Origin of the sequence: Variovorax sp. J22G73 (assembly GCF_030317035.1) — a bacterium.
In the GTDB taxonomy this organism is placed as follows: Bacteria; Pseudomonadota; Gammaproteobacteria; order Burkholderiales; family Burkholderiaceae_C; genus Variovorax.
In genome coordinates this window covers 222,728-276,806 of the sequence record NZ_JASZYK010000004.1, presented here as the reverse complement: position 1 = coordinate 276,806, position 54,079 = coordinate 222,728, and the positions used below count along the sequence as shown (strand labels likewise).

Annotated in this window: 56 protein-coding genes and 5 tRNA genes (2 of these 61 cut by a window edge); 28 read left to right on the top strand and 33 right to left on the bottom strand. The window is 67.3% G+C overall.

Translation table 11 applies throughout. From position 1 onward, the window contains the following. Positions 1–1,347, bottom strand: the 5' portion of a protein-coding gene (gene ftsY, locus QTI51_RS17765; protein ID WP_207786681.1) for a signal recognition particle-docking protein FtsY. Its footprint begins 66 nt before the window's first position; the window shows 1,347 of its 1,413 coding nt (coding positions 1–1,347); the start codon lies at positions 1,345–1,347; its stop codon lies beyond the left edge, outside the window. A gap of 77 nt (positions 1,348–1,424) precedes the next feature. On the opposite strand from ftsY, the gene QTI51_RS17760 reads away from it, so the two are divergent. After that, the gene (locus QTI51_RS17760; RefSeq protein WP_286547632.1) at positions 1,425–2,825 is read left to right on the top strand and encodes a M16 family metallopeptidase; all 1,401 of its coding nucleotides are present in this window, start codon (positions 1,425–1,427) and stop codon (positions 2,823–2,825) included. A gap of 14 nt (positions 2,826–2,839) precedes the next feature. Beyond that, positions 2,840–4,261: a M16 family metallopeptidase gene (locus QTI51_RS17755; protein WP_116909326.1), complete on the top strand. Its 1,422-nt coding sequence runs from the start codon at positions 2,840–2,842 to the stop codon at positions 4,259–4,261. A gap of 18 nt (positions 4,262–4,279) precedes the next feature. On the opposite strand, the gene QTI51_RS17750 is transcribed toward QTI51_RS17755, so the two are convergent. Beyond that, positions 4,280–5,191: a LysR family transcriptional regulator ArgP gene (locus QTI51_RS17750; protein WP_116909325.1), complete on the bottom strand. Its 912-nt coding sequence runs from the start codon at positions 5,189–5,191 to the stop codon at positions 4,280–4,282. A 77-nt stretch (positions 5,192–5,268) separates the two neighbouring features. On the opposite strand from QTI51_RS17750, the gene QTI51_RS17745 reads away from it, so the two are divergent. From QTI51_RS17745 to pxpA, 6 genes are all read left to right on the top strand, one after another. Then, positions 5,269–5,904, top strand: coding sequence for a LysE/ArgO family amino acid transporter (locus tag QTI51_RS17745; RefSeq protein WP_286516060.1), 636 nt, complete (start codon positions 5,269–5,271; stop codon positions 5,902–5,904). Between the two features lie 34 nt (positions 5,905–5,938). Next, positions 5,939–6,664, top strand: coding sequence for an RsmD family RNA methyltransferase (locus QTI51_RS17740; RefSeq protein WP_116909323.1), 726 nt, complete (start codon positions 5,939–5,941; stop codon positions 6,662–6,664). Between the two features lie 43 nt (positions 6,665–6,707). After that, entirely contained in the window at positions 6,708–7,211 is a 504-nt protein-coding gene (gene coaD / locus QTI51_RS17735; RefSeq protein ID WP_116909322.1) for a pantetheine-phosphate adenylyltransferase, read from the top strand. A gap of 120 nt (positions 7,212–7,331) precedes the next feature. Continuing rightward, positions 7,332–7,994, top strand: a complete 663-nt coding sequence (gene pxpB / locus QTI51_RS17730) for a 5-oxoprolinase subunit PxpB (protein ID WP_116909321.1) — start codon at positions 7,332–7,334, stop codon at positions 7,992–7,994. Continuing rightward, positions 7,991–8,989 (top strand): 5-oxoprolinase subunit C family protein, encoded by a 999-nt coding sequence (locus tag QTI51_RS17725; RefSeq protein WP_116909320.1) that lies wholly within the window; start codon positions 7,991–7,993, stop codon positions 8,987–8,989. The genes pxpB and QTI51_RS17725 overlap by 4 nt, the downstream gene beginning before the upstream one ends. A gap of 25 nt (positions 8,990–9,014) precedes the next feature. Next, positions 9,015–9,755: a 5-oxoprolinase subunit PxpA gene (gene pxpA, locus QTI51_RS17720; RefSeq protein WP_116909319.1), complete on the top strand. Its 741-nt coding sequence runs from the start codon at positions 9,015–9,017 to the stop codon at positions 9,753–9,755. A gap of 75 nt (positions 9,756–9,830) precedes the next feature. Here the strand turns inward: pxpA and QTI51_RS17715 are convergent, their stop codons facing one another. Beyond that, positions 9,831–10,541 (bottom strand): alpha/beta fold hydrolase, encoded by a 711-nt coding sequence (locus QTI51_RS17715; RefSeq protein ID WP_116909318.1) that lies wholly within the window; start codon positions 10,539–10,541, stop codon positions 9,831–9,833. Between the two features lie 139 nt (positions 10,542–10,680). Between QTI51_RS17715 and QTI51_RS17710 the strand changes: the two genes are divergently transcribed. Beyond that, a complete protein-coding gene (locus QTI51_RS17710; protein ID WP_116909317.1) occupies positions 10,681–11,340 on the top strand; it encodes a Yip1 family protein in 660 nt (219 codons plus the stop codon). 31 nt (positions 11,341–11,371) lie between these two features. Further along, entirely contained in the window at positions 11,372–12,079 is a 708-nt protein-coding gene (locus QTI51_RS17705; RefSeq protein WP_116909316.1) for a histidine phosphatase family protein, read from the top strand. Between the two features lie 40 nt (positions 12,080–12,119). Here QTI51_RS17705 and QTI51_RS17700 read toward each other — a convergent pair whose 3' ends face one another. After that, positions 12,120–13,478 carry a tetratricopeptide repeat protein gene (locus tag QTI51_RS17700; RefSeq protein ID WP_116909635.1) on the bottom strand — a complete coding sequence of 453 codons (1,359 nt, stop codon included), beginning with the start codon at positions 13,476–13,478 and terminating at the stop codon, positions 12,120–12,122. 39 nt (positions 13,479–13,517) lie between these two features. Further along, positions 13,518–13,916, bottom strand: a complete 399-nt coding sequence (locus QTI51_RS17695; protein WP_116909315.1) for a tautomerase family protein — start codon at positions 13,914–13,916, stop codon at positions 13,518–13,520. Between the two features lie 153 nt (positions 13,917–14,069). Between QTI51_RS17695 and QTI51_RS17690 the strand changes: the two genes are divergently transcribed. Together QTI51_RS17690 and QTI51_RS17685 are read left to right on the top strand one after the other, a co-directional pair. Beyond that, a complete protein-coding gene (locus QTI51_RS17690; RefSeq protein WP_116909314.1) occupies positions 14,070–14,930 on the top strand; it encodes a LysR family transcriptional regulator in 861 nt (286 codons plus the stop codon). Between the two features lie 96 nt (positions 14,931–15,026). Further along, complete coding sequence (locus QTI51_RS17685; protein ID WP_116909313.1) at positions 15,027–15,653, top strand: YitT family protein; 627 nt, start codon at positions 15,027–15,029, stop codon at positions 15,651–15,653. 98 nt (positions 15,654–15,751) lie between these two features. Here the strand turns inward: QTI51_RS17685 and QTI51_RS17680 are convergent, their stop codons facing one another. The 7 genes from QTI51_RS17680 to QTI51_RS17650 form a co-directional block, all read right to left on the bottom strand. Further along, positions 15,752–17,146, bottom strand: coding sequence for an amidase (locus QTI51_RS17680; RefSeq protein WP_116909312.1), 1,395 nt, complete (start codon positions 17,144–17,146; stop codon positions 15,752–15,754). Then, complete coding sequence (locus QTI51_RS17675) at positions 17,137–18,624, bottom strand: ABC transporter substrate-binding protein (RefSeq protein ID WP_116909311.1); 1,488 nt, start codon at positions 18,622–18,624, stop codon at positions 17,137–17,139. The genes QTI51_RS17680 and QTI51_RS17675 overlap by 10 nt, the downstream gene beginning before the upstream one ends. 220 nt (positions 18,625–18,844) lie before the next feature. Continuing rightward, on the bottom strand, positions 18,845–20,335 hold the full coding sequence (locus QTI51_RS17670; protein WP_116909310.1) for an ABC transporter substrate-binding protein: 1,491 nt from the start codon (positions 20,333–20,335) through the stop codon (positions 18,845–18,847). A gap of 111 nt (positions 20,336–20,446) precedes the next feature. Further along, positions 20,447–21,295: an ATP-binding cassette domain-containing protein gene (locus QTI51_RS17665; RefSeq protein ID WP_116909309.1), complete on the bottom strand. Its 849-nt coding sequence runs from the start codon at positions 21,293–21,295 to the stop codon at positions 20,447–20,449. Further along, positions 21,292–22,290, bottom strand: coding sequence for an ABC transporter ATP-binding protein (locus QTI51_RS17660; protein ID WP_116909308.1), 999 nt, complete (start codon positions 22,288–22,290; stop codon positions 21,292–21,294). The genes QTI51_RS17665 and QTI51_RS17660 overlap by 4 nt, the downstream gene beginning before the upstream one ends. A gap of 15 nt (positions 22,291–22,305) precedes the next feature. After that, positions 22,306–23,181, bottom strand: coding sequence for an ABC transporter permease (locus QTI51_RS17655; protein WP_116909307.1), 876 nt, complete (start codon positions 23,179–23,181; stop codon positions 22,306–22,308). Beyond that, positions 23,178–24,128: an ABC transporter permease gene (locus QTI51_RS17650; RefSeq protein ID WP_116909306.1), complete on the bottom strand. Its 951-nt coding sequence runs from the start codon at positions 24,126–24,128 to the stop codon at positions 23,178–23,180. The genes QTI51_RS17655 and QTI51_RS17650 overlap by 4 nt, the downstream gene beginning before the upstream one ends. A gap of 103 nt (positions 24,129–24,231) precedes the next feature. Here QTI51_RS17650 and QTI51_RS17645 point away from each other — a divergent pair, with 103 nt between their 5' ends. After that, positions 24,232–24,507, top strand: coding sequence for a YfhL family 4Fe-4S dicluster ferredoxin (locus QTI51_RS17645; protein WP_116909305.1), 276 nt, complete (start codon positions 24,232–24,234; stop codon positions 24,505–24,507). Between the two features lie 67 nt (positions 24,508–24,574). Here QTI51_RS17645 and QTI51_RS17640 read toward each other — a convergent pair whose 3' ends face one another. The 8 genes from QTI51_RS17640 to QTI51_RS17605 form a co-directional block, all read right to left on the bottom strand. Next, positions 24,575–25,072, bottom strand: a complete 498-nt coding sequence (locus tag QTI51_RS17640) for a hypothetical protein (RefSeq protein ID WP_286547630.1) — start codon at positions 25,070–25,072, stop codon at positions 24,575–24,577. 36 nt (positions 25,073–25,108) lie between these two features. Continuing rightward, positions 25,109–25,741, bottom strand: coding sequence for an aminoacyl-tRNA hydrolase (pth, locus tag QTI51_RS17635; protein WP_116909303.1), 633 nt, complete (start codon positions 25,739–25,741; stop codon positions 25,109–25,111). A gap of 78 nt (positions 25,742–25,819) precedes the next feature. Next, positions 25,820–26,500, bottom strand: coding sequence for a 50S ribosomal protein L25/general stress protein Ctc (locus QTI51_RS17630; RefSeq protein WP_116909302.1), 681 nt, complete (start codon positions 26,498–26,500; stop codon positions 25,820–25,822). A 95-nt stretch (positions 26,501–26,595) separates the two neighbouring features. Continuing rightward, on the bottom strand, positions 26,596–27,570 hold the full coding sequence (locus QTI51_RS17625; RefSeq protein ID WP_093132507.1) for a ribose-phosphate pyrophosphokinase: 975 nt from the start codon (positions 27,568–27,570) through the stop codon (positions 26,596–26,598). A gap of 140 nt (positions 27,571–27,710) precedes the next feature. Beyond that, a tRNA-Gln gene (locus QTI51_RS17620) sits at positions 27,711–27,787 on the bottom strand. 70 nt (positions 27,788–27,857) lie between these two features. Next, positions 27,858–28,757 carry a 4-(cytidine 5'-diphospho)-2-C-methyl-D-erythritol kinase gene (gene ispE / locus QTI51_RS17615; RefSeq protein WP_286516064.1) on the bottom strand — a complete coding sequence of 300 codons (900 nt, stop codon included), beginning with the start codon at positions 28,755–28,757 and terminating at the stop codon, positions 27,858–27,860. Beyond that, positions 28,754–29,290 (bottom strand): lipoprotein insertase outer membrane protein LolB, encoded by a 537-nt coding sequence (locus QTI51_RS17610; RefSeq protein WP_116909300.1) that lies wholly within the window; start codon positions 29,288–29,290, stop codon positions 28,754–28,756. Before QTI51_RS17610 ends, ispE begins: the two co-directional genes overlap by 4 nt. 2 nt (positions 29,291–29,292) lie before the next feature. Continuing rightward, the gene (locus QTI51_RS17605) at positions 29,293–31,140 is read right to left on the bottom strand and encodes a tetratricopeptide repeat protein (RefSeq protein ID WP_116909299.1); all 1,848 of its coding nucleotides are present in this window, start codon (positions 31,138–31,140) and stop codon (positions 29,293–29,295) included. 82 nt (positions 31,141–31,222) lie between these two features. Here QTI51_RS17605 and mutM point away from each other — a divergent pair, with 82 nt between their 5' ends. From mutM to mutY, 3 genes are all read left to right on the top strand, one after another. Next, positions 31,223–32,035 carry a bifunctional DNA-formamidopyrimidine glycosylase/DNA-(apurinic or apyrimidinic site) lyase gene (gene mutM / locus QTI51_RS17600; protein WP_116909298.1) on the top strand — a complete coding sequence of 271 codons (813 nt, stop codon included), beginning with the start codon at positions 31,223–31,225 and terminating at the stop codon, positions 32,033–32,035. A 112-nt stretch (positions 32,036–32,147) separates the two neighbouring features. Then, on the top strand, positions 32,148–34,109 hold the full coding sequence (locus QTI51_RS17595) for a dynamin family protein (RefSeq protein WP_116909297.1): 1,962 nt from the start codon (positions 32,148–32,150) through the stop codon (positions 34,107–34,109). A gap of 34 nt (positions 34,110–34,143) precedes the next feature. Continuing rightward, a complete protein-coding gene (gene mutY, locus QTI51_RS17590) occupies positions 34,144–35,178 on the top strand; it encodes an A/G-specific adenine glycosylase (RefSeq protein WP_116909634.1) in 1,035 nt (344 codons plus the stop codon). 24 nt (positions 35,179–35,202) lie between these two features. Here the strand turns inward: mutY and rapZ are convergent, their stop codons facing one another. The 3 genes from rapZ to QTI51_RS17575 are packed head-to-tail and all read right to left on the bottom strand — an operon-like array spanning position 35,203 to position 38,685. Next, on the bottom strand, positions 35,203–36,084 hold the full coding sequence (gene rapZ / locus QTI51_RS17585) for an RNase adapter RapZ (protein ID WP_116909296.1): 882 nt from the start codon (positions 36,082–36,084) through the stop codon (positions 35,203–35,205). Continuing rightward, positions 36,081–37,772, bottom strand: coding sequence for a DNA repair protein RecN (gene recN, locus QTI51_RS17580; RefSeq protein WP_116909295.1), 1,692 nt, complete (start codon positions 37,770–37,772; stop codon positions 36,081–36,083). Before recN ends, rapZ begins: the two co-directional genes overlap by 4 nt. Before the next feature lies 1 nt (position 37,773). Further along, the gene (locus tag QTI51_RS17575; protein WP_116909294.1) at positions 37,774–38,685 is read right to left on the bottom strand and encodes an NAD kinase; all 912 of its coding nucleotides are present in this window, start codon (positions 38,683–38,685) and stop codon (positions 37,774–37,776) included. A 31-nt stretch (positions 38,686–38,716) separates the two neighbouring features. Here QTI51_RS17575 and hrcA point away from each other — a divergent pair, with 31 nt between their 5' ends. From hrcA to greB, 5 genes are all read left to right on the top strand, one after another. After that, positions 38,717–39,724, top strand: a complete 1,008-nt coding sequence (gene hrcA / locus QTI51_RS17570) for a heat-inducible transcriptional repressor HrcA (protein WP_116909293.1) — start codon at positions 38,717–38,719, stop codon at positions 39,722–39,724. A 42-nt stretch (positions 39,725–39,766) separates the two neighbouring features. Next, positions 39,767–39,843 (top strand) — tRNA-Ile (locus QTI51_RS17565). Between the two features lie 85 nt (positions 39,844–39,928). Continuing rightward, positions 39,929–40,005, top strand: a tRNA-Arg gene (locus QTI51_RS17560). A 116-nt stretch (positions 40,006–40,121) separates the two neighbouring features. After that, positions 40,122–40,198 (top strand) — tRNA-Arg (locus QTI51_RS17555). Between the two features lie 58 nt (positions 40,199–40,256). Then, positions 40,257–40,832 carry a transcription elongation factor GreB gene (greB, locus tag QTI51_RS17550; RefSeq protein WP_165840316.1) on the top strand — a complete coding sequence of 192 codons (576 nt, stop codon included), beginning with the start codon at positions 40,257–40,259 and terminating at the stop codon, positions 40,830–40,832. A 4-nt stretch (positions 40,833–40,836) separates the two neighbouring features. Here the strand turns inward: greB and QTI51_RS17545 are convergent, their stop codons facing one another. From QTI51_RS17545 to QTI51_RS17530, 4 genes are all read right to left on the bottom strand, one after another. Beyond that, positions 40,837–43,092, bottom strand: coding sequence for a RelA/SpoT family protein (locus tag QTI51_RS17545; RefSeq protein WP_116909633.1), 2,256 nt, complete (start codon positions 43,090–43,092; stop codon positions 40,837–40,839). Positions 43,093–43,185: 93 nt separating this feature from the next. Beyond that, positions 43,186–43,389: a DNA-directed RNA polymerase subunit omega gene (rpoZ, locus tag QTI51_RS17540; protein WP_007835875.1), complete on the bottom strand. Its 204-nt coding sequence runs from the start codon at positions 43,387–43,389 to the stop codon at positions 43,186–43,188. Positions 43,390–43,427: 38 nt separating this feature from the next. After that, positions 43,428–44,048 carry a guanylate kinase gene (gmk, locus tag QTI51_RS17535; RefSeq protein WP_116909291.1) on the bottom strand — a complete coding sequence of 207 codons (621 nt, stop codon included), beginning with the start codon at positions 44,046–44,048 and terminating at the stop codon, positions 43,428–43,430. Positions 44,049–44,059: 11 nt separating this feature from the next. Beyond that, positions 44,060–44,983, bottom strand: a complete 924-nt coding sequence (locus QTI51_RS17530; RefSeq protein WP_116909290.1) for a YicC/YloC family endoribonuclease — start codon at positions 44,981–44,983, stop codon at positions 44,060–44,062. A gap of 91 nt (positions 44,984–45,074) precedes the next feature. On the opposite strand from QTI51_RS17530, the gene QTI51_RS17525 reads away from it, so the two are divergent. From QTI51_RS17525 to QTI51_RS17495, 7 genes are all read left to right on the top strand, one after another. Further along, a complete protein-coding gene (locus QTI51_RS17525; protein ID WP_116909289.1) occupies positions 45,075–46,082 on the top strand; it encodes a serine/threonine protein kinase in 1,008 nt (335 codons plus the stop codon). A 4-nt stretch (positions 46,083–46,086) separates the two neighbouring features. Next, complete coding sequence (locus QTI51_RS17520; protein WP_116909288.1) at positions 46,087–46,998, top strand: PP2C family protein-serine/threonine phosphatase; 912 nt, start codon at positions 46,087–46,089, stop codon at positions 46,996–46,998. A gap of 54 nt (positions 46,999–47,052) precedes the next feature. After that, positions 47,053–47,784 carry a ribonuclease PH gene (gene rph / locus QTI51_RS17515; RefSeq protein WP_116909287.1) on the top strand — a complete coding sequence of 244 codons (732 nt, stop codon included), beginning with the start codon at positions 47,053–47,055 and terminating at the stop codon, positions 47,782–47,784. Positions 47,785–47,832: 48 nt separating this feature from the next. Then, on the top strand, positions 47,833–48,432 hold the full coding sequence (locus tag QTI51_RS17510) for a non-canonical purine NTP pyrophosphatase (protein WP_116909286.1): 600 nt from the start codon (positions 47,833–47,835) through the stop codon (positions 48,430–48,432). Between the two features lie 7 nt (positions 48,433–48,439). Continuing rightward, on the top strand, positions 48,440–49,711 hold the full coding sequence (hemW, locus tag QTI51_RS17505) for a radical SAM family heme chaperone HemW (RefSeq protein WP_207786680.1): 1,272 nt from the start codon (positions 48,440–48,442) through the stop codon (positions 49,709–49,711). A 44-nt stretch (positions 49,712–49,755) separates the two neighbouring features. Continuing rightward, positions 49,756–49,843: transfer RNA gene (locus QTI51_RS17500), tRNA-Ser, on the top strand. A gap of 125 nt (positions 49,844–49,968) precedes the next feature. Beyond that, positions 49,969–51,141 (top strand): tyrosine-type recombinase/integrase, encoded by a 1,173-nt coding sequence (locus tag QTI51_RS17495; protein ID WP_286516066.1) that lies wholly within the window; start codon positions 49,969–49,971, stop codon positions 51,139–51,141. A 60-nt stretch (positions 51,142–51,201) separates the two neighbouring features. Here QTI51_RS17495 and QTI51_RS17490 read toward each other — a convergent pair whose 3' ends face one another. The 6 genes from QTI51_RS17490 to QTI51_RS17465 form a co-directional block, all read right to left on the bottom strand. Next, complete coding sequence (locus QTI51_RS17490; RefSeq protein ID WP_286516067.1) at positions 51,202–52,350, bottom strand: hypothetical protein; 1,149 nt, start codon at positions 52,348–52,350, stop codon at positions 51,202–51,204. Next, positions 52,347–52,769 carry a hypothetical protein gene (locus QTI51_RS17485; protein WP_286547628.1) on the bottom strand — a complete coding sequence of 141 codons (423 nt, stop codon included), beginning with the start codon at positions 52,767–52,769 and terminating at the stop codon, positions 52,347–52,349. The genes QTI51_RS17490 and QTI51_RS17485 overlap by 4 nt, the downstream gene beginning before the upstream one ends. Positions 52,770–52,933: 164 nt before the next feature. Further along, entirely contained in the window at positions 52,934–53,122 is a 189-nt protein-coding gene (locus tag QTI51_RS17480; protein WP_286516069.1) for a helix-turn-helix transcriptional regulator, read from the bottom strand. A gap of 73 nt (positions 53,123–53,195) precedes the next feature. Further along, positions 53,196–53,837, bottom strand: coding sequence for an HD domain-containing protein (locus QTI51_RS17475; RefSeq protein WP_286516070.1), 642 nt, complete (start codon positions 53,835–53,837; stop codon positions 53,196–53,198). Continuing rightward, complete coding sequence (locus QTI51_RS17470) at positions 53,834–54,031, bottom strand: hypothetical protein (RefSeq protein ID WP_286516071.1); 198 nt, start codon at positions 54,029–54,031, stop codon at positions 53,834–53,836. The genes QTI51_RS17475 and QTI51_RS17470 overlap by 4 nt, the downstream gene beginning before the upstream one ends. A gap of 22 nt (positions 54,032–54,053) precedes the next feature. Next, positions 54,054–54,079 carry the end of a hypothetical protein gene (locus QTI51_RS17465; RefSeq protein WP_286516072.1) on the bottom strand. It continues 319 nt past the right edge of the window, so 26 of the gene's 345 nt are visible here — the last part of the coding sequence; the start codon falls outside the window, past its right edge — the gene reads right to left on this strand; its stop codon occupies positions 54,054–54,056.

Below are 54,079 nucleotides of genomic sequence, written 5' to 3'. Positions count from 1 at the left end.
CACGCCGATGAAGTAAACCGGAATCGGCCGCTCGCGCGCAATGGCGCACAGCACACCGCCCTTGGCCGTGCCGTCGAGCTTGGTCACGATCAGGCCGGTGAGGCCCAGCGTCTCGTCGAAGGCCTTCACCTGCGCGAGCGCGTTCTGCCCGGTGTTGCCGTCGATGACGAGCAGCACCTCGTGCGGGGCGGTGGCGTCGGCCTTGGTGACCACGCGCTTGATCTTCTTGAGCTCGTCCATCAGGTGCAGCTGCGTGGGCAGGCGCCCGGCGGTGTCGACCAGCACCACGTCCTTGCCGCGGGCCTTGCCGGCGTTCACGGCGTCGAAGCTCACGGCCGAGGGGTCGCCGCCTTCGTTGCTCACGATCTCGACCGTGTTGCGGTCGGCCCAGACCAGCAGCTGCTCGCGCGCCGCCGCCCGGAAGGTGTCGGCCGCGGCCAGCAGCACCGAGGCGCCTTCGGTGGCCAGGTGCTTGGTGAGCTTGCCGATGGAGGTGGTCTTGCCCGCGCCGTTGACGCCGGCCACCATGATCACCGTGGGGGTGAATTCGCCGATGACCAGCGGCTTTTCCAGCGGCTTCAGCAGGTCGGCGATGGCATCGGCCAGCAGCAGCTTGACCTGCGGGGCGGTGGTGGCCATCTGGCGCTTGACGCGCCCGCGCAGGTCGTCGAGCAGGAACTCCGTGGCCTTCACGCCGGTGTCGGCCATCAGCAGGGCGGATTCGAGCTCTTCATAGAGCGCGTCGTCGATCTGCGCGTTGACGAACACGGCCTGGATGCCGGTGCCGGTCTTGCGCAGGCCGGTCTTGAGCTTGTCGAGCCAGCTCTTGCGCTCGGTGGCGACGGCGGGTTCGGGGACGGGTGCAGGAACCGGTGCGGGTGGTGGGGTTGCGGGGACGGGCGCTGTGACAGGCGGGGCGACGAACGCGGGTGCGGGGGCCGGTGTCGGCGCAGTGGGCGCCACGACAGGGGCTGCAACCACCGGCGGCGGCGACACCACCGGCGCAGGTGCGGCGACCGGCGTGGCGACAGGGGCTGGTGCGAAAGCCGGTGCGGGCGCTGGCACCGGTGCCGCGACTGGCGCGGGAGGCGCCACGGCAGGCGGCGGAGGCGGCGGGACGTAAGCCGGGGAAGGTGGCGGTGGGGGCGGGGGCGGCGGCGCAGCCGGTGGCGGAGCGGGCGTTTCTTCCACCGCCGGCTTCGAGCCGAACCAGCTCGAAGGCGAGAACACCGAGCGCGTGGGTGCGGGTTCCGGGGCAGGCGCTGGCGCGGCCGGCGTGCCCGTCGAGGGGGGCGCCGGCGTGTCGGGGGTCTCGGCAGGCGGTTTTTTCTTGAAGAAACTGAACATCAGGAGCTTTTTACAATCCGACCCATTCTATGAAACACCTCCCGCCACGCCGTGCTGCGTCTGGTGCGGTGCTGGCAATGGCGCTCTTCGCGCCGTGGGCCATGCCTGCGCAGGCCCAATCCACTCAGGTTTCCACCCAGCCTTCCGCCGCCGCAGCCGCGGCGCCCGGCCCCCAGCAATTCACCCTGGCCAACGGCATGACGCTGATCGTGCAGCCCGACCGGCGCTCGCCGACCGCGGTGCAGATGGTGTGGGTGCGCGTCGGCTCCATGGACGAGGTCGACGGCACCTCCGGTGTGGCACATGCGCTCGAACACATGATGTTCAAGGGCACCAAGGACATCAAGCCCGGCGAGTTCTCGCGCCGCGTGGCGGCCCTGGGCGGCCAGGAAAACGCCTTCACCAACCGCGACCTTACCGGCTACTACCAGCAGATTCCGGTGGGCAGCCTCGAGCAGGTGATGAAGCTCGAGTCCGACCGCTTCGCCAACAACCAGTGGCCCGACGACGAGTTCAAGCGCGAGATCGAGGTGGTCAAGGAAGAGCGCCGCCTGCGCACCGAAGACCAGCCGCGCGCGCTGCTCGGCGAGCAGCAGAACGCCGCCACCTTCATCGCCTCGCCGTACCACCGCCCCGTGGTCGGCTGGATGAGCGACCTGGACGCCATGACGCCCGACGACGTGCGCGAGTTCCACAAGCGCTGGTACGTGCCCGCCAACGCCGTACTGGTGGTGGCCGGCGACGTCGACGTGGCGCAGGTGCGCGCCATGGCCGAGAAATACTACGGACGCATCCCCGCCCGCGCCGTGCCGGCGCGCAAGCCGCGCGTCGAGCCGGTGCAGCGCGGCATCCGCCGCATCGAGTTCAAGGCCCCGGCCGAACAGGCCTACGTGTCGCTGGCCTTCCGCGCCCCGCAGCTCGCCGGCATCGACGACGCCAACAGCGACGCCTGGGCGCTCGTGGTGCTGTCGGCCGTGCTCGACGGCTACTCGGGCGCGCGGCTGGACCGCGCTCTCACGCAGGGCCCCGACCGCGTGGCCGATTCGGCCGGCGCCTATTCGGGCTTCATCGGCCGCGGCCCGCAGCTCTTCGTGCTCGACGGCGTGCCCGCCGCCGGCAAGAGCGCCGAGGTGGTCGAGGCCGCCTTGCGCGCCCAGGTGGCGCGCGTTGCCAAGGAAGGGGTGGGCGAGGCCGAACTGGCGCGCGTGAAGACCCAGTGGGTGGCCAGCGAAACCTACAAGCGCGACTCCGTGATGGCGCAGGCGCGCGAACTCGGCAGCAACTGGATCCAGGGCCTGCCGCTGGACGCCAGCGAGCGCATCGTCGCCCGGCTTCAGGCCGTGACCGCGGCCCAGGTGCAGGCCGTGGCCGCCAGGTATTTCGGCGACGACCAGCTCACGGTCGCCACGCTGCGGCCCCTGCCGCCCGAAGCCAAGCGCGGCCGCGGCTTCGCGGCACCCGCAGGCGAACTGCGCTGAAAGGTACCGATTTCATGTTCACCCTCAAGAAAAAAGCCCGGCACGCACTGTTCGCCGGCGTCACCGCGCTGGTCGGCATCACGGCCATGACCAGCATGACCAGCGCGCAGGCCGCGCTGCCCATCCAGCACTGGACGCTGGCCAACGGCGCCCAGATCTACCTGGTGGCCACCAATGCGCTGCCCATCGTCGACGTGCAGGTCGACTTCGACGCGGGCAGCCGCCGCGACCCCGCGGCGCAGGCCGGCCTGGCGAGCACCACCTCGGCCATGGTCGAGAAGGGCGTGCGCGCCGGCAGCAACGGCGAGCCCGCGCTCGACCAGAACGCCCTGGGCGAGGCCTGGGCCGACCTGGGCGCCAGCTTCGACGTGAGCGCCGGGACCGACCGCACCAGCTACTCGCTGCGCTCGCTGTCCGACCCGGCGCTGCTGAACAAGGCCGTCACGCTGGCCTCGCGCGAGATCGGCGAGCCGGCCTTCCCCGACGACGTGTGGCAGCGCGAGCGCGAGCGCATCAACGCCGCCATCAAGGAGGCCAACACCAAGCCCGCGACCATCGCCGGCCGCGCCTTCGCGCAGGCGGTGTACGGCGTGCACCCCTACGGCCAGGAAGTGACCGAGGCCACGCTGGCGCGCATCGACACCGCCGCCATGCGCCAGCGCTACGAGCAGCTCATCGTGCCGTGCCGCGCCAAGCTCAGCATCGTGGGCGCCGTCACGCGCGCCGAGGCCGAGACGCTGGCGACCGCGCTGCTGTCGCGCCTGCCGGCGCCGCAGGCCTGCGCGCCGCTGCCCCAGATCGCGCCCGTGGCCGCGCTCACGGCGCCGAAGGACGAGCGCATCGCGTTCGACTCGGCCCAGGCGCATGTCTTCATCGGCCAGCCCGGCTACCCGCGCAAGGACCCCGACCACTTCGCGCTCACGCTGGGCAACTACGTGCTGGGCGGCGGCGGGTTCGTCTCGCGCCTGACCAACGAAGTGCGCGAGAAGCGCGGCCTCACCTACAGCATCTACAGCGGCTTTGCGCCGGGGCTCGAGGCGGGCGCGTTCCGCATCGGCTTCCAGACCCGGCCCGACCAGGCCGACGACGCCGTGAAGGTGTCGCGCGAGGTGCTCGCCAGGTTCGTGGCCGAAGGCCCGACCGCCAGCGAGCTGAAGGCCGCGAAGGACAACGTGATCGGCGGCTTTCCGCTGCTGCTGGACAGCAACCGCAAGCTGATCGGCAACGTGGCCAACATCGCCTGGCACGACCTGCCGCTGGACTACCTCGACACCTGGACCGCGCGCATGAACGCGGTGACGGCGGCCGACATCAAGGCAGCCTTCCAGCGCAAGCTGCAGCCCGAGCGCATGGTGACGGTGGTGGTGGGCGGCAAGGACGCCAAGGACCCCAAGGCGGCCAACGCAGCGAACGCCGCCGCCGTCAAGACGCCCTGACGCCCTGACGCATCGCCTTCACGCCAGGGCGTGCGCGCCCTGGCCTGCGGCCGCGCGCACCGCGGCCCCCAGTTGCGCCAGCAACTTCGGCGCCGCGCGCGCCTGCTGCCAGTAGAGCGGCACCGGCAGCGTGGAGCCGGGCACCAGTTCCACCAGCTCCCCTGTACGAAGCGCCTCGGCCACCATGCTGGCCGGGTGCATGCCCCAGCCCATGCCCGCGCACGCCGCCTCGACGAAGGCGGTGGGCGAGGGGACCCAGTGGCGCGGCGTCTCGACGTTGCGGTGGCAAATGCGGCGCACCCATCGCGCCTGCAGCCGGTCTTTTCGGTCGAACACCAGGCTGGGCGCGTTGGCCAGCGTGCGGGCGCCCACGCCCTTGGCGAAATGCGCGCGCACGAAGCCGGGGCTGGCCGCCGCCACGTAGTGCATGGTGCCCAGCGCCTCGCTGTTGCAGCCCGCCACCGGCTGCGCCAGCGCCGTGACCGCCGCCAGCACCGCGCCGCTGCGCAGCCGCTCGGCCGTGTGGTCCTGGTCGTCCACCGTCAGGTCGAGCAGCGCGGCGGGCGCCTGCGCGGCGAACGAAGCCGCCGCGGCAATGAACCAGGTCGCAAGGCTGTCGGCGTTGACGGCCACGCGCACGGTGACGCGCTCGTCGGCTTCGCCGCTGCCCATGCCGAGCGCGGGCAGCGCGTCGCGCAGCTCGTGCTCCAGCATGCCCACGCGCTCCACGTGCCGGCACAGCTGCAGGCCGGCCTCGGTCGCCACGCAGGGCTGGCCGCGCACCAGCAGGGCGCCGCCGGTACGCTCCTCGAGCTGCCGGATGCGCTGCGACACCGCGGAAGGCGTGACGTGCAGCGCGCGCGCCGCGCGTTCGAAGCTGCCTTCGCGCACCACGGCGGCAAGGGCGTTGAGGGCGGCGTAGTCGAGCATGGCTTGATGAAGTAAAACTGAATCGGCGTTAGAAAGTTTAGTTTGAATTAAGCGCGTGCAGGCGGCATCCTCGACGCATGCAAGCCGTACACGTCACCACCGCCTTCGCCAACGGGCTCTTCATGAGCCTGGTCCTCATCGTCGCCATCGGCGCGCAGAACGCCTACGTGCTGCGCCAGGGCTTGCGCCGCGAGCACGTGGGCGCGGTGGTGCTGTTCTGCGCGGCCAGCGACGCGGTGCTGATCGGTGCCGGCGTGGCCGGCATGGCGCAGGCGCTGAAGGGGCGGCCGATGCTGGCCACCGTGCTCGCGGCACTGGGTGCCGCGTTTCTCTGCGGCTATGGGTTGAAGGCGCTGTGGCGTTCGCGCCAGCCCGCTGCGCTGCGCGCCACCGCGCAGGGCGTGTCGATGTCGCGCGCCGCCGTGGTCGCGCAGGCGGCCGGCTTCACGCTGCTGAACCCGCACGTCTACCTGGACACCGTGCTGCTCGTGGGCAGCGCGGGTGCGCAGTACGCGGGCCTGCTCAAGGTCTGGTTCGTGGCGGGTGCGACGGTGGCGAGCGTGCTGTGGTTCACCTCGCTGGGCTTCGGCGCCCGGCTGCTGGCACCGGTGTTCGCGCGGCCGCGCGCCTGGCAGATGCTCGACGCGCTCGTCGGCGGCACCATGCTCGTGCTGGCGGCCATGCTGGCGCGGCGCGCTGTGCTCGGGGGCTGACATCGTGCTGCGGTGGCGGCGTTAAGCTCGCCGCATGCCCCAGAAAGCCGCCCCCGCCAAGTCTTCCAGGCCTGCGAAGACGTCGAAGTCTTCAAAGACAGCCAAGCCCGCCACCCCTGCCGCCGCCAAGCGCCCGTCGAGGCCCAGCGAGGTCCGCATCATCGGCGGCGAATGGAAGCGCACCCGCCTTTCCGTGGCCGACAAGCCCGGCCTGCGCCCCACGCCCGACCGCGTGCGCGAAACCCTCTTCAACTGGCTCGCGAGCCTGGCCGGCGCGGGCGGCGGCGAGCTGCCGGGCTGGCAGTGCCTCGACGCCTTCGCGGGCACCGGCGCGCTGGGCCTGGAGGCCGCCTCGCGCGGCGCGGCCGGCGTGCTGCTGTGCGAGCAGGACGCCGCGCTGGTCGCGCAACTGCAGGCCGCCAAGACCAAGCTGAAGGCCGAGGCCGTGCGCATCGAGCGCGGCAACGGCGTGACCGCGCTGGAGCGCGTGGCCGCCGGCAGCCTGGACGCGGTGTTCCTCGACCCGCCCTTCGAAAGCACCGCGCTCTACGAGCCGGCCCTGCGTGCCGCCGCGCGCGCCTTGCGCACCACCGGCTCGGTATACCTCGAGGCGCCGCGCCGCTGGAGCGACGAAGAGCTCGCCGCGTTCGGCCTCGTGGGCTTTCGCTACCTGAAGGCCGGCGCCGTTCACGCGCACCTGCTGCGGCCCGCCGCCGTCCTCGCCACGTTGCCGCTGCAGCCCGCGCAGGGGACTGCATAATCCGCCGAACAAGCCGCACCGGCAGCATGAGGAAGAAGCAACCATGGCCAGCAACGTGATCGCGGTTTACCCCGGCACTTTCGACCCCATCACCCTCGGACACGAGGACGTGGTGCGGCGCGCAACCCAGCTCTTCTCCAAGGTGATCGTCGCCGTCGCGGCGGGTCACCACAAGAAGGCGCTCTTCACCCTCTCCGAACGCATGGACATGGCCCGCGAGGCCGTGAAGCCCTACAGCGACCAGGTGTCGGTGGAGAGCTTCTCGGGCCTGCTGCGCGACTTCGTCGTGGCGCGCGGCGGCAAGGCCATGGTGCGCGGCCTGCGCGCCGTGACCGACTTCGACTACGAGTTCCAGCTCGCGGGCATGAACCGCTCGCTGATGCCCGACGTCGAGACCGTGTTCCTCACCCCCAGCGACAAGTACCAGTTCATCTCCAGCACCTTCGTGCGCGAGATCGCGATGCTCGGCGGCGAGGTGCACAAGTTCGTCTCTCCCAACGTGGAACAGAAACTGGCGGCCAAGGTCCGTAGCCTGGGCCGTGAATAAGCACTGCCCCAGGCTTCGCGCAACTTCTCCAACCCCCTCGCCGGGGGCCACGCCAGCGGCCCGGCAGAGCCGGCTCCGCGGTGTTGCGCGAACAGGCCTTGCCGCGCAGGCCAGCCTGACGTGAGCGGCACCCCGCCGCCCCGGCTGCACCTGCTGGGCGATGCCGCGCTGTTGTGCGAGCTGCCCGCGCCGGCCACGCTGGCGCAGCAGCAACGCATCTGGGCGCTGGCCGAACAGGCGCGCCAATGGCCCGGCGTCGGCGAGACGCTGCCGGGCATGAACAACCTCACGCTCACCTTCGACCCGACCGCGATCGACCTCGACACGCTCACCGCGCACGTGCTCCAGGCGTGGCCGACGCTCGCCTCGGGCGCCATCGAGGGCCGGCGCATCGAGATCCCGGTGGCCTATGGCGGCGAACACGGCCCCGACCTGGCCGACGTCGCGGCCCACACCGGCCTCACGCCGGCCGAGGTGGTGCGGCGCCACAGCGGCGGCGAGTACATCGTCTACCTGCTGGGCTTCCTGCCCGGCTTCGCCTTCATGGGCGGCCTGCCGCCCGAGCTCGCCACGCCGCGCCGCGCCGAACCGCGCACGGCGGTGCCGGCGCGCTCGATCGGCATCGGCGGCGAGCAGACCGGCATCTACCCGCTGGCGTCGCCGGGCGGCTGGCAGCTGATCGGGCGGACCTCGCTCGCGCTGTTCGACCCCACGGCAGCATCGCCCACCCTGCTGCGCCCCGGCGACCGCGTGCGCTTCGTGGCCGAGAGCGTGCAGACATGATCATCGTGCGCAAACCCGGCCTGCTCGCCTCGGTGCAGGACCTGGGCCGGCACGGCCATCGGCAGCTGGGCATCTGCCCGGGCGGCGCGCTCGACGTGCTCTCGCTCACGCTGGCCAACCGGCTCGTCGGCAATGCCGACGGCGCGGCGGGGCTCGAGCTGACGATGGGCGGCTGCGAGCTGCAGTTCGAGACCGACACGCGCATCGCCCTCACCGGCGACGGCTTCAACGCCAGCCTCGACGGCGTGCCGCTCTGGCCCTGCTGGAGCGTGCCGGTCGCGGCCGGCCAGACCTTGAAGCTCTCGGGCGCCAACGCACCCGGCGCGCAAAAGGCCGGCCTGCGCAGCTGGCTGGCCGTGGCCGGCGGCATCGACGTGCCGCAGGTGCTCGGCTCGCGCAGCACCGACCTGAAGGCCGGCTTCGGCGGCCACGAAGGCCGCGCGCTGCGCAAGGGCGACCGGCTGGCGCTGGGCGCCTCGCACCTGGACGCCGCGCAGCGAGAGCGCCGCGCCTTCGGCCTGCGCGGCCCCGACTGGGGCGCGGAAGAAGCCGACGGCGCCATCGCCCTGCGCGTGCTGCCCGGCCCCGAGTTCGAGCTGTTCACGCTGGCCGCGCGCGAGCAGCTGTGGGGCGAGCGCTGGCGCATCACGCTGCAGAGCAACCGCATGGGCAGCCGGCTGGCGGGCGCCGAACTCAAGCGCAAGCGCAGCGGCGACATGCTGTCCTCGGGCGTCATTCCCGGCACGGTGCAGGTGCCGCCCTCGGGCCAGCCGATCATCCTGATGGGCGACGCGCAGACCACCGGCGGCTACCCGCGCATCGGCGTGGTCATCCGCGCCGACCTCTGGAAGCTGGCGCAGGCGCCGCTCAACGGCAAGCTGCGGCTGGTGCAGGTCGACCAGGCGCAGGCGCTGGCCGCATGGGCGGCCCAGCAACGCTACCTGGCGCAGGTGGCGCAAGGCCTGGCCGCTGCAGGCTGGCGCCGCGGGGCATAGACTTTTGCGCAAAGGACACTCCGCCATGCAAATCGATCTCAACGCAGACCTCGGCGAAGGCGCCGGCAACGACGAAGCGCTGCTCGCGCTGGTCAGCTCCGCCAACATCGCCTGCGGCTGGCACGCGGGCGACGCCAAGACGATGCAGCAGTGTGTGCGCTGGGCGTTGCGCAACGGCGTGGCCATCGGCGCGCACCCCAGCTTTCCGGACCGCGAGAACTTCGGACGCAGCACCATGCACCTGCCGCCCGACGACATCGTGGCCAACGTGCTCTACCAGGTCGGCGCCCTGGCGGCCATCGTGAAGGCCGAGGGCGGCACGCTCGCGCACGTGAAGGCGCACGGCCAGCTCTACAACCAGGCCGTGAAGGAGCCCGAGCTGGCCGCGGCGCTGTGCGAGGCGGTGCGCCGCTTCGACCCCTCGCTCAAGTTCTTCGGCCTGGCCGGCAGCCACATGATCGACGCGGCCCGCCGTGCCGGCCTCACGCCGGTGGAAGAAGTGTTCGCCGACCGCGGCTACATGCCCGACGGCAGCCTGGTGCCGCGCAGCCAGCCGGGCGCGTTGATCGAAGACGAGGCGCAATCCATCGCGCAGACGCTGGCCTTCGTGCGCGACCACCGCGTGACCGCCATCGACGGCAGCACCGTGGCCGTCAACGCGCAGACCGTGTGCCTGCACGGCGACGGCGCGCATGCGCTGGCCTTTGCGCGCCGCATCCGCGAGCGTCTGGAAGAGGAAGGCATCGCCGTGCGGGCGATGGCCTGAGGGCGGCGCGGCAAGGCAGCGCTCGCAAACTGCCCGGCCTCGCCAGCCCGGGCGGTCCGGTCGTCAGGTCACGTCTCAGGCGTCGGGAAACTGCCTGGCCAGCCACGCATTCAGCGCGGCGTTGACCTCGTCGGGCTTTTCCATCGTCAGCATGTGGCCGCACTCGGCGATCCACACCACCTCCGCGTTCGGCAGCAGCGCCGCCATCTCGCGCGTGCATTCGGGTGGTGCCAGCCGGTCTTCGTTGCCGCACACCAGCAGCACCGGCGCGCGCACCGAGTCCAGGTGCTGGCGCGCGTCGGGCCGGCGCATCACCGCGCGGTTCTGGCGAATGAGCTGCTCGGCGCCCGCGCCCAGCACGATGTCGAGGTAGCGCTGCACCATCGCCGGGTCGGCCGCCTGCTTGGGGTGGAAGGCGAAGAACACGTTGGGCTCGATCATCTCGCGCACCTCGCCGCGCTCGAAGTACTCGATGGCGCCCTCGCGCAGCGTGAACATGTCGGGCGTCTCGGGCCGCGCGCTGCTGCCCAGCAGGGCGAGCCCGACGATGCGCCCGGGCGCCTGGCGGGCCGCTTCCATGGCGACCATGCCGCCCATCGACGCGCCGCACAGCACCAGCGGGCCTTCGTTGTCGCGCAGCACGGCCGCGGCCATGCCCTCGATGGTGTCGTTGAACAGCTGCGCGTCGCTCACGCGGGCGGCGAAGGCGGCGGGGAGGGCGGGCAACTGGGCTTCCCAGATGCGTGCGTCGCAGGCAAGGCCTGGCAGGAGGACGATGTTCGGCATGGAAACGGATTCTGCGTGAATGCGCTCGCCAGCGTAACGGCATAGGTCATGCGCAGGCCATGGCATAGGCTTCCTGGCCAGCAGCCATGGCGGGCGGGCCTCGACATACTTCGGCATCCATGTCGAGGACTCCCTGCAAATGACCCTGGTTGACCGCGTCCAGTCCATCCTGCTCAGGCCCCAGATCACCTGGCTGGCCATCGACGAGGAGCCGGCCGATGCCGCCTCCATCTACAAGAACTACGTGATGATCCTCGCGCTGATCCCGGCGGTGGCGAGCTTCATCGGCCTGTCGCTCGTGGGCATCGGCGCCTTCGGCGTGAGCTTTCGGGTGCCGATCGTCTCGGGCCTGGCGAACATGGTCGTGGGCTACGTGATGTCGCTGCTGATGGTGTTCGTGCTGGCGCTCATCATCGACGCCATGGCGCCGACCTTCGACGGCGCGCGAAGCCAGATCGGCGCGCTCAAGCTGTCGGCCTACTCGAGCACCGCGGCTTTCGTGGGCGGCATCTTCAGCCTGCTGCCTTCGCTGTCGGTCATCGGCGCGCTGGCGGCGCTGTACGGCGTGTACCTGCTCTACACCGGCTTGCCGGTGCTCATGAAATGCCCGCGGGACAAGGCCGTGCCGTACACCGCGGTGGTGGTGATCTGCGCCATCGTCGGCGGCTTCGTCATCGCCTGGGTGCTGGCGCTGCTCACGCCCTCGCCGGTGCGCCTGGGCGCCGTGCACGGGGTTCCGGCCATGGACGCGGCAGGCGCGGTGGTGGCCGTGCAACAGCGCCCGGGCGCGAACACCTGAGCTTCGCGCGCACGGTGGAAAATGGGCGGCAATGCCAACGCCAACACCCCAACCCAAGCCCGAGCTCACCACCGACCTGATCCTGATCCGCCACGGCGAAACCGCCTGGAACCGCGAGCTGCGCTTCCAGGGCCACGCCGACGTTCCGCTCAACGACATCGGCCATGAGCAGGCCCGTCGCCTCGGCCTGCGGCTGGCCGAAGAGCAGGTGCAGCACATTTTGAGCAGCGACCTGATGCGCGCGCAGCAGACCGCCGCGCCCGCCGCCCAGCAGCTGTCGCTGCCGGTGGTGACGTCGGCGGGCTTGCGCGAGCAGTTCTTCGGCGTGGTCGAGGGCATGCGCTCCGACGAAATCCAGAGCCTGCACCCGCGCGCGTGGGAAGAGTGGCTGGAGTTCCGCGAAGACCACGCCATGCCCGAGGGCGAGACGGCGCGCGAGTTTCACACCCGCATCATCGCGGCGCTGGGCACCATCGCCACCGAGTACCGCGGCCGGCACCTGATCGTGGTCACGCACGGCGGCGTGCTCGACATGGTGTGGCGCACCGCCCGCGGCCTGAGCCTGAGCGGCCCGCGCACCAGCGACATTCCCAACGCGGGCTTCAACCGCATCCGCATCGCCGACCCGGCCCGGCCCGAGGCGATCGAGATCGTCGACTGGGCCGACACGCGCCACCTGGCCGACCTGCCGCCGCAACCGACCTACGACCAGACGCGGCACCTGAAGAACAAGGGCTGATGCGCTCGGCCTTCAACCAAAGCGCTCAGTTCGCAGCCTTTCAGCCTCCCAGCAGCGCGCCCAGCCCCAGCTTCTCGTAGACCGCGGCCGTCTGCCGCCGCAGCCGCAGCGACTCAGGCTGCCCGTTCAGCTGCTGCTGCAGGATGCCCTGCGCACCCGTCAGCGAGGCTTCGGTGCCGGTGCGCACCAGCGCATCGACGTACAGCTGCTCGAACAGGTCGCGCTGCGCGTGGCTGCCGCCGATTTCGATCATGCGCGGCAGCGCCACCCCCAGCCCTTCGACCGCCGCAACCAAGTCGCCCCGCGCATGCGCCACCAGGCCGTGCGCGGCCGGCACGCACACGCGCTGCCATGCGGCGCGCGTCGAAGGCGGCGCGTGGGGCGCGAAGGCCTCGATGTTGCGCAGCAGCACGTCGGCCTCGGCCCGCCCGGCGCGCGCCAGGCCGTAGAGGTACTGCAGGTCGAGAAAGGGCAGCACCTGGTCGGCCTGGCGCTGCAGCAGGTACCTCGCCACGTCGTCCCAGCGCGTGCCCACGTCGATGCCCGCGAGCTCCAGCCGCGCGAGCAGAGACACCGCGCCGATCTGGTCCTGCGAATAGTCCTTCACCACGCCCCAGGCGTGCTCGTCGTACACGGCCAGCGCCTCGGCGTCGCGGCCCAGGTCGATCAGGAACAGCGCCACGTGCCACCAGTTGTGCGTGACCATGAACGAGTTGAGCCCGCTCCACGTGTCGCTCACGCCCTGCATGAAGGCCAGGCCTTCCGCAAGCCGGCCTTCGGTGAGCATCACGTGCGCCAGCGCGTGGTGCGCCCACGGTTCCTTGCGGCACATGGCAATGGCATGGCGCGCGCTGGCCTCGGCCTCGCGCATCAGGTGGCACTGCTCGTAGCCGAAGGCGGCCATGCCGTGTACGTAGGGCACGTCGGCCGCGTGCGGCATCACGGCCAGCGCCAGCCGCAGCATGCCCGGGCAGTCGCCGGTGTTGAAGCAGTGGTACTGGCCCAGCTTGACCGACACCAGGTCGCGCGGATGTTCGCGCGCCTGCTCGGCATGCAACGCGATGGCACCCGCGATGTCGCCGTTCGCCCAGGCCTCGATGGCCGCGATGTAGCGCTGCTCGCGCGGCGTGGCGCGAGCAGCGCCCGAACGCGCCTTCGCCAGGAAGGGCCGCGCATTGGCCACCGCCTCGCGCGACTCGGCGAACAGGTGCAGCGTGGCGCAGTAGGCCTGCACGAGGGGGCTCGCATCGGTCTCGGCCAGCGCGATCAGGTTGACGGCGCGCGCCTCGGTCGAGATGAAGCCCATGACGAAGTCGTCGACCAGCGGCAGGCTGGCGGGGTCGTCGAGGGTGAGGGGGTTGCCGAGGCTGTCGGCGGCGAGCGAATTTCCGGAGGGCATGGCGGCATGGTGCCATGCCCCCGGCATTGCTTCAACGCGTCAGACGCCGGCCTGCTGGTGGCGGTACTCCTGCGTCTTGCCGCCGTAGCCGTAGGCCGCGCCGCGCGCGTCGATCACGTGGATGTACGACACCTCGTGCAGGTCGGGCCGGATCTTCGCCATGGCCGCGTGCACTTCGCGCAGGTAGCGCGCCTTCTCGGCCTTGGTGTTGGTCTCGTCGGTGACGCTGATGTCCAGGTGGAAGGCCGACTTGCCCAGCGCCGCGAGCGACTGCCCGCCGATGAACCACGCGTCGGCGGCGATGTACTGCACGGTGATGGCGATCACCGGCAGCTGCTTGCCGAGCACGCTTTGCGTGAGCTCGGCGACCGCGTCGACGGTCTTGCGGGTGAGGTCGGCGTCGGGTTGGCCGGAGAGGTGGACGACGATGTGGGGCATGGCGGACTCCTGTAGGAAAGCGTTGAAGGGGTTGAAAGGGTTGAAAGGGTTGAAAAGGGGTGGTCGATGGGGTGATTGTGCGAACAGACAGTCCATCGGAAAAGCGGGAAGATATGATGAATGCCATCGGCTGAACGAATGGATTAATAAATCATGCAAGGTTTCGACCTGGAGCAATTGCGCACGCTGGTGGCGGTGGCCGACGCGGGCAGCCTGACGGCCGCGGCGCCGCGCGTGTTCCTGTCGCAGTCGTCGGTCAGCGAGCAGATCAGAAAGCTGGAAGAGCGGGCGGGCCAGTCGCTGCTCACGCGCAGCAAGGCGGGCGTGTCGCCCACCGAGGCCGGGCTGAAGCTGCTGGCCTACGCCCGGCGCATCCTGGCGATGAGCGACGAAGCCTTTCGCGACCTGCACGGCGAGACGCTGCAGGGCGAGCTGCGCCTTGCGGTCACCGACTACTTTCGCCCCGGCGACCTGACGCGGCTGCTGGGCCGGCTCGGCGAGAGCTACCCGCAGGTGCGGTTGAACGTCGGCATCCTGAAGAGCGACGAGTTGCGCGCGGCCTACGCGCGTGGCGATTTCGACGTGGGGCTCGCGATGAACATCGCCGGCGTGTCCGCCGCCCAGCCGCGGGCGTCGGTGATCCGGCGCGAGTCGCTGGCGTGGCTGGGCGCGCAGGGCATGCGCCTCGCGCGGGGCGAGCCGGTGCGGTTGCTGGCGCTGCCGGACACCTGCTCGCTGCACCAGTTCACGGTGGCCTTGCTGCGGCGCAAGCGCGTGCCGTACGCGCTGGCGCATGTGGCGTCGGGCGTGGCCGGCCTGCAGTCGGCCCTGGCCGCGGGGCTGGGTGTCGCGTGCCTCAACGAGTCGGCGATCAGCGAGGGCGTCGCGCGGCTGGCAACGCCCCACGGTCTGCCGGCGCTGCCGCGCGTGACCTTCGAGTTCCTGCCGGGGCGCCGGGGAGAAACAGACTTCGTGACCCGGGCGCGCGAGATGCTGGCGACCCAGCTGGTGTGAACGGCAGCTGAGCGAGCAACTGAGCCACCGCACCGCCGGCTCCCTGATGGGAACAACGCGCAGCGAGGTGGCGCGGGATTTGCGTCACCCTCCGCCATGGACGCGCCCCCTCCCACTTCCACCCCGGCCTGGCTGCGCCATTCCCGTTTCGACGACGCGCAGGCGATCTTCTCGGGCACGCTGTTCGTCGCCATCGCGATGATGCTGTTCGGCCAGGCGGGGCTGCTCACGGGGGGCACGGCCGGTGCCGCGTTCCTGTTGCACTACGCCACCGGCGCGAGCTTCGGCAAGCTGTTCTTCCTGGTCAATCTGCCGTTCTACTGGTTCGCGTGGCGCCACATGGGCCGGGCGTTCACGGTGAAGACTTTTTCGGCGATCGCGTTGCTGTCGGTCATGACCGAGTGGGCCCCGCGCTACCTGTCCATCCATTCACTGCACCCGGCCTTCGCGGCCGTGCTGGGTGGCCTGATGCTGGGCACCGGCTGCCTGTTTCTCGCCCGCCACCGCGCCAGCCTGGGCGGTGCGACCGTGTTGACGCTGTACCTGCAGGAAAAGCGCGGCTGGCCCGCCGGCAAAGTCCAGATCGCCATCGACTGCACGGTGGTGTTGCTCGCCCTGTTCGTGATTCCACCGGAACGGGTGGGCTGGTCGGTGCTGGCCGCGGTGGTGATGGGGCTGTTCTTGTGGATCAACCACAAGCCGGGGCGGTACGCGGCTACTTGAAGCTCTCGTGTTCTGGGAGTGTTCGAAGGGGCATGTGGTCGGGATGGGTGAACAGGCCGCCGGCGTGATCGTCGCCCTGAAGCAGCACCGCAAAGAAATCAGGGAACCACAGGCCAAGGCCGCTGCGGCTCCCGAATCTGCTCGAACGCACGCGCCACGCGCAACACCCCGAGGTCGTCGAAGCGTTGGCCCGCAATCTGCAGCCCTATCGGCATGCCATCCGCCGAATAGCCGCAGTTCACCGAAGCCGCCGGCTGCTCCGACATGTTGAAGGGCACCGTGAACCCGATGTGTTCCAGCGGACGCAAAGGGTCGTTCGTCGGCGAGGGTGCTTCGGCTGCCGCCGGCATGTTGGGCGACACCGGCGAAATCACGTAGTCGAAACGCGCGCACGCCGCCACCGCCGCAACGCGCGTCGCATGGAACTGGCTGAACCCGCGGAACACGTGCTCGCCGCTGAACTCGGCCGCGCTCTCCGCCCACTCGCGGATGTAGGGCAACACCTTCGCGCGCTGGTCCGCGCGCAGGCCCTTCATGTCCACCAGCGAACGCATGCGCCACAGATGGTCCATGCCGTCGAGCATGGCCTGCGACATGAACGGTTGCATCGGTTCGATGATGGCGCCCGCCTTCTCCAGCAGGCGCGCCGCATGCTCCACCGCCGCCTGGATCTCCGGCTCGACCGCCAGCCCGCAGCCTGCGTCGAGCAGCAGCCCGATGCGCAAGCCGCGCAGATGGTCGGGCGACACGTCGAAGGCCTCCCAGTCGATGTCCTGCGGCGGCAGGCTCATGCTGTCGCGCGCATCGGGCTTCGACAGCGCCTGCATCACCAGCGCCGCGTCGCCCACGGTGCGCGTCATCGGCCCCGCCGCGCGGCCCATGTAGGGCGGGTCGATCGGTATGCGCCCCAGGCTCGGCTTCAGCGTGAACACGCCGCACCAGCTCGCGGGCAGGCGCAGCGAACCACCGATGTCGGTGCCCAGGTGCAGCGGGCCGTAGCCCGCCGCGGTGGCGGCGCCAGCGCCCGCGCTGGAGCCGCCCGGCGTGAGCCGCAGGTTCCAGGGGTTGCGCGCCAGCGTGTGAAAGCTAGACAGGCCCGAAGACAGCATGCCGTAGTCGGGCATGGTCGTCTTGCTGACGATCACCGCGCCGGCTTCCTTCATGCGCGCGGCCGGCGGTGCGTCGGCGGCGGCAGGCCGCAGGTCGACCGCGGCGGTGCCGGCGGGCATCGGGTCGCCGCGCGTGGCGATGTTTTCCTTGAGGGTGGCCGGCACGCCGTCGAGCGGGCCGAGCGCGTCGCCGCGCTGCCAGCGTGCTTCCGAGGCGCGCGCCTGCGCGAGCGCGGCCTCGGGCCTGAACAGCCAGGTCGCCTGCAGGTGCGGCTCCCAGCGTTCGATTTGCGCGATCACGGCCTGCGTGACCTCCACCGGCGAGAGCTTGCGGTCGCGGTAGGCCGCGGCAAGCTCCTGCGCGGTCAGCTCATTCAGCCCCACGACAGCGCCGACAGGTCGTTCACGAAGATGGGGTTGTCCTTCCAGATGCCCTTGACGTTCTTCTTCGCCACGGTCGGGAACTGCGGCTGGTACAGGAAGCCGTTGGCCGCGTCGGTGGCCAGCATCTTCTGCGCGTCGCCCAGCAGCTTGTTGCGCTCCGTGGCGCTGCTGGTGCTCTTGATCTTGTCGAACAGCGTGTCGAAGGCCTTCGACTGGTAGCCCCAGTAGTAGTCCGACTTGGCGTAGTTGCCCAGGTCGAAGGGCTCCACGTGCGACACGATCGACAGGTCGTAGTCCTTGTTGCCGTAGGTGCCGCTGAGCCACTGGGCCCACTCCACGTTCTGCACCTTCACCACGATGCCGATCTTGGCGAGCTGGGCCACGATGACCTCGCCGCCCTGGCGAGCGTACGGAGGAGGCGGCAGCGTCATCTTCAGTTCGAGCGGCGTCTTCACGCCGGCCTCGGCCAGCAGCTTCTTGGCCTTCTCGATGTCGAATGGGTTGATGCCGGTGGTGTCCACATAGCCCGCCGCGCCCGGCACGTAGTGGCTGCCGATGGGCACGCCGAAGCCGTCGGCCGCGCCTTCGATCACGGCCTTGCGGTCGATGGCCGCGAGGATGGCGCGGCGCACGCGCACGTCGTCCAGCGGCTTCTTGCGGTTGTTGATCGACAGGATGGTCTTGGCGCGCGAGCCCGCCAGGATCACCTGGAACTGCGGGTTCATCTTGAACTGCGGCACCACGCGCGTGCCGATGCGCGCGAACACGTCCACGTCGCCCGAGAGCATGGCCGCGGCCTGCGCGGCCGTGTCGGAGATGAAGCGGAAGGTGACCTTGTTGATCTTCGCGGTGGCGGGGCTGCGAAAGCCTTCCCACTTGCTCAGCGTGAGCGACGAGCCCTTGGCCCAGGCGTCGAGCTTGTAGGGGCCGGTGCCCACGGGCTTGTTGGCGTTGGTGTCGGCGCTCTTGGGCTCGACGATGACGGCCGTGGCCTGGCCCAGCACGAAGGGCAGGTCGGGATCGATCTCCTTGTTGATGACCACCACCGTGTAGTCGTCCACCGCCTGGGTGCTCAGGTTGGCGAAGGTGCGCTTGTCCTTGTTGGTGCTCTTCTCGCCGCCGGCGCGGTCGAACGAGAACTTGACGGCGGCCGCGTTGAAGGGCTCGCCGTTCTGGAACTTCACGCCGCGCTTGAGCTTGAAGGTGTAGGTCTTCAGGTCGGGCGAGACCTCCCAGCTGTCGGCCAGCAGCGGCGTGACGCTGCCGTCGGCGTTGATCTTGGTGAGCGTTTCCAGGATGTTGTACTGCACCACCTCTGCAATGGCGGCGGCGGCGCCGGAGGTCGGGTCCAGGCCCGGCGGTTCGAGCGCCATGCCGATCACGATGGCGTCCTTCCTGCCCTGCGCCATGCCGGCGAGCGGGGTGGCCAGCGCGACGGTGGCGCCAGCGGTGGTAAGGAGGGTGCGGCGGTTCAACATACGTGTGATCTCCGGAAAAACAAGCCAGGGTCGAATGACTGCTTCGGCGCGCGCCGTGCCCCGAAGGGAGGCGCCGCGCCACGAAAGACACGACACGCAGCACGAAAGATGCCACGTGCGCAGCCGGTCATTCTCTCGCAGCGCGCGCGCCGGCGCGCGGCCGGCGGAGCGGTTTTTCGTCGGGGGCTTCCCGTAGGTCAGGGCCCGGCGGGCGCCTGCTTCAGGCCCACGAGAGCGCGGCGATGTCGTTCACGAAGATCGGCGCGTCCTTCCACAGGCCGCGCAGGTTGCGCGACGCCACGGTGATGAACTGCGGCTGAAAGAGAAACACGTTGGCCGAGTCTTCGGCCAGCAGCCGCTGCGCGTCGCCCAGGTAGCGCAGGCGGTCGGCCGGGCGCGGGGCGTTGCGCGCCTTGTCGAACAGCTCGTTGAACTTCGCCGACTGGTAGCCCCAGTAGTACTCGGGCTTGGTGTAGTTCACCAGGTCGAAGGGCTCGACGTGCAGGATCAGCGAGAGGTCGTAGTTCTTGTTGCCGTAGGTGCCGCTGATCCACTGCGCCCACTCGACGTTCTGGATCTTCGCGACGATGCCGATCTTGGCCAGCTGCGCGGCGATCAGCTCGCCGCCCTGGCGTGCGTAGGGTGGCGGCGGCAGCACGAGGTCGAGCTCCAGCGGCGTCTTCACGCCGGCCTCGGCCAGCAGCTTCTTCGCCTTCTCGATGTCGAAGGGGTTGACGCCCGTGGTGTCCACGTAGCCCGGCGCGCCCGGCACGTAGTGGCTGCCGATCGGAATGCCGCGCCCGTCCACGGCCGCCTCGATCACGGCCTTGCGGTCGATGGCCGCGGCAATGGCGCGGCGCACGCGCACGTCGTCCAGCGGCTTGCGCTTGTTGTTGATGGCCAGGATGGTCTTGCCGCGCGAGGCGTTGAACACGATCTGGAAGCGCTTGTCGTTCTCGAACTGCGGCAGGCTGCGCGACACCGAGGCGTGCGGGAACAGGTCGACGTCGCCCGACAGCAGCGCGGTGGTCTGCGCCGCCGGCTCCGAGATGAAGCGAAAGCTCGCCTTGCGGATCTGCACCGCCGAGGCGTTGCGCCAGCCGTCCCACTTCGCCAGCACGATGCCCGAGCCCTTGGCCCAGCTGTCGAGCCGGTAGGGGCCGGTGCCCACGGGCTTGGTGGCGTTGGTGTCCACCGTCCTGGGCTCCACCAGGATGGCGGAGGCCTGGCCCAGCAGGAAGAGCAGGTCGGGCTCGATCTCCTTGTTGATCAGCACCACCGTGTGCTCGTCGACCACCTGCGTGGCGATGTTGGTGAAGGTGCGCTTGTCCTTGTTGGTGCTGTTGGCCGCGGCCGCGCGATCGAACGAGAACTTGACGGACTGCGCGTTGAACGGCTCGCCGTTCTGGAACTTCACGCCCTGCCGCAGCTTGAAGGTGTAGGTCTTCAGGTCGGGCGAGATGTCCCAGCGCTCGGCCAGCAGCGGCGTGACGCTGCCGTCGGAGTTGATCTTGGTGAGCGTCTCGAAGACGGTGTAGAGCACCACCTCGGCAATCTCGGCGCCGGCCTTGGCCGTGGGGTCGAGGCCTGTCGGCTCCAGCGTGAGCCCGATCACCAGCGCGTCTTTCCTGCGTTGCGCGAAGGCTGCCGGCAGGGCCAGCGGGGTGAGGGCTGCGGCGCCGGTGGCGAGCAGGGTGCGTCTTTTGAGCATGAAGCGATGTCCTCCGAACAAGGGGCAGGCATCATCCGCGAGAGCGGGGTGCGGGCGCAACCAGATGCTTATGACCCACTCATCCTAAGCAGGGCCGGAGGCGCTTCGGTGTCAGGTGGGCAGCAGCGTGCCGCCGGCGGGCGTGCGCGGCACCGCGTCGAGCAGCGTGCGCGTGTACGGGTGCTGCGCGTGATGGAACAACTCGGCGGGCGGACCCTGCTCGACGATCTTGCCCTTGAACACCACGCACACCTCGTCGCACAGGTGGTTGACCACCGCGAGGTCGTGGCTGATGAGCAGGTAGCTGATGCCGAACTGCTGCTGCAGGTCCTGCATGAGGTTGAGCACCTGCGCCTGCACCGACACGTCGAGCGCGCTGACCGGCTCGTCGGCGACGATGAGCTTGGGCCGCGTGATGAGCGCGCGCGCAATGGCGATGCGCTGGCGCTGCCCGCCCGAGAACTCGTGCGGGTACTTGTCCATGTCGGTGGTGCGCAGGCCGACGGCGGCCAGCGCTTCGGAGGCGCGCTCGCGTTGTTCGGCGCGGCTGGTCTCGGCCAGCGCCTCGAGCGGTTCGGCCACGATGCGCGCGACGGTCTGGCGCGGGTCGAGCGAGCCGTAAGGGTCTTGGAACACCATCTGGAAATCGCGCCGCGCGGTGCGCAGCTCGTTCTTCGACAGCGTGTGCAGGTCGCGGCCTTCGAGCGAGACGCTGCCGGAGGTGGGCGTGTCGAGCGCCATCACGAGGCGCGCGATGGTCGACTTGCCCGAGCCCGATTCGCCGACGATGCCCACGCTCTGGCCGGCCTGCACGTCGAAGCTCACGCCATTCAGCGCCTTCACGGTGGGCGGCGGGCCGAAGAGCTTCTCGCGCGGCAGCGCGTAGTGGCGCACGAGGTCGGTGACGCGCAGCAACGGTGGGGTGGCGGTGCCTTGGGTGCCTTGGGTGTCTTGGCTCATGGCGAGATGGCCTCTTGTGCGCCTTGCACGGCGATTTCTTCGAGGCGAATGCAGCGCACCGCATGGTCGTCGGGCAGCATGGTGGGCGGTGGCTTCGTGGTCTTGCAGGCGTCCACCGTGTAGCTGCAGCGGCCCGCGAAGGGGCAGCCCGATGGCAGGTCGACCAGCTCGGGCACGCTGCCCTTGATGGTGGCCAGGCGCAGGCCGCGCGGCGCGCCGATGGCAGGACGCGCGGCGAACAGGCCCTGCGTGTAGGGGTGTGCGCGGCGCGCGAACACGGCCGCGGTCGGGCCGCTTTCGACCACGCTGCCGCCGTACATCACGAGCATCTTCGAGACGGTCTGCGCGATCACGCCGAGGTCGTGCGAAATCAAGATCAACGCCATGCCGCGCTCGGCCACCAGGCTCTGGATGAGCTCGAGGATCTGCTTCTGGATGGTCACGTCGAGCGCGGTGGTGGGCTCGTCGGCAATCAGCAGGTCGGGGCCGCAGGCCAGCGCCATGGCGATGCCGATGCGCTGCCGCTGGCCGCCGGAGAACTGGTGCGGATACGCATCGAGCCGCGAGGCCGCGTCGGGAATGCCCACGCGCTCGAGCAGCGCGAGCACTTCCTTGCGCGTGTCGGCCTTCGACAGGCCGCGGTGCAGGCGCAGCGGCTCGCCGACCTGGCGCGCGATGGTGTGCACCGGGTTCAGCGCCGTCATCGGCTCCTGGAAGATCATGCCGATGCGGTTGCCGCGAATCTGGCACATCGACTTCTCGTCGCGCCCGACCAGCTCGGTGCCGTCGAAGCGGATGCTGCCCGTGACCTTGGCAGTCGAGGGCAGCAGGCCCATGAGCGACATCACGGTGATCGACTTGCCGCAGCCCGACTCGCCGACGATGCCCAGCGTTTCGCCGCGCTCCAGCGTGAAGTCGATGCCGCGCACGGCCTCGGCGGGGCCGCGTTGCGTCTGCAGTTCGATGCGGAGGTCCTTGACCTGGAGGAGTGGCATGTGGCTTACCTCACTTCATCTCGCGCGGGCAAGCCGCGGGTCGAGCAGGTCGCGCAGCCCGTCGCCGAGCAGGTTCAGGCCCAGCACCGCGAAGGCGATGGCCATGCCGGGGAACACCGCGAGCAGGGGCGACTGGAACATCATGGTCTGCGCCTCGCTCAGCATGCGGCCCCACGAGGGTTGCGGCGGCTGCGTGCCCAGGCCGAGATACGACAGCGCGGCCTCGGCCAGGATCGCGATGGCGAAGCGAATGGTGATCTGCACGATCAGCACGGCCGAGATGTTCGGCAGCACGTGCTGCATGGTGATGGCGAAGCCGCCCTTGCCGCAGGCGCGTGCGGCTGCCACGTACTCGCGCGACCAGATGGCGTTGGCCGAGGCGCGCGTGATGCGCGCGAAGGTGGGAATGTTGTAGATGCCGATCGCGATGATCGCGTTGACGATGCCCGCGCCGAACACGGCCGTCATCATGATGGCCGACAGGATGGCGGGGAAGGCGAGCGAGAAGTCGGTGAGCCGCATGATGGCTTCCTCGACCCAGCCGCGCTTGGCGGCTGCGAGCAGGCCCAGCGCCGTGCCGACCACGAGGCCGATGCCCACCGCGATCACGCCCACCAGGATGGACGCGCGCGCGCCCACCAGCAGCAGCGAGCCCACGTCGCGCCCGTAGGTGTCGGTGCCCAGCCAGTGCGAGCCCGAGGGCGGCTTGAGCTTGTTGGCCATGTCCATGTCGTAGGGCGACCAGGGCGTCCACACCAGCGACACGCCGGCGGCCAGCAACAGCAGCAGGGTCAGCACGCCGCCGATGACGAAGCTGCGGTGGTGCAACGCGCGGCGCCAGAAGCCGGGCACCTTGAGCGCCGCGGCGCTCGGGACTGTCACGGTGCTCATATGTCGCTGGCCTTGATGCGCGGGTCGATCACGGCGTACAGCACGTCGACCACGAAATTCACGATGACGACCATGGCTGCCAGCAGCATCACGCAGTTGCGCACCACGATCAGGTCGCGGTTGCTGATGGCCTGGAAGATCAGCCGGCCCAGCCCTGGCAGATAGAACACGTTCTCCACCACGATGGTGCCGGCCAGCAGTTCGGAAAACTGCATGCCCATGACGGTGATGACCGGAATCATCGCGTTGCGCAGCACGTGGGTCCACAGCACCATGCGCTGCGAAACGCCCTTGGCCCGCGCGGTGCGAACGAAGTCTTCGCGCATCACTTCGAGCACCGCCGAACGCGTGATGCGCGCGAGGATGGCGGCCTGCACGACCGCGAGCGAAAGCGCGGGCAGCAGCAGCGACTTGATGCCCGCGAAGAAGCCTTCGCCCCAACCCTCGAAGCCGCCGGCCGAGAACCACTGGAGTTGCACCGAGAAGACAAGGATCAGCAGGATCGCGAACCAGAAATTGGGAATGGCGATGCCCACCTGCGCCATGCCCATGAGGCCGACGTCACCGAGCTTGTTGTGGCGCGCCGCGGCCGTGACGCCGACGAGCAGGGCGATCACGACGGTGAGCGTCATCGCCATCAGGGCCAGCGGCACGGTGAGCGCGAGGCGTTCGAGGATGAGGTCGAGCACGGGCGAGCTGTAGGCGTAGCTGTCGCCCAGGTTGCCGGTGAGCAGGCCGCCGATCCAGTGCCAGTAGCGCGTCCACGCGGGCTGGTCGAGGCCCAGCTTGGTGGCCAGGGCGGCCACGGCGTCGGGCGAGGCATCGGGGCCCATGAGCATCTGCGCGGCGTTGCCGGGCAGGATCTCGAGGACGAGGAAGACGATGACCGAGGCGCCGATCAGGGTGCCGATCAGCGTGGCAAGGCGCTTTAGTAGAAACAGACTCATGGGGCGGGGCGCAGCATAACTGACTCCTGCAACAAGTGTGCCGTGAATGTGGCCTTTGTCATTCACCGCCGACTGCGGGTACCCGGCCGCCGATAATCGGGGCATGGCCCTCATGATCACCGACGAATGCATCAACTGCGATGTCTGCGAGCCCGAGTGCCCGAACGACGCCATCTACATGGGCGAGGCCTTCTACGAGATCGACCCGCACAAGTGCACCGAATGCGTCGGCCACTTCGACGAGCCGCAGTGCGTGCAGATCTGCCCGGTGGCCTGCATTCCGCTGAACCCCGAGCATGTGGAAAGCCGCGAGACGCTGATGCAGAAGTACGAGCGTCTCACGGCGATCAAGGTGACGGCGGCTTCACCTGGCGCCTGAAAGGCGTATGGCAAGCGCCTGAGCCGCGGTTTACCGGCACGAGGCAGGCGCAGTCAGTCGGCTGGTGTCAGTCGGCTGATTTCCGCTTCTTCCTTTTCTTCGGGGCGTCGCCAGCGGCTTTCTCCGCCGGCGGGCCCTTGAAGCTCATGCTGGACTTGTGCGGATCACCCAGCGCCTTGCGGGCGCGGTCCCTCTCGCGTTGCTCCGACATGGCGAGCCGCCTTTCGGACTGGGCCGCGCTCCTTGCTTCCCTGGCGGCGTGGCGGTCGCGGTCGTAAGCTGCTTTTTCTTGCGACAGGCGAGTGCGCTCGAGGTGGTCGGCCTGCGTCTGCGCGCTGCGTGCGCCGGCGTCGGCGGCCCGGCGGTCCTGGTCGCTGCGGTGGTCCTCCACCTTCACCGGCCTGCCGCCTTCGCAGGGGCGGTCGGAGTAGGTGTTGCCGCATCGCCAGGTCTGGGCGTGGGCGGGGTCGTGGGCGAACAAGCCCACGGAGCCGACCCACATCACCGTCATGAACAGGGCGGCACTTGCCTTTTGCCCTGTCGTTCTTCTTCTCTTCTTGCTCATTTTTATTTCTCTCCCTCCCTGCGCTCCGGTGGCCGGCTAGGTGGCGGCAGGCGTGCCCCCGTCGCCGGGCTCCCGCCGCGGCGGTTTGGGCCGGGGCGGTTTGCTCGTGTGAATGACCAGCGTCGCCTTCTCCATTTCGCCCGCCACCAGCGCGGGAACCGCGTGCAGGGTGCGCACGATGGCGTCGTCTATGGCTTCACGTTGTTCCTTGAGCGGCTTCTTCAGCACCCAGTTGACCACCTCCGACTTCACGCCGGGGTGGCCGATGCCCAGGCGCAGCCGCCAGTAGTCGCCGGTGCCGAGCTGCGCATGGATGTCGCGCAGGCCGTTGTGGCCGGCATGGCTGCCGCCGAACTTGAGCTTGGCCTGGCCGGGCACCACGTCGAGCTCGTCGTGCACGACGAGGATTTCTTCGGGCGCGATCTTGAAGAAGCGCGCCAGCGCACCGACCGACTTGCCCGACAGGTTCATGAAGGTCTGCGGTTCCAGCAGCCAGATGCTCTGGCCGCCGATGCTGGTGCGCGCCGCGAAGCCGTGGTAGCTGCGCTCGGGCACGAGGTTGAGTTTCCAGTCGCGCGCGAGGGCGTCGATCCACCAGAAGCCCGCGTTGTGGCGCGTGGCTTCGTACTCTGGGCCCGGGTTGCCGAGGCCGACGAACAGCTTGATCATGGTCGTGGATTATCCCGTCGCCAAAAGCAGAAAGGCCCGCACGGGGCGGGCCTTGTCAGCGTCAGACGCGGGAAGTGATTACTTCTTGGCGGTCTTGGCAGCAGGGGTCTTGGCGGCGGGAGCGGCCTTGCCACCCTTGCCAGCCGGAGCTGCAGCGGCTGCGTCGGCAGCGCCTTCGGCGGGTGCTTCGACTTCTTCAGCGGCCGGAGCGACGGCCGAAGCCAGCACCGGGTTGACCTTGCCGTGGCTGACCCACTTCACGCCGCGGGGCAGCTTGATGTCCTTCAGCGTGACGGTGCCGTTCTTCTTCAGGCCCGACAGGTCCACTTCGATGAACTCAGGCAGTTCGGCGGGCAGGCAGTTCACTTCCAGTTCGGTCGTGACGTGGTTCACCAGGTTGTGCTCGAGCTTGACGGCGTCGGACTCTTCCTCGCCCTTGAAGTGCAGCGGCACCTTCAGGGTCATGCGGGTCTTGGCATCGACGCGTTGGAAGTCGATGTGTTGCACCAGCTGGCGGAACGGGTGGTATTGCACGTCGCGCAGCAGAACCTTGCTGACGTTGCCGCCCAGGTCCATTTCGAGCACGGTCGAATGGAAGGCTTCCTTCTTCAGGGCGTGCCACAGCGCGTTGTGATCGATTTCGATCAGTTGCGGCTGGGTGTCACCACCGTAGACGATGCCGGGCGTCTTGCCCGTGATGCGGAGACGGCGGCTCGCACCCGTGCCCTGCTTGGCGCGCTCAAAAGCGACGAATTTCATAGTTAGCTCCTGTGGGAGTCCACCGCGACCAGTGCGACTCCGGTTCAACAAGGGCGCCTGTCCGTGAACGGAGAGGCGCCCGCTTTTTGCTCAGATCAGAACAGGTTGTCCTGGTCCGAGAACAAACTCATCACGGACTCGCCCTTGGCAATGCGCTGGATCGTTTCGGCGATCAGCGGTGCTACGGAGAGCTGGCGGATCTTTCCGCAGCCCAGGGCCGCATCGGAAAGAGGAATGGTGTTGGTCACGACCACTTCGTCGAGGGCCGACCCCTGCGTGATGCGCTCGATGGCCGGGCCCGAGAAGATCGGGTGCGTGCAGTAGGCGTACACGCTCTTGGCGCCGCGCTCCTTCAGCACTTCGGCCGCCTTCACGAGCGTGCCGGCGGTGTCGATCATGTCGTCCATGATCACGCAGTTGCGCCCGTCGATCTCGCCGATCACGTTCATGACTTCGCTGACGTTGGCCTTCGGGCGGCGCTTGTCGATGATGGCCAGGTCGCAGTTCAGTTGCTTGGCCAGCGCACGGGCGCGAACCACGCCGCCCACGTCGGGCGAGACCACGATCAGGTCTTCGTAGTTCTTGGCGCGCAGGTCGCCGAGCAGCACGGGCGAGGCATAGATGTTGTCGACCGGAATGTCGAAGAAGCCCTGGATCTGGTCGGCGTGCAGGTCCATCGTGAGCACGCGCTCGACACCGACGGTTTCCAGCAGGTTGGCCACGACCTTGGCCGAGATCGGCACGCGGCTGGAACGCGGGCGGCGATCCTGGCGGGCGTAGCCGAAGTAGGGAATCACGGCGCTGATGCGTTCGGCCGAAGCGCGCTTGAGCGCGTCGACCATGATCAGCAGTTCCATCAGGTTTTCGTTGGTCGGGGCGCAGGTCGACTGCACCACGAACACATCGCGCGCCCGCACGTTCTGGTTGATCTCGACGGTGACTTCACCGTCCGAGAAGCGACCGACGCGAGCGGCACCGAGCGAGGTGCCGAGGTTGTGCGCGATTTCTGCAGCAAGGCCAGGATTGGCATTGCCGGTGAAAACCATGAAGTCAGGGTGATTAGCCTGCATGAGCGCGTCCCGGCTGAGCGAATTGGCTGAGGAAGCCGCCAAAAGGTTGGTGATGCGTGGCGACCGGTGAGCCGCCGATTATTGCAGCGGGTGGGCTGCAAACGAAGACTGCGGCCGTTGGGCCGCAGTCTTTGAAGATTTGGCAGGGGAGAAAGGATTCGAACCTTTGCATGCTGGAATCAAAATCCAGTGCCTTAACCAGCTTGGCGACTCCCCTACACGGGTCGATGGTTTTCACCACCAACCGATATATGTCGCGTCGAACCGAGTGAACGATCCGACTATCTTCAGGTTGCCCACCCGCACAGCGGATGAACTTCCAGGTTGCTGCATTGACGAACCTGCCAGCCCTTGGGGGCTTCCAGCAGTTCCGCTTCCTGCGGCGCTTGCGGCAACTTCGCGAACACCGAACTTCCGGAGCCGGTCATCCGGGCCTTCAGTCCTTGGGCGCCGAGCCATTCGATGGCGTCGGTGACCGCGGGGCAAAGTCGCTGGGCAACCGGCTGCAGGTCGTTGTGGCCGAAATCGAAAACCGAGTCGCTCAGTGGAACCAAGCTTTCCAGGTTTGTCGCTTCGAGCGATTCGCTCTCTGCAGCAAAGCCTGTGATTATAGCAACAGGAGAAGCACGTTCAAGATATGTTGCTGAAAAAATTAATCGGGTATCGAGTCCCTCGGGAGGTTTGGCCACCGCGAAACGCGCGGAGGGGAGTGTAACCGCAGTCAGTTGCTCTCCGACGCCCTCGACCCACGCATTGTGTCCACCCAGAAAAAAAGGCACGTCGGCGCCGAGCTTCAAGCCGATGTGGGCAAGCCGCGACAGCGGCAGGTTCAGCCCCCACAGCCGATTGAGCGCCAGCAGGCAGGTGGCCGCGTCCGACGAGCCGCCCCCCATGCCCGCCTGCGCAGGCACATGCTTCGCCACGCCGATGTGGGCGCCTTGCCCTGGTGCGGCATGCGCCTGGAGCGCCCGGGCAGCGCGAAGGACGAGGTCGTCCGCCGGCAGTTCGGTCGTCAGGTCTTCGCGGCTCAATTGCCCGTCGCTGCGCAATTCGACATGCAGCGTGTCGCACCAGTCGATCAGCATGAAGACCGATTGCAACAGGTGGTAGCCGTCGTCGCGTCGGCCGGTAATGTGGAGGAAGAGGTTGAGCTTGGCCGGCGCGGGAAGGTCGTAGATCGCCTTCATGACCGTTCGAACACGATGCGCAGGTCCGCGCGCGGGCTCGGCGATTCGCGCACCGCCTGCAGGCGGCCGTTGGCCAACTGCCCCAGGTCGGGCTTCCAGCCGGGCACCGGCTCGTTCCGGCCCGCGAGCCATCCGAAAAGGGCGCCCACCGGAATGGCCGCGCCCGTGGCCGCTTCGATCAGCGCATCGACTGAGTCGAAGCGCCGTGTGTTGCTGCCGTCTTTCAGCAACGCTTCGCCGGGCGCCCATTGCAGCTGCGCAAGCGTGCTGCCGATCGGTGTCGTGAGCGACAGCGTGCCCGTCTCGGCGGAGCCGCGCAGGTCGAACAACGCGGCGAAAGTCTGCACCGGCTCGCTCTCGATGCGCAGCGACATGCGGCCGCTCCAGCTGTCCGAGGTCTTCGGCGCCGTGGAGCCGCCCGACAGCTGTGCGCAACCCGCGGCCAGCAGAAGCGCTGCGCCCCCTGCGGCCAGCAGCGTGCGGCGGCCGAGGTCGATGTGCGCCGTTGGCGCCAGGGCCCGTGCCTGCGCCATGCTCAGGGCTTGACCCGCAGGCGCTTGAGCGTTTCCTGCAGGGTCTCGTTCTCTGCGTCGCTCAGCAGTGCTTCTTTCCAGATCGTGACCGCGCGGTCCTTCTGGCCCACGCTCCACAGCACTTCGCCGAAGTGCGCGCCAATCTCCGGATCGGGCCGGGTCTTGTAGGCGGCTTCAAGGATGCGGATGGCCTCGTCGGTGTTGCCGAGGCGGAATTCGACCCAGCCCAGGCTGTCGGCAATGAACGGATCTTCGGGTGCCAGTTGCACGGCCTTCTGGATCAGCGTGCGTGCTTCGTCGAGGCGGATCTTTCGATCGGCGAACGAATAGCCCAGCGCGTTGTATGCGTTCTGGTTTTCCGGCTTCAGTACGATCAGCCGGCGCAGCAGGCGCTCCATGTCGTCGAGGCGGTTGAGCTTCTCGGCGATCATGGCCTGGTCATAGACGAGGTCGCTGTCGTCAGGCGCAGCGGCCGACGCCTGGGTCAGCATGTCGTAGGCGGCCTGGTACTGCTTGGCGTCGCGCAGCAGCTGCACTTCGGCGAGAAATTTCTGCTTCTTGTCTTCCGCGGTGCGCTCCGGCAGGCTGCGGATGACCTCGCGGGCTTGGGGCAGCTTGCCCTGGCGCGCCAGCAGCGCGGCGCGGCGGGTTTGCGCGGCCACCACTTCTTCACCGCCGTCGACGCGCGACAGCCAGCGCTCGGCGCCCGCGTAGTCCTTACGCCGTTCCGCCAGTTGCGACAACGCGAAGTACGCCTGCGCCACGCTGCGCTTGCGGTCGGACGCGTCCTGGTCCTTGTTGGCCTGGCTGTTCGACAGCTCGATGAAGCGCTTGATCGATGCTTCGGCCGCGGCGTCCTGCTTGGCCTGCATCTGCAGGCTGCCGAGCAGCAGCCAGGGTTCCGCCAGATCGGGCCGCGACGAGGTGACAGCCTGCAGTTGCACGGACGCGTCGTTGAAGCGGCGGTTTTCCACCAGCACCCGTGCGTACGCCACGCGCAGGTCGGGCGATGCCTTGGGGTTGTTGTTCAGGAAGCGCGTGACGATCGGCTCGGCCAGCGGCTGGCCGGGGTCGATCATTTCAAGCGCCAGCGCGGGCGGTGCGTCGGAGGCCGGGTCGATTTCCTGGCCCTTGCGCGCGGCGTCCAGCGCCCCGGAGGCGTCTCCGGCATTGAGCCGCAGGCGCCCCACGGTGGCCCAGGCCAGGCCGCCGGTGGTCGGGCTCTTGAGCTCGTCGACCAGTGCCTGCTCGACCACCGACGCGGCCAGCTTCTTGTCCGCGGCGCGCGAGTAGTTGCGCGCAATCACGGCCATCAGCAGCGGGCGTTCGATTTGCGAGGTGGCCGCCACTTCGGCGCGCAACGGCTCGACCGTTTCGCTGATGCGGTTCAGCGCAATGAGAATCTGCAGTTCGATGCGACGTGCGTCGCGCGAAGTCGGCAGTGTTTCCTGCCAGGCGCGGGCCGCGGCCAACGCCGCGTCGCCGGAGCGCGACTGCAGTGCGATTTCGACCGCACGCTGGAACAGCTTGCCGTCGCGCAAGCGGCGGGCGGCATCCAGCACCAGTGCGTAGCCCGAGCCGGGGTCGCCGGTGCGGGTCGTGAGCTCGCCCATGAGGATCTCGTAGAACAGGTCGGCCGTGAGCGCCGAGGGCTGTGCTTCGGGTTCGCTCGCCGGCTTGGCTGCCACCACCCGCGGCTTGGCCGCGGGCTTGGGCGGCGCGGACCGCTCGATGACCGGCGCGGGGCTGGTGGGGGCTGCGGGATCGGATGTTTGTGCTTGGGCGGCACAAGCCAGCAAGGCGAGAGACGCGGCCGCCGCAAGGCGGTGTCGGCGGGGCGAAAGATTCATCTGACCATAATAATCCAGGCTTTTGAACGAGCGCCGCGCGGGGGCTTCGCCGCCGCGGGTGTTTGCCGGAGATTTACTTTTCATGCCCGAATTACCCGAAGTCGAAGTCACCCGGCGCGGTTTTGCCGACCGCATTGCCGGTGCGCGCATCGACGCGGTGCGCATCGGCAAGCCGCTGCGATGGGCCTTGATGGTGCTGCCCGAGGCACTGGTCGGGCGCAAGGTGCTGCAGGTGCGCCGGCGCGGCAAATACCTGCTGATCGACCTCGACCAGGGCATCCTGCTGCTGCACCTGGGCATGTCGGGCAGCCTGCGTTTCGACATGACCCTGCCGCCACCCGGCGTGCACGATCACTTCGACCTGGTGACCGACCGTGGCACGCTGCGGCTGAACGACCCGCGCCGCTTCGGCGCGGTGGTCTACGTCGAGCACGAAGACGCGCCCTGGGCCATCAAGCTGCTGGGCGGCCTGGGCATGGAGCCGCTGGGCGATGCCTTCGACCTCGACGCCTTCCATGCCGGCCTGAAGAAGCGCAAGAGCGCCGTCAAGCAGGTGTTGCTGGCGGGCGACGTGGTGGTGGGCGTGGGCAACATCTATGCGTCGGAGGCGTTGTTCCAGGCCGGCATTCGGCCGACGCTGTCGGCCGCGCGCATCAGCAGGCCGCGCGCGGCGAAGTTGCACGCCGCGGTGCGCGAGATATTGGCGCGGGCGGTGGAAAAGGGCGGCAGCACGCTGCGCGACTTCTCAGGGGTGGACGGCAAGAACGGCTATTTCCAGCTCGAGGCGACCGTGTACGGCCGCGCCGGCGAGCCGTGCCGGGTCTGCGCGACGCCGATCCGCTTGCTGCGCCAGGGGCAACGCTCGACTTACTACTGCCCCAACTGTCAGAAGTAAACCTGAAACCTCAAACGTGGAACGCCGCCAACACCTTGAACGGAATCGCCCGAAAACGGTTGTTGCGCGCCTCCCGATGCTATATTTGTAAGCTCTTTCTTACACATTTCCCTTGAGCCGCTCTTTCAACCAACAACTCGACCAGCACGGCGCGTGGCGAAGCAATTTCGCTCGCCGGCTGCAGTGGCTGTCCCGCTGGCTGACCGAGAACGAGCTGCTTGACCAGTCGGTGGCCGAGCGCTTGCGCGGGCTCGAGACGCAGATCCGCACCAGCAAGGTCATGGTCGCGTTCGTGGCGGAGTTCTCGCGCGGCAAGTCGGAGCTGATCAACGCTATCTTCTTTGCCGGCTACGGGCGCCGCATCATGCCTGCGAGCGCGGGCCGAACCACGATGTGCCCGACCGAGCTGGGCTACGACCCCGCGCTGGCGCCCAAGCTGCGCCTGCTGCCCATCGAGACCCGGCTGGAGCCGCATTCGCTCGCCCACTGGCGCGAGAAGCCCACGCGCTGGACCGAGATCGCCATCGACGTCGTCAACGCCGAGCAACTCGCGCAGGCGATGGGCAAGGTGGCCGAGGTGCGGTGGGTCAGCAAGGAAGAAGCGCGCACGCTGGGCTTCTGGAACGACGAAACGCCCGACGACAACCCGGTGCAGGACGCCGAGGGCCGCGTCGAAATTCCGCGCTGGCGCCATGCCGTGCTGAACATGCCGCATCCGCTGCTGGAGCAGGGGCTGGTGATTCTGGACACGCCCGGCCTGAACGCGATCGGCGCGGAACCCGAGCTGACGGTCAGCCTCATTCCCCAGGCGCATGCGGTCGTGTTCATCCTGGGCGCCGAAACCGGCGTGACGCGCTCCGATTTGTCGATCTGGCGCGAACACCTGATCACAGAGGACGAAGGCAACGACACGCGCTTCGTGGTGCTCAACAAGATCGACACCATGTGGGACACGCTGAGCACGCCCGCGCAGATCGAGCAGCAGATCGAGCGCCAGCGCGAAGGCGCGGCGCGGCTGCTCGAGGTGCCGCTGGCGCAGGTGCTGCCGGTGTCCGCGCAGAAGGGGCTGCAGGCCAAGATCCAGCGCGACGTGCAGCTGCTGCAGGCCAGCCGCCTGCCGGCGCTCGAAGCCTTGCTGGGCGAAGGCGTGCTGGGCAAGCGCGAGACCATGTTGCGGCTGGCGGTCGATGCGGGCATGACCGCGCTGCGCGCCGAGGCCGAGCGCATCCTGAAGGTGCGCCAGCGCGACCTGTCCGAGCAGGCGCTCGAACTGCAGGGGCTGCGCGGCAAGAACGTGTCGGTGATTCGCCACATGCGCGCGCGCATCGACCAGGAACACGCCGAATTCGAAGGCAGCAACACGCGCATCCTGGCGCTGCGCTCGGTGCAGGGCAAGTTGTTGCGCGAGGTGTATGCCGTGCTCGGGCGCACCGCGCTCAAGGCCGACATGGTGCGGCTGTCGGCCGCGCTCAAGCGGCCCGGCGTCAAGTTCAACGTGCGCAAGGTGTACGGCGAGACCTTCGATTCGCTGCGCAACAACCTGCGCGAAGTGCAGGCGACCACGGCCGAGATCCAGTCGATGCTGCACGCCACCTTTCGCCAGCTCAATGCCGAGCAGGGCTTCACGCTGCAGGCGCCGGCCGAGCCTGATCTCACCGGCTTCGAGCAGGAGCTCAGCCAGATCGAGCGCAGCCACATCCATTACCTGGGCGTGGGCAACCTGCTGAAGCTGGCGCAGGCCGATTTCTGCGACAAGCTGGTGCGCGCGCTGGCCAGCCGCCTGCGGCTGGTCAACGAGGCCGCCATGACCGAGGTCGAGCGCTGGAGCAAGGGCGCGAGCGCGCAGATCGATGCGCAGCTCAAGGAGCGCAGGCGCAATTTCAGCAAGCGCATCGAGGCCATCGAGCGCATCCAGAGCGCGGCGGGCAACCTCGACGAGCGCCTGCTCGAACTGGCCGCGCAGGAGCGCGACCTGGCCGAACTGCATGTGCGGCTGCGCGAGTTCACTTCGCTGATCGCGCAGCCCGGAAAGCCGCAGGCAGCGGCCACGGTCGGCGAGCTGCGTGCGGCCTGAGCGTTCCGCCGCCGCGGCGGCTGCAACTTCATCTCTGCCCGCCGACTTCGCCGCGCAGGTCGTGAGCTGGCAGCGCACCCACGGGCGCAGCCAGTTGCCGTGGCAGAACACGCGCGATCCGTACCGCGTATGGCTGTCGGAAGTGATGCTGCAGCAGACGCAGGTGACGACGGTGCTGGGTTACTTCGCGCGTTTTCTCGAGCGCTTCCCCGATGTGAAGGCGCTGGCCGCGGGCACGGAAGACGAGGTGTTCGGCCTCTGGAGCGGCTTGGGCTACTACAGCCGGGCGCGCAACATGCACCGCTGCGCGCAGGACGTGGTCGCGCGCTTCGGCGGCGAGTTTCCGCACACGGCCGCCGAACTGGTCACGCTGCCCGGCATCGGGCGCTCGACATCGGCGGCGATTGCCGCCTTCTGCTTCGGCGAGCGCGTGGCGATCCTCGACGGCAACGTGAAGCGCGTGCTGACGCGCGTGCTCGGTTTTGCGGGCGACATGTCGTCCGCAGCGCAGGAGCGCGCACTGTGGGACCTGGCAACGCAGTTGCTGCCGCCCGCCGAGCAGCGTGAAGCCATCGCGCACTACACGCAGGGGTTGATGGACCTGGGCGCCACCGTGTGCCTGCCACGCAAGCCCAGTTGCATGATCTGCCCGGTCAACCGGAGCTGCACGGCCCTGCGCGAAGGCGCGCCCGAGCGCTACCCGGTGAAGACGCGCAAGCTCAAGCGCAGCGCCCAGTCGCTGTGGGTGCTGCTGGCGCGCGACGCGCAGGGCCGGGTCTGGCTGGAGAAGCGGCCGGCCAAGGGCATCTGGGCCGGGCTGTATTGCCTGCCCGTGTTCGACAGCCGCGAAGACCTGCTCGCCGCATTGCCGGCAGCAACGCAGCACGGCGTGCAAGACCTGCCGGCCTTCGTGCACGTGCTGACCCACAAGGACCTGCACCTGCATCCTGTGCAGCTGCACGGCGCGCAGCCGCAAGGCGAGGGCGCGCGATGGGTGGAGGCGGAGGAATGGCGCCGGCTGGGCCTGCCGGCGCCGATGCGCAAGCTGCTCGAAAGCGGCGCGGTCTAGAAAGTTTCTAGAGCTTCGCGCCGCTCAGTTCGCGTCGAGCTCGCGGTGCCGTTTCAGCGAACCCCAGCGCGCGCCGAACGAGCGCGCCAGTTGCTCCACCAGGAACACGGAGCGGTGCTGCCCGCCGGTGCAGCCGATGGCCACCGTCACATAGCTGCGATGGTCGCGTGCCAGCGCATCGAGCCAATGCGACAGGAACTGCTCGATGTCGTCGTACATGCGCGCCACGTCGTCGTGCTCGCGCAGCCATTCGATCACCGGTTCGTCGCGCCCCGTGAGCGGCCGCAACGCGGGCACGTAGTGCGGGTTGGGCAGCATGCGCACATCGAACACGTAGTCGGCGTCCAGCGGCACGCCGCGCTTGAACGCGAACGACTCGAACACCAGCGTCAGCGCGTTCTGCGGCGCCGAGATCAGCGACTTGATGTAGCTCTGCAGCTGCGCGGGCCGTATCAAGCTGGTGTCGATCACGTCGGCGCCGTCGCGCAGGTCGGCCAGCAGCTCGCGCTCCAGCTCGATGGCCTGCATCAGCACGCGATGCTGCTCGGGCACGTCGGTGCGGCCCTCCTGGCGCGAGAGCGGATGGCGGCGGCGGGTTTCGGAATAGCGGCGCAGCAGCGCGTCGGTGGTGGCGTCGAGGAACAGCGAGCGCAGCGAGATGCCGCCGTCGCGCCGCAGCGCCTCGAGCTGCAGCGGCACGATGGGCAGCGACACGCCGCTGCGCACGTCCATGGCAATGGCCACGCGCGGCGTGGCTTGCTCGTGCTGCAGGGCGATGAACGCGGTCAGCAGCTCGGGCGGCAAGTTGTCGACGCAGTAGTAGCCGGCGTCTTCCAGCGCATGCAAGGCCACCGACTTGCCGGAACCCGACATGCCGGTGATGAGCACGAGGTCGAGGTGGTTCATGGCGACGTCACCGGGGCCGTGGCGCTCTTGTGGCCCAGCATCTCGCGTGCATGGGCCAGCGAGGTCTGCGAGACCTTTTCGCCGCCCAGCATGCGGGCGATTTCCTTGGCGCGGTGGTCGTCGTCTAGGCGCGACACGCCGCTTTCGGTGCGCGGGCCGTCCTTGCCGGCGGCCGCCGTCTGTCGCTTGGCGACCACCAGGTGGTGGTCGGCGCAGGCGGCCACCTGGGGCAGGTGGGTCACGGCGAGCACCTGCCGGTCGCGGCCGAGCTGCTTCATGAGGCGCCCGACCGTCTCGGCGACCGCACCGCCGACGCCCGCATCGACCTCGTCGAAGATCAGCGTCTGCGCGGTGCCGAGCTGGCTGGTGGTGACGGCAATGGCCAGCGCGATGCGCGACAGCTCGCCGCCCGAGGCCACCTTGCCGATGGCGCGCGGCGTGCTGCCGGTGTGGCCGGCCACGAGGAAGGCCACTTCTTCGAGGCCGGCGCGGCCGGGCTGAGCCAGCGGCTGCAGCTCGACCTCGAAGCGCCCGCCCTGCATGCCGAGGCCCTGCATGGCCTGCGTGACCGCCTGCCCGAGGCGCGGTGCGGCCTGCTTGCGCGACTTGCCCAGCGCCTTGGCTTCCTTCATGTAGACCTGCTGCGCGGCTTCTTCGGCGCGCTCCAGCCCGTCGAGATCGCTTTGTGCGTCGAGTGCCTGCAGCTCGGCCTGCCAGCCGGCCAGCAGCGCCGGCAGGTCGGCGGGCGTGCGCTTGTAGCGGCGCGCCAGCGACATCCACAGGCCCATGCGTTCGTCCAGCTCGGCGAGGCCGTGCGGGTCGGCGTCGGTGTCGCGCAGGTAGCCGTGCAGCGAATGGGCCGCGTCGGATGCCTGTGCCACGCAGGAGGCCAGCACTTCGCCCAGGTTGCGGAATTCGGGCTCAATGTGCTCGCAGTTCTGCAGCAGCGTGGCCGCGCGCGTGAGCGCGGCGAGCGCGCCGTTGTCATCGTCTTCCAGCGCCAGGCTGGCGCCCTGCGCCGCGTCGATCAGGGCCTGGGCGTTGGAGATGCGCGAATGCGCGGTCGACAGCTCTTCCCACTCGTCGGCGCCCGGTGCGAGCTTGGCGACTTCGGAAATCTGCCACTGCAGCCGTTCGCGTTCACGCTGCAGCGAGTCTTGTGCCGAGCGCGCGTGCTCGAGCGACGAAAGCGCCTGCCGCCAGCCGTGCCACGCGGCATCAAGCGCGTCGGTGCGCACGCCCGCGTAGGCGTCGAGCAGGCCGCGCACGGCCTCGGGCCGAGTCAGGCTCTGCCAGGCGTGCTGGCCGTGGATGTCGAGCAGGTGGTCGCCCAGCTCGCGCAGTTGCGTAGCCGTGGCGGGGCTGCCGTTGATCCAGCCGCGGCTGCGGCCCTGCAGGTCGACCGTGCGGCGTAGCAGCAGGGCATCGCCGGCTTCGAAGCCGCCTTCGTCGAGCCAGGGGGCCAGGGCCGGGTCGGCGTCGAACTCGGCGCTCACGTCGAGCCGCTCGGCGCCTTCGCGCACGGCACCGGCGTCGGCCCGGTTGCCCAGCGCCAGCTGCAGCGCGTCGATCAATATGGATTTGCCCGCGCCGGTTTCACCGGTCAAGACCGTGAAGCCGCCGGACAGGTCGAGTTCGAGTGATCGCACGATCACGAAGTCGCGCAGTGCGATGCGTCGCAGCGCCATGTCAGGAGCCCCCTTCGTTCCAGTGAAGTTTCTTGCGCAAGGTGTCGAAATAGCTCCAGCCGCGCGGGTGCAGGAAGCGCACCCGGAAGTCGGAGCGGCGCACCACCACGCGGTCGCCGATGGCGAGCGAGGCGAGCGATTGCATGTCGAAATTGGCGCTGGCGTCGCGCCCGCCGACCAGCTCAATGACGATCTCGTCGGCATCGGGCAGCACCACCGGGCGGTTCGACAGCGTGTGCGGCGCGATGGGCACCAGCACCCAGCCGGGCACCGCCGGGTGCAGCAAGGGGCCGCCGGCCGACAGCGCATAGGCCGTGGAGCCCGTGGGCGTGGCGATGATCAGGCCGTCGGCGCGCTGGCTGGCCACGAAGTGCCGGCCGACCGACACGCGCAGCTCGACCATGCCGGAGGTGGCGCCGCGGTTAACCACCACGTCGTTCATGGCGAGCGCGTCGAACACCGAGGCGCCGTCGCGCATCACGCTCGCGTGCATCAGGCTGCGATGGTCTTCTTCGTATTCGCCGGCCAGCATGGGAATCAGCGTGGCCTGGTAGTTGTCCAGCGGAATGTCGGTGATGAAGCCGAGGCGGCCGCGGTTGATGCCGATCAGCGGAATGCCGTAGCTGGCGAGCTGCCGGCCGATGCCGAGCATGGTGCCGTCGCCGCCAACGACGAGGCCCAGGTCGCAGCGCTGGCCGATTTCCTCGACCGTCAGGGCTTCGTAGCGTGGGTGGGGCGGGGCGCTTTCCTCGTCTTCCTTGCAGGTGGAGCGCTCGACGAAAACCTTGCAGCCCTGCGATTCCAGGAAGGCCCCGATGTTTTCCATCACACCGTCGCGAGCGTCCGCCTGCGCTCGGGCGCCGGAAGCCTGGTATTTGCCGATCAGGGCGACGTGACGAAAGCGAGAGGTCATATCTCACAAATTACAACACTAAAATCTTGCAATGCTGGACGACCGTGCCAAGTTGCTGCTCAAGACGCTCGTCGAGCGCTACATCGCCGACGGGCAACCCGTCGGGTCACGCACGTTGTCGCGTTCCGCGGGGCTCGACCTGTCTCCCGCGACCATCCGCAACGTCATGTCCGACCTCGAAGGGCTCGGGCTGATCGCCAGCCCGCACACCTCGTCGGGCCGCATTCCGACGCACCGCGGCTACCGCCTGTTCGTCGACACCATGCTGACCGCCCAGCGTGAGCACATGAACACGCCGAGCCTCGCGCCCGACCAGCCGCAGAAGGTGATTGCCAACGCGGCGCACCTGCTGTCGAACATGTCGCAGTTCGTGGGCGTGGTGATGGCGCCGCGGCGTGCCTCGGTGTTCAAGCAGATCGAGTTCCTGAGGCTGTCCGAGAAGCGGCTGCTGGTGATCATCGTGTCGCCCGACGGCGATGTGCAGAACCGGGTGATCTTCCCGGAGGCCGACTATTCGCAGTCGCAACTGGTCGAGGCCTCCAACTACATCAACGCGAACTATGCGGGCCTGACCATCGAGCAGGTGCGCGACAAGCTGCAGTCCGAGATCGAGACGCTGCGCGGCGAGATCGCCACGCTGATGCAGGCGGCGGTGAAGGTCAGCTCCGAAGTGCTGACCGAGGCGCAGGAAGACGATGTCGTGATTTCCGGCGAGCGCAACCTGCTGGCGGTGAGCGACTTTTCCAGCGACATGGGCCAGCTGCGCCGCGCCTTCGAACTGTTTGAGCAGAAGGCGCAGCTGATGCGGCTGCTCGATGTGTCGAGCAAGGCAGAAGGCGTGCGCATCTTCATCGGCGGCGAGAGTCAGGTGGTGCCCTTCGAGGAGCTGTCCATCGTCAGCGCCAACTACGAGGTCGACGGGCAGGTGGTGGGCACGCTGGGCGTGATCGGGCCGACGCGCATGCCGTACGAGCGGATGATCCAGATCGTCGATATCACTTCGCGGCTGGTGACCAACGCATTGAGCCATCGCAAGTAGCGCGTGGGCTGTGGCGCGGCGCGAATAGAATCCGTGCCGCGTGGGCCGTTAGCTCAGTTGGTTAGAGCAGCGGACTCATAATCCGTTGGTCGATGGTTCAAGCCCATCACGGCCTACCACCACCGCCAGTTGCACCAGGTTGTGCAAAGCTTTTTGGATGTCTTCGAAGATGCCCGCTAAAAACGGGATATAATCGTGGGCTCAGCGGCTGTAGCTCAGTTGGATAGAGTACTTGGCTACGAACCAAGGGGTCGTGGGTTCAATTCCTGCCAGCCGCACCAACTCTTTAAAGCCCGGAAGATTCGTCTTCCGGGCTTTTTTCTTTTGTGACGACCGCGTGTCTGCGATCAGGTAAATCCTAAAAGGTCGAGAAAAGCGGGCTATAATTGCAAGCTGTGCGGCTGTAGCTCAGTTGGATAGAGTACTTGGCTACGAACCAAGGGGTCGTGGGTTCAATTCCTGCCAGCCGCACCACTACATAAAAAGCCCGCAACGAAAGTTGCGGGCTTTTTTCTTTTTGGAGGATTTTGCGTTGAGCAAGGCATTCACCAAGGAAACGGATTCCGACGGAGACGACGACGGCGCCGATGGCGCCCTGCCTCCGCTGCCCGCCGGCAGCAAGAACTACATCACCCCCGACGGTTACGCGCGCCTGCGCGACGAGCTTCTTCAGTTGATGGACGAAGAGCGCCCCAAGATCGTCGAGACCGTGCACTGGGCCGCCAAGAACGGCGACCGCTCCGAGAACGGCGACTACCTCTACGGCAAGAAGCGCCTGCGGGAAATCGACAGGCGCATCCGCTTTCTCACCAAGAGGCTCGAAATCGCAGAAATCACCGATCCGTCCGTGCATCACGGCCGCGATCAGGTCTTCTTCGGCGCCACGGTGCGCTACGCCGACGAGGCGGGCGACGAGCGCAGCGTCACCATCCTCGGCATCGACGAGGCGGAAAGCGCAAAGGCGCAGGTCAGCTGGATTTCTCCGATCGCTCGGGCGTTGCTGAAGGCGCGCGAAGGCGATGTGGTGAAGCTCGTGACGCCGGGTGGCGCGCACGAGGTCGAGATTATTTCGGTGAACTACCCCGCGCCGCGCCCGGCCGAAGCTTAGAGGCTCAGGGAGCAGGAACCGTCCGCGAAGCGGTCAGGACAGACGCGGTCCGCCGTGCGGCGCGCAGCACCGCATCGAGATGCGTCCGGTCGCGCACCGCGATCACGAAGCGCAGGTCGGTCGAATCCTGCGGCGTCTCGTCGGCCATTTCCACGTGCGTGATGTCCGCTTCGGCATCGGCCAACGTGGCCGCGACCCGCGCGAGCACGCCCTTGTCGTTGCGCACGGTGATGACCACGCCGGTTTCGAAAGCGCGCGTGGGTTCGTCCGCCCACTCGACGGCGAAGAAGCGTTCACTGTCCTTGTGGCGCAGGCGCTGGCCAACGCCGCAGTCTTCGGTGTGCACCACCAGGCCTTCGCCGTGCCCCAGATAGCCGACGATCTGGTCGCCGGGAATGGGGCGGCAGCACAGCGCGAAGCGCACGGACGAGTTCTCGCTGCCGTCCAGCGTGACCGCGCCCTGCGACACCGTCTCGTGCGAGATGAAGCGTTCGCGGCTCAGCAGCAGCGCGTCGGGCCGCTCGCCCAGTTCGGAGAGCATGGACACCAGCCGTTTCGCGACGATGCTGGCAATGCGCTTGCCCAGGCCAATGTCGGTCAGCAGTTCGGCGCGGGTCCGGTTGCCGGTGAAGCGCAGCAGCTTTTCCCACAGCGGCTGGTGCTCTTCGTCGTTCTCGGGCAGCTTGCTCAGCCCCTCGGCGCGCAGCGCCTGGGCCAGCAGCTTTTCGCCCAGGCCTTCCGACTCCGCGTGCGCCAGCGTCTTCAGGTAGTGGCGGATCTTGGAGCGTGCCCGCCCGGTTCGCACGAACCCGAGCCACGCCGGGTTGGGCGTGGACACCGGCGCGGTGATCACCTCGACCACGTCGCCGTTCTTGAGCTCGGTGCGCAGCGGCACCTGGTCGCCGTTGATGCGCGCGGCCGATGTGTGGTCGCCGATGTTGCTGTGAATGGCGTACGCAAAGTCGACCACCGTGGCGCCGCGTGGCAGCGCCATGATCTGGCTCTTCGGCGTGAACACGTAGACCGCATCCGGAAACAGGTCGACCTTGACGTGGTCCCAGAACTCGGCGGCGTCGCGCGTCTCGTCCTGGATGTCGAGCAGCGACTGCAGCCACTTGGTGCCCAGGCGGTCGTTGCTCGCGGCGTTGGGCTCGGCGGCCTTGTACAGCCAGTGCGCCGCCACGCCGGATTCGGCCACCACATGCATGGCCTCGGTTCGCAGCTGGAACTCCACGCTCACGCCAGCCGGACCCACCAGCGTGGTGTGCAGCGACTGGTAGCCGTTGAGCTTGGCGATCGCGATGTGGTCCTTGAACTTGCCGGGCAGCGGCTTGTACATCTGGTGCAGGATGCCCAGCCCGGTATAGCAGGCGATGACGTTCGGCACGATCAGCCGGAAGCCGTAGATGTCGGTCACCTGCGCGAAGCTCAGGTGCTTTTCTTCCATCTTTCGGTAGATGGAATACAGCGTCTTTTCACGCCCGGCGATGCGCAGCGTCATTCCGGCGGCGGAGAAGGCCGTTTCGACCTCTTTCTGCACCTTCTGGATCAGGTCGCGGCGTCGACCTCGCGCCTTGGCCACCGCTTTCGACAGCGTGGCGTAGCGCCAGGGCTTCAGGTGCCGGAACGACAGTTCCTGCAGTTCGCGATAGGTCTGGTTCAGTCCGAGGCGGTGCGCGATGGGCGCATAGATCTCGAGCGTTTCGCGCGAGATGCGGGCCCACTTCTCTCGCGGCGCGTCGGCCAGCGTGCGCATGTTGTGCGTGCGGTCGGCCAGCTTGACGAGGATGACGCGCACGTCGCGCGCCATGGCAAGCAGCATCTTGCGGAACGACTCGGCCTGGTTTTCTTCGCGGGTGTTGAACTGCAGCTTGTCGAGCTTGGTGAGCCCATCGACCAGTTCCGCCACCGGGGCACCGAAGCGTTCGATGAGTTCGGGCTTGGTGACGCCGCAGTCTTCGATGGCGTCGTGGAGCAAGGCAGCCATCAGCGCCTGCGCGTCGAGCTTCCACTCGGCGCATTGCGCCGCCACCGCGATCGGATGGGTGATGTAGGGCTCGCCGCTGTTGCGCAACTGGCCCAGGTGCGCCTCGTCGGCGAAGCGGTAGGCACGCCGCACCAGTTCGGTGTCTTCGGGGCTCAGGTAATCGAGGCGCGCCGTCAAGGCGGCGAAGCTTGCGGCGGCTGCGTTCAGCGCCGCCGGGCTCGGTTTCGGCGGGCCTTTGGGGGCTTGGGACTGATGTTTGGCTACCGCGCTCATGTCTATCACTTTAGCGTGACCGCTGTATGGACGCGTCCGGGCATAAAAAAAGCACCGCTTTGCGGTGCCTTTTCGTTGCAGGGCTGCGTCAGATCAGCCCGGCACCTTCTTGAGCATTTCGAGGCCGATCTTGCCTTCGGCGATTTCGCGCAGGGCGGTGACGGCGGGCTTGTTCTTGCTCTCGATCTTCGGTGCGTGGCCTTGGCTCAGCATGCGCGCACGGTAGGTCGCGGCCAGAACGAGCTGGAAGCGGTTCGGGATGTTGACGAGACAATCTTCGACGGTGATGCGGGCCATGATGAGAATCTTTCTGTCGGTGAGCGAGGGCTCGGGTATCAGGGGATGTTCAGTGCGGCGAATGTGTCGGCACGCGCACGGCGCTGTGCGGAATACCGGAGCCGCTGAGCGTGGACGATCGCCTTGAGATCGAAAAGCGCGCGCTCAAATAACTCGTTGATTATAACGAAGTCGAATTCCCCCGCCCGCGCCATCTCTTCGGCGGCGTTCTTCAGGCGCAGTTCGATGACCGAGGCGCTGTCTTCGCCGCGCCGTTCGAGCCGCGAACGCAGTTCTTCCCAGCTGGGCGGCAGGATGAAGATCATCACCGCGTTGGCGAAGGTCTTGCGGATCTGCAGCGCGCCCTGGAAGTCGATTTCAAGGATCACGTCCGCGCCCTGGGCGATGCGCTCCTCGACGGCGCGCTTCGACGTGCCGTAGCGGTGCCCGTGCACATGGGCCCATTCCACGAAGCCGTCCGCCGCAATCAGCGCGTCGAACTCCGACGGCGAGGCAAAAAAGTACTCGCGGCCGTGCTTTTCCTGGCCGCGCGGCGACCGGGTGGTGTGCGACACCGAGGGCTGGACGGCCGAATCGAGCTCCATCAGCGCCTTCACCAAGCTCGATTTGCCGGCGCCGCTGGGCGCCGCGACCACGAAGATATTGCCGGGGTAGTCCATTCTTTCGCTCGTCATTCGATGTTCTGCACCTGCTCGCGCATCTGCTCGATCAGCACCTTCATGTCCACGCCGATGCGCGTGAGTTCCAGCGCCGCCGACTTCGAGCCCAGGGTGTTGGCCTCGCGGTGCAGTTCCTGGATCAGGAAGTCCAGGCGCTTGCCGATCTCGCCACCCTTTTTCAGCAGCCGCTCGATCTCGTCGAGGTGCGAATTCAGCCGGGTGAGCTCCTCGGCCACGTCGATGCGGATGGCAAAGGCCGTGGCCTCGGTCAGCGCGCGGTCCTGGGCGGCCTCGGGCAGGGTGCCGCCGGTGCCGGCGGTCAGGCCCATGGCCTCCTGCCAGCGTTCCAGGAAGCGGGTGCGCTGCTGTTCGACCAGCTGGGGCACCAGCGGGCCGGCCTGCAGCACCAGGGTGCGCAACTGGCCCAGGTGGGCGTCGAGCATCTTGGCAAGCCGGGCGCCTTCGCGCTGGCGGGCCGACATCAGGCCGTCGAGCGCCTTGCCGGCGACCTCGAGCAGGTCGGCACCCCAGTCGCCGCGGGCGGCGCTGTCGCCGCCGGCCAGGCGCAGCACGTCGGCCACGCTCAGCTCCCGGGCGCCGGGCAGCCAGGCCTTGACGCTGTCCTGCACGCCGTTGAGCCGCTGGAGCAGCTTGACGGAAGGCTCGACGACGCCCGCCTGGGCGGTGTTCTCGATGGCGGCGCGCACCTCGACCTTGCCGCGCTTGAGCTTGCCCGTGAGCAGCTCGCGCAGGGCGGTTTCATGCTGGCGGAGTTCTTCCGGCAGCTTGAAGGTCAGGTCGAGAAAGCGGCTGTTGACCGAGCGGATTTCTACCCCGAGCCGGCCTGCGGCGGTAGGCCGTGCATCGGCTTCGGAGTGGCTGCCTGCGGACCCGTTCTGGCCGCTGGCGTAGCCGGTCATGCTGTAAACTGGCATTGCGCCTCACTGTGGTTTTGCTTGCATGCACCGAGGCGTCGGCACGGCGTTCGCTTGCCGCACCATCGCCTTCGGGCGAAACTCCCGGATTATGTCAAAGGTCAAGCCTACGCCCCTGTCGCCCGATACGGTCATCGGCGGATACCGCGTGATCCGCCGCCTTTCGGCGGGCGGTTTCGGCGTTGTCTACCTCGCGATCGACTCCAACGGCCAGCAGGTCGCCATCAAGGAATACCTGCCGTCCTCGCTGGCCACCCGCGGGCCCGGCGAGCTCAACCCCCAGGTGCCGCCCGAGAAGCTGTCGCTCTACCGCCTCGGCCTGAAGAGCTTCTTCGAAGAAGGCCGCTCGCTCGCCCAGATCTCGCATGCCTCGGTGGTCAGCGTGCTCAATTTCTTTCGCGAGAACGAGACCGTCTACATGGTCATGAACTACCTGGAGGGGGCCACCCTGCAGGATTTCGTGGTCACCGCGCGCGACCTGAAAAAGCAGAAGGTGTTCCGCGAGTCGACCATTCGCTCGCTGTTCGACGAGATCCTGCGCGGCCTGCGCATCGTGCACCAGTACAAGATGCTGCACCTGGACATCAAGCCGGCCAACATTTTCGTCACCGACGACGACCGCGCCGTGCTGATCGACTTCGGCGCCGCCCGCGAGGTGCTCAGTAAGGAAGGCATCTTCATCCGCCCGATGTACACCCCCGGCTTCGCGGCCCCCGAGATGTACCGGCGCGATTCGTCCATGGGCCCGTGGACCGACATCTACGCCATCGGCGCCTGCATCTATGCCTGCATGCAGGGCTATCCGCCCAACGACGCGCCGCGGCGCATCGAGAAAGACCGGCTCAGCCTGTCGCTGTCGCGCCTGCGCGGCGTGTATTCCGACAACCTCATCGAGGTGGTCGAGTGGTGCATGTCGCTCGATCCGCTGTCGCGCCCGCAATCGGTCTTCGCGCTGCAAAAGGAGCTCAGCCGCGAGGGCGAGCGCCGCTACACCAAGCTCACGGTGGGCGAGAAAGTGCGCCTGTCGATCGACAACATCCGCTCCTTCGACAAGAAGAGCCTGCCCAAGGCCGTAGCGCCCACCACGCGCCCCGCATGACATCATGAAATTCTCCGTCTTCCAGGTCAGCCGCAAGGGCGGTCGTGTCAAGAACGAAGACCGCATGGGCTATTGCTACACGCGGGAATCGGGGCTGTTCGTGCTGGCCGACGGCATGGGCGGCCACCCCGAGGGCGAAGTGGCGGCGCAGCTCGCGCTGCAGACCATTGCCGCGCTCTACCAGCGCGAGGCGCGCCCGACCGTGAAGGACGTGAAGGCCTTCCTGGCCGAGTCGGCCATGGCCGCGCACCAGCAGATCATGCGGTACGCCAGCCACAAGGCCATGCTCGACACCCCCCGCACCACCGTGGTCGCGGCCGTGCTGCAGAACTCCACCGCCACCTGGATGCACTGCGGCGACTCGCGCCTGTACGTGGTGCGCGACGGCCGCCTGCTGGTGCGCACGCGCGACCACTCCCACGCCGAGCGCCCCAAGCCCAACGCCTCCGACGCGCCCGTCAACCGCAACCTGCTGCTGACCTGCCTCGGCTCGCCGACCACGCCGCTGTTCGACGTGTCGGCGCCCATGGCGCTGCAGCGCGGCGACCGCCTCATGCTGTGCTCCGACGGCGTGTGGGGCGTGCTGGACGACGAACTCATCGTGCACACGCTGTCCTCCGGCAAGCCCGTGTCCGACGCCGCGCCCGACCTGGCCGAGATGGCGCTGCGCAAGGGCGGCTCCCATAGCGACAACGTCACCCTCATCGCGCTCGAATGGGAAATGCCCGACACCGCCGCGGCCGACGACCGCAGCGGCGTGTCCACCGAGACCATCGAGGACGGCGTGTTCGCCTCGACCATCCAGGCCGGCATGCCCTCCGACAGCGAGACCGACGACCTCGACGAAGACGCCATCGAGCGCTCCATCGCCGAGATCAACGAAGCCATTCGACGCTCCGCCGCACGCAAGACCTGAACGCCACGGCGCGCGCGGCCTTTTCCTTTTCTCTCCTTTTCCGGTTTTCAAACAATGACTGCTTTCACACGAAGCGGCGGCCGTGCCGCCGACCAGCTGCGCCCGGTGCGCATCACCCGCGGTTTCACCATCCACGCCGAGGGCTCGGTGCTCATCGAGTTCGGCCAGACGCGCGTGCTGTGCACCGCCTCGGTCGAAGAGAAGGTGCCGCCGCACAAGAAGGGCAGCGGCGAAGGCTGGGTGACGGCCGAATACGGCATGCTGCCGCGCGCCACCCACACCCGAAGCAGCCGCGAGGCCGCCAAGGGCAAGCAGACCGGCCGCACGCAGGAAATCCAGCGCCTCATCGGCCGCTCGATGCGCGCCGTGTTCGACCTCGCCATGCTCGGCGAACGCACCATCCACCTCGACTGCGACGTGCTGCAGGCCGACGGCGGCACCCGCACCGCGGCCATCACCGGCGCCTTCGTGGCCGCGCAGGACGCCGTCAACAAGCTGCTGGCCTCCGGCGCGCTCAAGGCCTCGCCCATCAAGGGGCACGTGGCCGCCATTTCGGTGGGCATCGTCAGTGGCACGCCGCTGCTCGACCTCGAATACACCGAAGACTCGGCCTGCGACACCGACATGAACGTCGTCATGACCGGCGCCGGCCACTTCGTCGAAGTGCAAGGCACGGCCGAAGGCGTGGCCTTCACGCGCGACGAAATGAACGCCTTGCTCGGCCTGGCCGAGAAGGGCATCAACGAACTCGTGACCCTGCAGCAGCAGGCACTGCTCTCCGACTGACAACAGCCACTGGCGCCCGTCGAACGGACGCCACAGCCATCCTGACTCATGAAACTGGTTCTTGCTTCCAACAACGCCGGCAAGCTTGCCGAACTCCAGCAGCTGTTTGCCGAGCTGTCCGTCACGCTGGTGCCGCAGTCGGCACTCGGCGTGGGCGAGGCTGAAGAACCCTTTCGCACCTTCGTGGAAAACGCGCTCACCAAGGCGCGCCACGCCAGCGCCGCCACCGGCCTGCCGGCCATGGCCGACGACGCCGGCCTGTGTGTCGACGCCTTCGGCGGCCTGCCGGGCGTGGACACCGCCTACTACGCCACGCAGTTCGGCTACGCCAAGGGCGACGCCAACAACGTGAAGGCGCTGCTGGAGCAACTCGACGGCGTGGCCAACCGCCGCGCCGCGCTCGTCAGCACGCTGGTTGCGCTGCGCAGCCACGACGACCCCGAGCCGCTGATTGCCGTCGGCCGCGTGGTCGGCGAGATTGCGGCGGCGCCCATCGGCGACAACGGCTTCGGCTTCGACCCCGTCATGCACCTGCCAAGCTTCGGCAAGACCTTCGCCCAGCTCTCGCCCGAAGTGAAAAACGCCAACAGCCACCGTGGCCGCGCCGCGCAGGCCATGCTCGCGCTGATGCGCGAGCGCTGGTTCTGAGGCGCCGATGGCCACCGTCTTTCCGATCCAGCCGGCGCAGTCCACGGGCCAGGCCAACGCCGTGCAGGCCAACGACGTGCTGCACTGGATGCGGCCCGGCCCGCTGCAGCTCTCGGCGCTGCCGCCGCTGTCGCTGTACATCCACCTGCCGTGGTGCTTGCGCAAGTGCCCGTACTGCGATTTCAACTCGCACGAATGGCGCGCCACCAGCGAGGCCGACATTGACGGCCTGCCCGAGGCGGCGTACATCGACGCGCTGGTCGCCGACCTGGACGCGGCGCTGCCGCTCATCTGGGGCCGCACCGTGCACACCATCTTCATCGGCGGGGGCACGCCCAGCCTGTTCTCGCCGCAGGCCATCGACCGCCTGCTGGGCGACGTGCGCGCGCGGCTCAAACTGGCGCCCGACTGCGAGATCACGCTGGAGGCCAACCCCGGCACCTTCGAGCGCAACCGCTTTCGCGCCTACCGCGCCGCCGGCGTCACGCGCCTGTCGGTGGGCGTGCAGAGCTTCAACGACGAGCACCTGAAGGCCCTGGGCCGCGTGCACGACCGCGCGCAGGCCATCGCCGCGCTCGAAGAGGCCGCGCAGGCGTTCGACACCTTCAACCTCGACCTGATGTACGCGCTGCCGGGCCAGACCATGGAAGACCTGGACGCCGACCTGAGCCAGGCGCTGGCGCTGGCGCCGCCGCATCTCTCCATCTACCACCTGACCATCGAGCCCAACACCTGGTTCGCCAAGTTTCCGCCGACCCTGCCCGAGGACGACATCGCCTACGCCATGCTCGACCGCATCACCGAGCGCACCGGGGCGCAGGGCATGTCGCGCTACGAGGTCTCGGCCTATGCGCGGGACGGCCACGTGTGCCAGCACAACCTGAACTACTGGCAGTTCGGCGACTACCTGGGCATTGGCGCCGGCGCCCACAGCAAGCTGAGCTTTGCGCACCGCATCGTGCGGCAGGTGCGCTATCGCGAGCCGCGGCTGTACATGGAGAACGCGCGCGCGGGCGCCGCGGTGTCGCAGAGCGACGAGGTGGCGCTGGCGGACCTGCCGTTCGAGTTCATGCTCAACGCGTTGCGCCTGAAGCAGGGCTTCACGCTTCCACAGTTCAGCGAGCGCACCGGGCTGGCGATGACGTCGATACAGCGCGGCCTGGAAGAAGCCGAGCGCAAGGGGCTGGTGGCGCGCGACCTGTTCCGCGTATGGCCGACCGAGCGCGGGCTGGACTTTTTGAGCGACCTGCAGACGCTGTTCCTACCCGAGGGCGACTGAGTGCGTCGGAGGGGCGACGCCGGCGGCTTAGAATCGCCGGCTCCGGAGAGTTGGGTGAGTGGTTTAAACCAGCAGTCTTGAAAACTGCCGACGTGAAAGCGTCCGTGAGTTCGAATCTCACACTCTCCGCCAGGATCAGTCTCTCGCAGTTTTTGAAAGTCCCGCGCAGCCTCTGCGACGGGACTTTTCTATTGGAGAGTTCGTCCTTTCGAGTCTTGAAAGGTCCGATGGGAGTTGGTGCCAGCCGGGTTCCGAACATGGCATCAGTCATGGTATTTTCTGCCGATACCATGACACTCACCGTTAAAGCTGTTGATGCGGCGAAGCCGCGCGAGAGGGCGTACAAGTTGGCGGATGCCCACGGCCTCTACCTCTATGTGTCGCCCAAGGGTGCAAAGAGCTGGCGAGCCAACTACACCGCAGGCGGAAAGCAGAAGACGAGGACTTACGGCCTGTACCCGGGGGTGAGCCTGGCAGACGCGCGGAAGACGCATATGGCCGGCCGTGAAGAGGCGCCGGCTCTGAAGATGGCTCCGACGTTCGAAGTGGTCATGCGCGATTGGCTGAAGGCGAAGCTGCCGACCCTTTCGAACGGCAAACATCAAATTCAAGTCGCGAACACGTTGGAGCGTTATGCGCTCCCAGCTCTCGGTAAGTTGGCTATTGACGCCATCCCAAGGTCAGAGCTTGTAAAGGTGGTACGTGAAGCACAAGCCGGCGGGAAGATTGAGACGGGGCATCGCGTGGCGAGTCGCATCTCAGCGGTCTTTGACTTTGCTCAGGACACTGGGCTGATAGAGCAACATGGTGCGGCAGGGCTCACTCGAGTGCTTGCTGCGCGCAAGACTAAAAAGCCGATGGCAAGCATTTCGCCTGAAGAAGCGGGAGAACTGATGCGGGCTATTGATGGCTACGACGACTCGGTGACGCAGCTCGGCCTAAAACTGCTCGCGCACACGTTCGTTCGGGTCGGAGAGCTGCGGGGCATGCTGTGGGGCGAGCTGAAGGAAAACGGTGCCGTTTGGGTGGTGCCCGAGGAACGCATGAAGATGCGCGTTCCGCATGTGGTGCCTCTGTCGCGCCAGGCGCGGTCCATCCTTGCTACGCTGCGCGAGATGAGCGGAGATGGTGCGCTCGTGCTCGATTCGCCAATTCATCCCGGACATCCTCTTTCCGAGAACACATTCCTATTTGCGCTGTATCGATTGGGATACCGTGGCCGGATGACCGCACACGGGTTCCGTGCCTTGGCTTCGACCGTCCTAAATGAGCGGTCTGGATTCGCTCATGATGTGATCGAGCGACAGCTCGCGCACAAGGAGACGAATGCTGTGCGAGCAGCGTACAACCGCGCAGAATATTTGAGTCAGAGGCGGGATTTAATGCAGTGGTGGTCGGATTGGCTGGATGCCTGCGTTCAAACGGATTGACTCGTATTTGAAAAGACTATGTGGCGCTAATCGCATTCCAGCCACTCTTGCAGGTCGACGTTATTGAACGATGTTGCGAGCGGCCGAATCTCGAATGTCGGCTTCAGCTTGATCTTGAGACTTTCCAAGATTCAACAAACCTTGCTCTTGAAATGCATTCAGCTTCTGGACCTGTCCCAGTAACGCTTGTACTGCTTTTGCGTAGACAATCAAATTTGGGGCGGCGTCGCGCAGCGCATCTATTCGATCTTCAACTCCGAGAAGAGTACAAATTTCGGTGCAGGAGTTCTCTAAAGCTTGCGCCTCCTCCTGAGCAAATGGAAGCTGCTCATTGGGAACCGTTGATAGATCGACTTTTCGAAGCTTATGCTTACCGATAATAGTGTTTATGATTTTGTCATACACCGCTAAGCGAGGCCATCGACCTTTTGATGAAAGAATTATTCTTGAAACATCCTCGCAAATCGACGGTAAGGCTTCTACTTCAATCGCCCCAGGCGAGGCGTAGCTGAAGCTGTCGATCTGAAGATCATGCAATGCTGGCAAGCCGCGACGTAGACTGCTAAAAAGATTGACGCGACTGTATCCGCCTGTCCATGGGGCGCGCAGCAGCGAATAAAGTCGCGCGCTCATGCTGTTGATAAATTGCGGTTTCGTAGAGTACAAGAAGGCGTACAGCTTGGCGTAAGTCCGTGAAAAGCTATCCAAGTCCTTGAAATACCATCGCCCATCGACAGGAATTAGATGCTTCGACGGCGCGAATTCCTGACGTATGTCAATGCCTTCTGCGAGTTCTGGATTGAAGAAGGATCTGTCAGAGGGCCAGTAAGCTTGAACGTCGGTGGGGTCGTCCAGTTTTATGAATCTTCGTTTAAGAGAAATGGTAGGTTCTTGAGGAATTCCCAGGTCATCAACCTTCTCGCTTCGAACGGCTGTTTCGTCCAGCATTATCACTGAAGGCGAATTTTCAATTAATGCTCGAAGACTGATTCTTTGGCTAAAAAATTCCACCAAACTAGTTCGAGGGGCTTTAATAAGCATCCATCGATTTACCTTAACCCGGTCTGTGTCGCACCAGAGATAAAGCCAGTTATCCCTCAAATCCGTATATAAAGAGAGCAGCGGTCCGTCTGCCTCAATTAGATCGCAGACATGCTCGTGCCCGTCAAACACAAAGGCAGAAACTTTCTGGCCTTCAAACTTAATCACGTGATAACTCCGGCGCCGGTGATTACGTTCGGGCCGCTAAAATCCGTTGCTTCGTGCAGATTGAAGTGTCCGTATTTGTCCGGTGGAGTAATCGACCCACTCAGAGGGTCGATTTTTACGGAGACCCAAAAAGAGCCTAGTGATTCATGGATGAAGGGATTGAATTCCCTAAGGGCCTGATATTTTTCCTCTAGCTTTTCAATGGTGGTAAACATGCTCAGTCCGTAGGCTGAACAGCAATATCCGCGGTTTTTTCCTGTAATTCGGCTGATGTCTTTTACTGCTATAGGCAGGAAATTTTCTGCCGACTCGATAGGATTTTGGGAAAAGCGATATGCAATCAACTCATCCTCAATAGGCATCGTCTTACTGGGGCAAGGTTGAAAAGCGGCAATCTTTTCTTCGTATTTGAGCTTCATTGACACAATCCGCCTGCTAGTCGCTTCGTTACGTTTAGAAGCGTTCGGCGGCATCATGGCATGGGGGTGGCTCAAGTGTCGAGCCTTCGCGCAATATTTGTGACCGACGTCATACATACCGCGGGATTTCCCTCGTTGGCGTTAGCTACGTATGAGCGGGTAGCTCACTGCTGAGCATCAGCCCCGCAGCTGCGAACAAAGCTTTGCAAGTCAGAGATCCTCCATCGCGTGACGCCTGCAATCTTTACTGGTTGTGGAAGCTGCTTCAGCTTCACTTTGTTCCAGAACGTTGAGCGGCCAATCGAAAGCATTTTTGCGGCCTCTACTGCCGGCACAAGGAGCTTTTCGTTCATTCGGTAGTTCCTGTTGGTGTTGATGGGACGTATTGAAATTGGGTGACCATTCCCGCAATGGCAATGCAGCGTGTTAGCCGAGAGCTCCCTTACGCTGCAAGTCAAGGAATCGTTGTCGAAACTGCTCTCGCCAGTCTTTCCAGGTCGCTGATTCACGCTCATGCGTATTGAGCCGTACCCAGTCCGCGGGCGCGACGGGCTGCAGTGTGTTATCGCTAAGCACGGGCCACGGCATGTGCCGTGATGGGTCGTAGGAGGTCAGGTCGCGGCGTGCCGTGGCTAGCGCCTGCAGGTCGATGGAGCGCAAAAACTCGCGATGCCCAGCGAACACTGACAGAAGCTTGAAGTGCTCGCGCACGCCCTTCGCATGCTCGGCTTCGAATGCATGCCATGCGCCGATGCCGAAGGCCATGCTGTAACTGTTCACGGCCTGCTTAGCCGGGCTGATGAGGTCATTGGTATATGCCTCATGCGCGTCGTGCAGCAACGCTGCCACCTGCACGAACACCGAGGCGCCGGCGCGCTCGGCGATGTCGCAGCTCAGCAGGCTGTGCTCGGCCACGCTGTAGGGCCGCGACGTGGCGCCGTTGAACTGGGCGACGATGGCGAGGTGGTGCGCCACGTCGTTGATGTTCACGGGGCGACCGCATGCGCCGTAGGCGGTGGGGCCGACGAGGTGGTACTCGGCGCCGCTGGCAGTGAGCATCCACGTCATTGCGCGCCCTCCGATTGCTGCTGCAGCCTGCGGACGAGCAGGGCGGCGCGGTGGTCGTTGAACACCTTCTTGAAGTGCTGGCCCGAGCGTTCGTCGAACGGGTAGCTGCATGCGAAGTTGAGCGAGTGGCCGGCCTCGGCCGCCTTCTTCGCTTCGCGCTCGATCTTGTCGAGCGACACGATGGGAAAGTTCATGGAGTCTCTGGTGAATGGGTGGCTAGGCGGCGGCGCGCGCCGGCGCGG

What these genes read in the sequence shown, in the direction of transcription:
- QTI51_RS17725 (WP_116909320.1), top strand. Translation starts at nt 7,991, where the DNA reads ATGATCATCGTGCGCAAACCCGGCCTGCTCGCCTCGGTGCAGGACCTG.
- QTI51_RS17685 (WP_116909313.1), top strand. Translation starts at nt 15,027, where the DNA reads ATGGACGCGCCCCCTCCCACTTCCACCCCGGCCTGGCTGCGCCATTCC.
- rph (WP_116909287.1), top strand. Translation starts at nt 47,053, where the DNA reads ATGACTGCTTTCACACGAAGCGGCGGCCGTGCCGCCGACCAGCTGCGC.
- QTI51_RS17705 (WP_116909316.1), top strand. Translation starts at nt 11,372, where the DNA reads ATGCCAACGCCAACACCCCAACCCAAGCCCGAGCTCACCACCGACCTG.
- hrcA (WP_116909293.1), top strand. Translation starts at nt 38,717, where the DNA reads ATGCTGGACGACCGTGCCAAGTTGCTGCTCAAGACGCTCGTCGAGCGC.
- recN (WP_116909295.1), bottom strand. Translation starts at nt 37,772, where the DNA reads ATGGCGCTGCGACGCATCGCACTGCGCGACTTCGTGATCGTGCGATCA.
- ispE (WP_286516064.1), bottom strand. Translation starts at nt 28,757, where the DNA reads ATGAAGGCGATCTACGACCTTCCCGCGCCGGCCAAGCTCAACCTCTTC.
- QTI51_RS17695 (WP_116909315.1), bottom strand. Translation starts at nt 13,916, where the DNA reads ATGCCCCACATCGTCGTCCACCTCTCCGGCCAACCCGACGCCGACCTC.
- QTI51_RS17675 (WP_116909311.1), bottom strand. Translation starts at nt 18,624, where the DNA reads ATGTTGAACCGCCGCACCCTCCTTACCACCGCTGGCGCCACCGTCGCG.
- QTI51_RS17495 (WP_286516066.1), top strand. Translation starts at nt 49,969, where the DNA reads ATGGCATCAGTCATGGTATTTTCTGCCGATACCATGACACTCACCGTT.
- QTI51_RS17665 (WP_116909309.1), bottom strand. Translation starts at nt 21,295, where the DNA reads ATGAGCCAAGACACCCAAGGCACCCAAGGCACCGCCACCCCACCGTTG.
- QTI51_RS17755 (WP_116909326.1), top strand. Translation starts at nt 2,840, where the DNA reads ATGTTCACCCTCAAGAAAAAAGCCCGGCACGCACTGTTCGCCGGCGTC.
- QTI51_RS17715 (WP_116909318.1), bottom strand. Translation starts at nt 10,541, where the DNA reads ATGCCGAACATCGTCCTCCTGCCAGGCCTTGCCTGCGACGCACGCATC.
- coaD (WP_116909322.1), top strand. Translation starts at nt 6,708, where the DNA reads ATGGCCAGCAACGTGATCGCGGTTTACCCCGGCACTTTCGACCCCATC.
- QTI51_RS17760 (WP_286547632.1), top strand. Translation starts at nt 1,425, where the DNA reads ATGGCGCTCTTCGCGCCGTGGGCCATGCCTGCGCAGGCCCAATCCACT.
- QTI51_RS17510 (WP_116909286.1), top strand. Translation starts at nt 47,833, where the DNA reads ATGAAACTGGTTCTTGCTTCCAACAACGCCGGCAAGCTTGCCGAACTC.
- QTI51_RS17605 (WP_116909299.1), bottom strand. Translation starts at nt 31,140, where the DNA reads ATGAATCTTTCGCCCCGCCGACACCGCCTTGCGGCGGCCGCGTCTCTC.
- QTI51_RS17745 (WP_286516060.1), top strand. Translation starts at nt 5,269, where the DNA reads ATGCAAGCCGTACACGTCACCACCGCCTTCGCCAACGGGCTCTTCATG.
- QTI51_RS17525 (WP_116909289.1), top strand. Translation starts at nt 45,075, where the DNA reads ATGTCAAAGGTCAAGCCTACGCCCCTGTCGCCCGATACGGTCATCGGC.
- QTI51_RS17700 (WP_116909635.1), bottom strand. Translation starts at nt 13,478, where the DNA reads ATGCCCTCCGGAAATTCGCTCGCCGCCGACAGCCTCGGCAACCCCCTC.
- QTI51_RS17625 (WP_093132507.1), bottom strand. Translation starts at nt 27,570, where the DNA reads ATGCAGGCTAATCACCCTGACTTCATGGTTTTCACCGGCAATGCCAAT.
- QTI51_RS17645 (WP_116909305.1), top strand. Translation starts at nt 24,232, where the DNA reads ATGGCCCTCATGATCACCGACGAATGCATCAACTGCGATGTCTGCGAG.
- gmk (WP_116909291.1), bottom strand. Translation starts at nt 44,048, where the DNA reads ATGGACTACCCCGGCAATATCTTCGTGGTCGCGGCGCCCAGCGGCGCC.
- QTI51_RS17520 (WP_116909288.1), top strand. Translation starts at nt 46,087, where the DNA reads ATGAAATTCTCCGTCTTCCAGGTCAGCCGCAAGGGCGGTCGTGTCAAG.
- QTI51_RS17710 (WP_116909317.1), top strand. Translation starts at nt 10,681, where the DNA reads ATGACCCTGGTTGACCGCGTCCAGTCCATCCTGCTCAGGCCCCAGATC.
- mutM (WP_116909298.1), top strand. Translation starts at nt 31,223, where the DNA reads ATGCCCGAATTACCCGAAGTCGAAGTCACCCGGCGCGGTTTTGCCGAC.
- QTI51_RS17610 (WP_116909300.1), bottom strand. Translation starts at nt 29,290, where the DNA reads ATGGCGCAGGCACGGGCCCTGGCGCCAACGGCGCACATCGACCTCGGC.
- QTI51_RS17740 (WP_116909323.1), top strand. Translation starts at nt 5,939, where the DNA reads ATGCCCCAGAAAGCCGCCCCCGCCAAGTCTTCCAGGCCTGCGAAGACG.
- QTI51_RS17750 (WP_116909325.1), bottom strand. Translation starts at nt 5,191, where the DNA reads ATGCTCGACTACGCCGCCCTCAACGCCCTTGCCGCCGTGGTGCGCGAA.
- QTI51_RS17640 (WP_286547630.1), bottom strand. Translation starts at nt 25,072, where the DNA reads ATGAGCAAGAAGAGAAGAAGAACGACAGGGCAAAAGGCAAGTGCCGCC.
- QTI51_RS17670 (WP_116909310.1), bottom strand. Translation starts at nt 20,335, where the DNA reads ATGCTCAAAAGACGCACCCTGCTCGCCACCGGCGCCGCAGCCCTCACC.
- QTI51_RS17655 (WP_116909307.1), bottom strand. Translation starts at nt 23,181, where the DNA reads ATGAGCACCGTGACAGTCCCGAGCGCCGCGGCGCTCAAGGTGCCCGGC.
- QTI51_RS17650 (WP_116909306.1), bottom strand. Translation starts at nt 24,128, where the DNA reads ATGAGTCTGTTTCTACTAAAGCGCCTTGCCACGCTGATCGGCACCCTG.
- QTI51_RS17475 (WP_286516070.1), bottom strand. Translation starts at nt 53,837, where the DNA reads ATGACGTGGATGCTCACTGCCAGCGGCGCCGAGTACCACCTCGTCGGC.
- QTI51_RS17690 (WP_116909314.1), top strand. Translation starts at nt 14,070, where the DNA reads ATGCAAGGTTTCGACCTGGAGCAATTGCGCACGCTGGTGGCGGTGGCC.
- rapZ (WP_116909296.1), bottom strand. Translation starts at nt 36,084, where the DNA reads ATGAACCACCTCGACCTCGTGCTCATCACCGGCATGTCGGGTTCCGGC.
- QTI51_RS17630 (WP_116909302.1), bottom strand. Translation starts at nt 26,500, where the DNA reads ATGAAATTCGTCGCTTTTGAGCGCGCCAAGCAGGGCACGGGTGCGAGC.
- QTI51_RS17575 (WP_116909294.1), bottom strand. Translation starts at nt 38,685, where the DNA reads ATGACCTCTCGCTTTCGTCACGTCGCCCTGATCGGCAAATACCAGGCT.
- QTI51_RS17485 (WP_286547628.1), bottom strand. Translation starts at nt 52,769, where the DNA reads ATGAAGCTCAAATACGAAGAAAAGATTGCCGCTTTTCAACCTTGCCCC.
- QTI51_RS17470 (WP_286516071.1), bottom strand. Translation starts at nt 54,031, where the DNA reads ATGAACTTTCCCATCGTGTCGCTCGACAAGATCGAGCGCGAAGCGAAG.
- hemW (WP_207786680.1), top strand. Translation starts at nt 48,440, where the DNA reads ATGGCCACCGTCTTTCCGATCCAGCCGGCGCAGTCCACGGGCCAGGCC.
- QTI51_RS17545 (WP_116909633.1), bottom strand. Translation starts at nt 43,092, where the DNA reads ATGAGCGCGGTAGCCAAACATCAGTCCCAAGCCCCCAAAGGCCCGCCG.
- rpoZ (WP_007835875.1), bottom strand. Translation starts at nt 43,389, where the DNA reads ATGGCCCGCATCACCGTCGAAGATTGTCTCGTCAACATCCCGAACCGC.
- QTI51_RS17530 (WP_116909290.1), bottom strand. Translation starts at nt 44,983, where the DNA reads ATGCCAGTTTACAGCATGACCGGCTACGCCAGCGGCCAGAACGGGTCC.
- pxpA (WP_116909319.1), top strand. Translation starts at nt 9,015, where the DNA reads ATGCAAATCGATCTCAACGCAGACCTCGGCGAAGGCGCCGGCAACGAC.
- QTI51_RS17480 (WP_286516069.1), bottom strand. Translation starts at nt 53,122, where the DNA reads ATGAACGAAAAGCTCCTTGTGCCGGCAGTAGAGGCCGCAAAAATGCTT.
- pth (WP_116909303.1), bottom strand. Translation starts at nt 25,741, where the DNA reads ATGATCAAGCTGTTCGTCGGCCTCGGCAACCCGGGCCCAGAGTACGAA.
- QTI51_RS17660 (WP_116909308.1), bottom strand. Translation starts at nt 22,290, where the DNA reads ATGCCACTCCTCCAGGTCAAGGACCTCCGCATCGAACTGCAGACGCAA.